This is a genomic window from Caballeronia eucalypticola (genome assembly GCF_047608185.1).
GTDB lineage: Bacteria > Pseudomonadota > Gammaproteobacteria > Burkholderiales > Burkholderiaceae > Caballeronia.
This window is the reverse complement of record NZ_JBLKRU010000028.1, coordinates 1-57,671: the sequence shown is the minus strand read 5'-3', so window position 1 is coordinate 57,671 and position 57,671 is coordinate 1. Positions and strand designations below refer to the sequence as shown.

Below are 57,671 nucleotides of genomic sequence, written 5' to 3'. Positions count from 1 at the left end.
TGGTGTTCTGCGCGGGCTGCACTACCAGATCGAGCATGCGCAGGGCAAGCTGGTGCGCGTAATGGACGGAGAGGTGTTCGACGTTGTCGTCGATATCCGCAAAAGCTCCCCTCGGTTCGGCAAGTGGAGCGGCGTGAAATTGTCGGCGGAGAATCGTCGGCAGGTATGGGTGCCGACGGGGTTCGCGCACGGCTTTGTTGTGCTGTCGGAGTCGGCGCAATGTCTGTATAAGACGACCAATTACTGGTATCCAGAGCACGAGCGAAGCCTCCTCTGGAATGATCCGGCAATCGGCATTGAATGGCCGATCAACTTCGAGCCAATGCTTTCGGCGAAGGATGCGGCGGGCTTGCGTCTGGCAGACGCGGAGCACTTTGCGTGAGCGCCCGCAGATGAGCATCGAACCAGAACGCAAACTGATTTTGTTGACGGGCGCCAACGGTCAAATTGGTTTCGAACTGGCGCGTACGTTGCGGAGTCTGGGGCACGTGGTGGCGCTGGACCGAGAAGGTCTTGATCTTGCGGACTTCGAACAGGTTCGACGGATCGTGCGTGAATTATCGCCGGCGCTGATTGTGAACGCGGCGGCTTATACCGCTGTGGATTCCGCCGAAAGCGACGTCGTTAACGCAATGCGTCTTAACGCCGAAGCACCGGACATTCTGGCGCAGGAGGCGAAGCGTTTAGGCGCGCTGCTCGTTCACTACTCGACAGATTACGTCTTCGATGGCACGAAAGACGGTGCGTACGAAGAAGGCGACGCCGCGAATCCGTTGAACGTTTATGGCGCGAGCAAGTTGGCCGGCGAGCAAGCGATTGCTGCGTCAGGTTGTGCGCATCTGATCTTGCGGACGAGCTGGGTGTATGGCGTGCGGGGCAAGAACTTTTTACGCACGATGCTGCAGCTCGGTGCGCAGCGGGCAGAGTTGAGCGTGGTGGCCGATCAGATAGGCGCACCGACATGGTCGCGGACCATCGCGGCAATCACGTCTGAGATCTTGCCCCAGCTTGTTGTCGAGGACCGCGATGAATGGCTGCGATACTCGGGCGTTTACCACCTGACGGCTTCCGGTGCGACCTCGTGGTGCGGCTTCGCTCAGGCCATCTTCGACATGTCGACGCTGAAGCAGAAACCCGTGGTCAAAGCGATCCCTACAGCAGCTTATTCGCCGTATCCCGCGGCGGCTCGCCCACGCAACTCGCGGTTATCGAACCGGAAGTTGTTCGCCACTTTTGGACTAACGCCGCCCGACTGGCGTGAGGCGTTGGAACACTGCATGGTGGATCGGCTGGCAAATCCGTAAAATTGCCAAGCAGAGCGTTCGGTCGATTATTTAGTCGATCACCGCGCGGCAGTCCGAGCATTCCACTTGCGTCACCGTACGTTCGGCGGGGTTGCTGACTAATTCCATTGCTGTCAGCTTTTGTCCCCATACGCAGCCTGAATCGAGGCCGATGACGTTATCGCGAATAACGAGACCCAACGCAGCCCAATGGCCGAACACGACGGTCACGTCCGCGGTCCCGCGCGACGGCACATCGAACCAGGGCATGAAGCCCGGAGGGGCGGAGCCCACACTGCCGCTGGACGAGAAATCCATGTCGCCTTCGGCGGAGCAGAAGCGCAGGCGCGTCAGCGCGTTGCACACTACGCGCAGACGGTCGCTGCCCTTGAGCTTTGGTCTCCATCGCGTCGGCTCGTTGCCGTAGAGACTCGCGAGCGTTTCTTTCCAGTTAGCCGCGCGGAGAGCGCGCTGGAATTCATCGGCGAGTTCAAGGGTCAGCGCCACGTCCCACTGTGGCAGGACACCCGCGTGAACCATCAGCATGCCATGGTCGAAGTGAGCGATTGGACGATGGCGCACCCAGTCGAGGAGATCGGCGGCATCCGGCGCGGCCAAGATTTCGTCGATGGTGTCGCCCTTCTTCGACTTCCGAATACCCGCTGATACGGACAGCAGGTGCAAGTCATGATTGCCAAGGACAGCGACGGCGCGGTCGCCGAGGGCGATCAGGTCACGCAACGTAGCGAGTGATTGGGGGCCGCGATTGATGATGTCGCCAGCGAACCACAGCGGTGTGGCGTGGCTCGGCGCGGCTTTCGCCAGAAGACGCTGGAATGCTTCGCGGCAACCCTGGATATCGCCGAAAGCAAGGGGTGGAAAGTATTGGGCAGGGGAAAGCAGCATAAGTGAGGCACTGGCTACAAAATCGGTGAAGGAGTGTCGGAGGACAGGCGCGTAACGGTATTCGCAATGCCGGCGTGTCATCCGCGGTCGCAAGTCTTTGCAAGTGCGGTGGCGCCACAAGCGAGTAGTTTAACTGCCAAAATTCTTTGGGGCAGGTACGTGTTGTTTCACTAAGAATTGAATTTCGATGCGCTGGCGAATATATGGGAACCTGGCGGGCTATCAATGCATCGAGGCCGTGCCCGGCATGCGTTTTTCCGGGGGGCTTCTCCTTGAATCGATGCCCTCGCGTCCATGCATTTGGAAGGCAGAAGTGCCGATGCGACAGAGGAGGAGGCTTGGAATTGGTTGCTACTCCACACCTCGGCGTCTGGGCTCCGTCTGAGCAATCGCTGTCGACGTGGACGTTGAAAACAGCCTTCAGTGAAAGCGATTCTGGACCTTCTCGGCGCGTTGCTCGAGCATAGTGACCTTTGGGATCTCTCCCTTGGCAAACTATAGACGGACAGCTAGAATAGACTTCGAGAAAAGTCGTCCGGGTCGAGTAGCTGTTCATTTGTTTCCGTGTCTCCCGAATTGGATACTAGCGCCACGATGACAACTATGCCGCCACTATAAACAGTTTGGCCGTCTCGGCGACGCGCCGGGCGTTTTCATTACGATCCGTTTCGGAAATCCTAGGTCGGCGCATAAGCCAAGCCGGACATTATCATCGTCGAGAAGAGTGGTTTGCATACCCAGCGCGTAAAGATTGCGCTACGTCGCGTCTGCAATTGTAAACTGACCTGCGCCGTGCAACCCTTTCAGCCAAACCACAGCACCGCAGTGATAATTTCTCGCTCCCCGACTGGCACGCGCGACTGTCGTTGTCTGCTTCACGACATGAAGCGAAGGGCGGGCGAGGATAGCTTCGAGCTTTTGGCGGCGCGTCATAAAAGCCCCGCTTAAGAATTTCTAGTGTCGCCCGAAATGCTTGATTTTCCAATTTTGACAATGCGGTCAATTGTTAAAAACCATCCTTAACTTCAAACCAAATGAGTTCCTTGCCGATAAATTTGCGAGGATCTATTTTGACGCAAATTTGAACCAGCTTCCAAGAATTCTCTATTATAGAAGCAAATAATATTTAAATCCTTAGTCGACGTCACCAGACGGTCGTGAAATTCTCTTGTCGTAATCAAAATTTACATCTTTGAAAGATCGGGAATATATTAAAATCGGCGCGTGCATTTATGCCGAATCACAAATTTCATATCAGAAGGCATGCTTGGGTCCGTTCCAACCGCGAAATGTTCATCGTCATGCCTGTTGTGCTGGGAACCGGGGCGGCCTGCACCGAGCATCCACGCGAACGCAACGTGATCTATTCAATGAGGGATACGGAGCCTGAACTGATTCATGAGCGCTTGCACTCCGCACGATTTTTATCATTTTTTCTGAGTCTAGAATCTCTCCTAGCGTCTCGCGGTCAGGCGCAGCCGCGCTGTGCGTCGCATCCATATATCGAAATGCGGTCATTCGCCGTTTTGCGCTGGCGAAAAGTCGGCCCAGCCGGGCGCACTGTGGGGCCGGGTACCGCCCCCGCGTCTTGTGACTGAGGCAGGAACGTCTGGCGGCTAAGTTGGCTCGGTTACAATTGAGCCCTGAGCATTATCTCCATCAAGCACGATAGCTCTATCGAGCAGATGGGTCTACTTAAAGGAGAAGGAATTGACGAGCGCAGTGGTCACAGGCATTACCGGGCAAGACGGGGCATACCTCACGCAATTGTTGCTTGAGAAGGGCTACGAAGTTCATGGCACCTACCGGCGTACGAGTTCGGTCAATTTCTGGCGCATGGAGGAACTCGGTGTCCTGAATCATCCGAAGCTTAACCTGGTCGAGCACGATCTGACTGATCTGGGCACCACCATCCGCTTGCTCGAAATGGCCCAGCCGCGTGAGGTTTATAACCTCGCGGCGCAAAGTTTTGTCGGCGTCTCATTCGACCAGCCGATCACCACGGCAGAAATCACCGGCGTAGGCGCGTTGAACCAGCTGGAAGCAATCCGTACCGTCGATAAATCGATTCGTTTTTATCAGGCTTCTACCTCCGAAATGTTCGGGAAAGTCCAGGCAATTCCGCAGAAGGAAGACACGCCGTTTTATCCGCGTAGTCCCTACGGCGTCGCGAAGCTGTACGCCCACTGGATTACGATCAACTATCGTGAGTCGTACGATATTTTTGGTTCAAGCGGCATTCTGTTTAATCACGAGTCGCCTTTGCGCGGCCGCGAGTTCGTGACGCGCAAGATCACGGATTCGGTGGCGAAGATTTCACTTGGGAAGTTGGATGTGCTCGAACTGGGTAACATCGATGCAAAACGCGACTGGGGCTTTGCCAAGGAATACGTCGACGGTATGTATCGTATGCTCCAGGCCGACGAGCCGGATACGTTCGTGCTTGCCACCAACCGGACAGAGACGGTTCGCGATTTCGTCACCATGGCGTTCAAGGCGACCGGTGTTGAACTGAACTGGCGCGGCGCGGGAGAGAAGGAAGAGGGCATCGATTCAAACGGCAAAGTGTTGGTTCGCGTGAATCCAAAGTATTACCGTCCGGCCGAAGTTGAGCTGTTGATCGGCAACGCCGCAAAGGCGAAGGAAAAGCTCGGCTGGGAACCAAAGACTACACTGGAGCAGCTTTGCAAGATGATGGTCGAGGAAGATCTGCGCCGGAACAAGGCGGGTTTTTCGTTCTAAACGAATAATTCGTGAATTGGGACCAAGCTTGTGTTTCGTCGGATCGGCCGAGATACAGCGGAGCCACCGACCCAATTGATTTTGGGGCGGCGGCTTGATCCGGAGTCTATTAGTGTCGAGAGCAGATTTGACTCGAAGATAATATTGTCAAGCGTCTGGTCCGTTGTCCTGACCAAATCGATGCACGGATTCCTAGGCACTCGCTAATTGCTAGGAAGAATGGTGACGGAGAGCGTCTTCGGTCGGCATGCTGCGATTCGTCACAAAAGGGGAAAGCTGTGCACTTCGCCATCGTGAACCGTCGAGCTGCGGAACCTCGCGCAACTCGAATTTCTTTTTGAAATCCAAGGGGCGTTGAAACTCGCGAAGGAAGAGTCAGGAGACGAATCTGTTTCCGATAAACGAGTCATGTTCAGAGACTGTCAACTTGCGCTTCGAGTTGAGGGGTGATTTACCCTGGCCTCATAAGCCACGCGGCTTTGTGCGAGCACATTCATGCGGCGGATACCCGCGGTGGCCCATGAACGCTTTCATTCGCAATTCAGCACACATCGCCCGCGTTGCGGCGACGCGAGTCCCCACTGCCGAGTCTGGCTTGGTCAGGCTCGAATCCGGGGATATCTGACGTCAGCGTGGTGCCTCGTTAACAATCCGCTTATACAGATCGACGTACGAGTCGGCCATCTTTTCCGCGGTGAAAAGCTTGCGGAAACGTTGTTGCGCCGCAGCTCCGAATCTCACCGCGAGCGCTTCGTCGTGCCAGATCTGATCGATTGCATTGCGGAACGCGGTGGGGTCGCCTGGCGGCACAACAAGCCCGGTTTCATTAGCCACGTTCACGTAAGACGTTCCGGTGCCGATCTCGCACGAGACCATCGGCTTGCCGAACATGGCGGCTTCCAGCAGTGAAATGCCGAATGCTTCAGATCTCAGATGCGACGGAAAGAGGAGCCCATGGCACAGCGTAAGCAGGGCGATCTTGTCTTCATCGGGCAGCGCGCCGACGAAATGCACGTTGCGCAATCCCAGCGTCGCAGCCTGCGACCGCAATTCATTCTCGAGGGGGCCACCACCAAGTATGACGACGGTATATTCGGAGCCGTTCAGGGCGTCCAGCAGGACATGTAAGCCCTTGTAGTAGCGCAGCATACCAACGAAAAGAAAGAACTTGGGTCCGACGCGGGTCCGCCATTCGGCCAGTCTGGCTTCGGTTGCGGGAGGATAAGCTCGCGTGTTCAACCCGAAAGGGATCACCTCGACCTTATCGGCGAACCGCTGCAATACCACGCTGCTCTTTGCGTACTGCGGCGAGGTCGCAACAATGCGCGTGACGCTGCCGAGAAAGCGCATCATCAAGGGCCGATAAAAGTGCAGGAGTGTTTTCTGCCGGACTATATCCGAGTGGTAGGTGACGACCGTCGGCTTGTTCAGGCGTGTGAGAAAATGCGCCATATCCATGAACGGCCAGGGGAAGTGGTAGTGGATCAAATCCGCGTGCTTGGAGAGTTCCTTCAACCGTGAGAGCGCCGACAGCGAAAACGCCGACGACGCGACCTTGAAGTCGAGCCGCGCCCGATAGTGCATGTGGTCGCCGAGATCCACCGTTGAGGTGTTGCGGCTGACGGTGAGAACGTCGCTAGCCACACCACGGCTTGCGGAGCCGCTGCAGATCTCGCCGATCACCTGCTCGATGCCACCCATCGTATCCGGCTTGTAGGTCTTATAGAAATGGAGAACTCGCATGCTAGCGGATGAGGGTCTTCCACCAAACGGCGTATGGCTGGGCGAGCCACCATTTCAAGGGTACGTGGCCATGATGACGGCGCACGGTTTCCATCGCTTCCTTGTAATGCAGGCGGCGATGAATGCGCGTTTTGGTTTCATCGTGGTTGCGATTGACAGCGACTTCTTCATCGACAAAGCCAAGCGGACCACCGGTGCGATAAAGACGCCACCAGAGGTCGTAGTCGAGCGCCATCTTCAGGGATACGTCGAGGCCTCCGACTGCGGACCACGCGCTGCGCCGGATCAGTGACGCCGGCTGGGTGATCACACACCGTGTTGCCATGCGGCGCTCGGTGAACGGCTCGACCCACGCGGGAGTGCGCCGGCCGGTGACCTCGTCGAGATGCAGGGCCTTGCCGTACGCGGCTGGCCACAAAGAGTGGCGCTCCAGCGCTGCGACGAGTTTGTCCAGTCCGCCGGTCAACAGAAAGTCATCGCTGTTGAGCCAGCAAACGTAAGGTGCTGTACCCAGGGCGATGCCTTCGTTGATCGCGGCAGCTTGTCCGTCGTCCTTGTGACTACGCCAGCCTGCGAGCTTCGATTCCCAATTTCGGATGATCGAGACCGAATTGTCGGTCGAGCCGCCGTCCATCACGAAGATCTCGGTGGGGACGTTTTGCGCGGCTATCGATTGAAGGGCGTCTTTGAGAAAGCGCCCTTGGTTGAACGACGGAACGACGACGGTGACGGCGGGCTTGCGGTTGGGCATACGCTGGTCAGCTACCGCTTGTCCCCGTTCAGGAAACTTTGATAGGCGAGGCGCAAGCCTTCTGGCAACTCAGTCTTCGCTTTCCAGCCGAGAGCCTTCAATTTGTCAACGGACAAGAGTTTACGGGGTGTGCCGTCGGGTTTCGTGGTGTCAAATGTCAATTTTCCGTCGAAGCCGACTGCCTCGACCACCGCTTGCGCCACTTCGCGAATCGTGACGTCCGTTCCCAGGCCGATGTTGAATAGGCCGGACGGTACGCCGGATTCCATCATGAACACGCAGGCGTCGGCCATGTCGTCGACATACATGAATTCGCGGCGCGGCGTACCTGTGCCCCAGACGACCAGTTCGTGATCGCCGCGCAATTTCGCTTCATGGGCCTTGCGAATCAGCGCCGGCAGCACGTGGCTCGTCGCGAGGTCATAGTTGTCGTTGGGACCGTAGAGATTGGTCGGCATGGCGCTCGCGTACTGCGTACCATATTGACGGTTGTAGGCGTCGCAGAGTTCGACCCCGGCAATCTTGGCGATGGCATAAGGCTGATTGGTCGGTTCGAGCGGACCAGTCAACAGGTAGTCTTCGCGGATAGGCTGAGGGCACTCCCGCGGATAGATGCAAGATGAGCCTAGAAACAACAACCGCTGGACACCTGCTTCGTAGGCCGAATGGATAACGTTGTTCTGGATGGCAAGGTTCTGAAAGATGAACTCGCCAGGATACGTGTTGTTGGCGTAGATGCCGCCAACTTTTGCTGCGGCGAGGAAGACATAATCCGGTTTTTCACGCTGCATGAACGACCGTACGGCGTGGTTATCTTCAAGGTCAAGTTCCGCACGCGTCGCGCTCAGGATGTTTTCATATCCGCTGGCTTTCAGGCGGCGGACAATTGCCGAGCCAACCATGCCACGATGACCAGCCACGTAGATTTTGGAAGCTTTGGTGATGGTTGCTGCGCGTGTCGACATTGTCGATTTCCCTCGCTCATCAATAGGACAGACCAGCTGGACTCCCGAGTCGCGCCAGAACGGTCGCGCGGTAAGCCACCTCTGAGGTGGTAATACCGGCTGCGCCAGTTTCGACAAGAGGCGATCTAGTAACGGGCCCTAGCAGGTAACGATTAACAATTATAACATTAGTGCCATCGGCAAAGCTTCCGCGCGGCGGGCGTCGAACGTGTGGGTTCGTGGTAAATTCCGTTGCGAGGGAGCGTCCCAAAGCATTTTATTGCTCGCGCTTTGTCCTATTCATTCTTTGAGAAGATTGAATGACGCTCGTGGATGACCTTTCGCCCATAATCGCCTTGCGTCGTCAATAAAGCGGCATTTATCAACGGATAGCGCCGGTTGTTGACGTCTCTCGGTCAAAAATATTACGCGTGATGGCATAATTGCGCCGCATTGCCGGGACCGTGTGTCGGCGGGGCAATGTTATCCGTTAGTTAAATACCTCTGAGATGACCGGACTATGCAACTTATTCCGGTTGCATGGGGGTTCCGTAATGTTGACTGTGACGGCTCTTAAGCGCCGCAATCTGCAGAGTCGGCGGCTTGGTCGGAGCCTAGATGTGTGTTTCGACGAGCGGCTTGGATGCCGGCTCTAGGCGGCTAAAAATTTTTGAATTGGTGGTGAGGGAGTATTCTTGAGAGAGATAGATCAGCTTGGATTTGAATCAGTGCTGTCCGGAAAGCGGATCCTGGTAACGGGTCACACAGGCTTTACCGGAAGTTGGGCTTGCCTCTGGCTCAAGCAGCTGGGTGCCGAGGTCGGGGGGTTCTCGCTCGCGCCCGACACCTTGCCCTCGCTGTATGTCGAAGCCGATGTCGCGACGGATGTTGCGGGAATCGAAGGCGACGTCTGTGATCCCAAGGCTGTGCTCGACTGTTTCACACGCTTTCAACCAGAATTAGTGCTTCATCTCGCGGCGCAGCCCCTTGTTCGGCGCTCGTATCGCGAGCCGGTCTTGACCTTCGCCACCAACGCGACAGGTACGGCCCATGTGCTGGAAGCAGCACGCGCTACAGCCAGTTGCCGTTCGATCGTCTGTGTGACGACAGATAAGGTCTACAAAAATAACGAGTGGGCCTGGCCCTATCGGGAAAACGATGCCTTGGGCGGGAAAGACCCGTACAGCGCTTCGAAGGCTGCGGCGGAAATGGTCATCGACAGTTATCGCTACTCATTCGGATCGGATCCCCTGCATCCGATGGGAATTGCCACGGCTCGCGGTGGCAATATCATCGGTGGCGGAGACTGGTCGGAGGACCGGCTGATCCCTGACTTCGCGCGAGCAGTAAACACCGGTGGTTCGTTGACGCTTCGCTATCCTGACGCAACGCGCCCATGGCAGCATGTGCTGGCACTTGTACAAGGGTACTTGATGCTACTCGCCGGATTAGAGCGAGACCGTGCAACATTTGCGCGTGCGTGGAATCTTGGTCCGCATGATTCTCGCCAATTCAGCGTACGTAACGTGCTTGAGATTCTCTCGGACGACTGGGAGCGCCCAAACTTGGATTTCCAGCAGAACCCGCTACCGGAAGCTGTCGCGCTGGCGCTAGACAGCTCCCTTGCACGCAATGTCCTTGGCTGGACTCCACCTTGGGATACCAAGCGTGTGGTCAAGGAAACCGCAGCCTGGTACCGTGCGTTTCATGCGGGCAACACGGGTGCACGTGAGCTTTGCCTGCGCCAATTGGCAGATTGGCGCGAAGGGATGCGTTCGTGAATCTATTGCTGACGGGAGCGTCGGGCTTTATCGGCATAAATCTCGCGCGGACTTTACTGGTGCGAGGGCATCAGGTGGTCGCGGTTGGGCGGCGCCCGTGTCCGGTTGAGGGCGTACTCAATTTTGAAAGCGCACAGCTCGACGCAACCGTGCTGCAGCAGGTCATGGCGGCGCATAAATTCGATGTCGTATTCCATCTTGCGGCCGCAGGCGTGCATCCTCAGGATCGAAACTGGGCTGAATTGGTCCGCGTAAATGCGACGCTGCCTTCTGAGGTCGTCGCCGCAGCCCGCGCGTCGAAGATCGGTGCAGTGGTGCTGATGGGCAGCAGCGCGGAGTATTCAGCTCAGCCCACGGACTTGCTCACCGAGGACATGCCACTCGAGTCGCATAAGCTCTACGGGGCGTCGAAGGCGGCAGGTGGCCTGTTGGCATTGGCGACGGCTGCAGAGCAAGGGCTGCCGGTTGCGGTGCTTCGCGCATTCAACGTGTATGGCCCCGGTGAGGGTGCGCATCGCCTGTTGCCCTCGCTGATCCATAGCCTGCAATGCTCTAAGGCCGTTGCTCTTTCGGCGGGAACTCAGATTCGGGACTTTTTGTACGTCGACGATGCCTGCGACGGCTTAGTCGTTACAGCGCTCGCGCTGACCGAAGGCCGAATGAAAAATGGCGCTTACAACTTGTCGACCGGTACTAAAACATCGGTCCGAGATTTTGCGAGCGCATTAGCGGGCCGCATGGGCGCAGATGAATCCCTGCTGCGCTTTGGCGCGCTTGCGCTGCGTCCGGACGATCTACCTGTTGTCGTTGGCGATCCAGCTCGCCTGCGACAGGCAACCGGTTGGCGCGCCAGTCATTCACTCGATGACGGACTGGGCGCAACGTTGCGTCAAATCGCATCGAATTAATTGCCATGGAAACAATATCGATGGACACTTCGGCAGATCTTCCGCTCATCTCAATTTCAGTGCCTGTACTGAATGAAGCGGACAATCTCGATCAGCTATACGCCCGTCTGCGAAAGTTAAGTGAGACCATGGCTGACCGATGCCGGCTCGAATTCCTGTTCACGGACAATCACTCGTCCGACGCGACGTGGGAGAAGCTTACCGCCTTGGCCAGCGTTGACCAAAGAGTTCGCGCGATTCGCTTCTCGAAGAACGTCGGCTTTCAGCGTTCGATCCTCGCCAACTATATGCATGCCCGCGGTGATGCGGTCTTGCAGATCGACGCCGATTTGCAAGACCCACCCGAATTGCTGGAGAGCTTCTTCCAGTTGTGGCGCGACGGGTACCACGTTGTATACGGTGTGCGCGAAAAGCGGCCAGAGGGATGGCTGATCAATACCTTTCGCAAGTTCGGCTATTGGACCATCGATAAACTGAGTGAACACGCGATTCCGCGCGATGCTGGCGATTTTCGTCTGGTGGACCGCAAGGTCATTGACGCATTGCAGCGGTATCGCTCGTCGAATCCCTATTTACGCGGGCTGATCGCCGGTATGGGCTTCAGGCAGATCGGGGTGCCATACTCGCGTATGGCCCGTGTTGCGGGTTCGAGCAAGTTCGGCGTGGCGCAGTTGGTCAAGCTTGGATTGGCGGGCGTATTCAATCACTCCGTCTTGCCACTGCGGCTGGCAACTTATGGTGGCCTGTTTCTCCTCGGGCTGTCGGCCCTTGGGACGGTCTATTACCTTATCCTGCGCGCATTTCATCCCGACCTGCCACGCGGGCTCGCCAGCATTCACATACTTGTGCTGTTCGGCATAGGGTTCCAGTCGCTGCTGCTAGGCATTCTTGGCGAGTATTTACTGCGCATCTATTTAATATTGCGGGCTGAACCCGTCGCTATTGCAGAAGAGACGCTGAACCTCGCCCCGGCCGACATCAGACTTTAGAAAGTTGAGGAGAATTTTATGAAAGCTGTGATTCTTGCTGGCGGATTAGGCACGCGCATTGCCGAGGAGTCGGACTACAAGCCGAAGCCGATGGTCGAGGTAGGTGGTCGTCCTTTGCTATGGCACATCATGAAGTCGTATGCGCATCACGGTATCAAGGAGTTCGTGATCTGCCTTGGATACAAGGGTTATGTGATCAAGGAATTCTTCTTCAATTACTACCGTCACACGGCAGATCTTTCGATCGATCTGCGAACGGGTGCACACGAGGTTCTCAACTCGCAATCCGAGGACTGGAAGGTCACGCTCATTGATACCGGCGCGGACACGATGACAGGCGGCCGTTTGAAGCGCGCGGCACCCTATCTGGGCGATGAAACTTTTTGCCTCACCTATGGCGACGGGCTTTCAGATGTCGATATCACCGCCGAAATCGCTTTTCACCGGAAGCACGGTCGACTTGCGACGGTTGCTGCGGTGCAGCCTCCAGGTCGCTTCGGTGTACTCAACTTGGCGCCAGACTGCGGCGTAACGAGTTTCGAAGAGAAGCCTAGCGACGAAATCGGCTGGATTAATGGTGGTTTTTTTGTCGTTGAACCGAGCGCGATCGACTACGTGTCGGGCGACGAGATGCCATGGGAACAAGATCCGCTGAAGAACTTGGCCCGCGATGGAAAGCTCGCCGCATTCACTCACCACGGGTTCTGGCAACCTTGTGACACTTTGCGCGACAAGCGGCATCTTGAAGCTCTGTGGGAATCCGGCAGAGCGCCCTGGGCGACATGGAACCGATGATGAAAGACGAACAAGCGGGCGTCGACCGACCGCCGTCGAGCGCTCCGCATCAGCCGGCCGGCTGGAAGTCATGGATCAGACAGGTGCTCGGCGTGGGGGTCTCCCTCATCTGTCTTGTCCTCGTGTTCCGGCGTGTAGATTTCGATGCACTGAAACTTGCGCTATCGGATTTTCGCTGGCACTTCCTTGTCATTGGACTTGTTTCGCTTGCGGTTGACTATTCCGCTCGCATCGAGAGATGGAAGGTGATGCTGCGCGCGGCCGGTGCGAACGTACGCACTCGCCAGTGCATTGCACCGTTTCTCGGCTCCATCGCGTTGAACAACGTGCTGCCATTGCGCGCCGGTGACCTAGTGCGCGCACTTGTGTTTCCGTCGGCTATTGGAGTAAGCCGTGTGACCGCGACCGCGAGCCTCGTTTTTGAGCGGTTGATCGATCTGCTGACGTTGCTCTTGTCGTTGGGAATCGGCTTGCTCATTTCACCGATGCCGCTGCCCGAGTGGATTGGCAAGACGGTGATAATCGTTGCGATCGTTGGCGTGGCGGGTTTGGCGGTTATCGTTGTGTTCGGACGTTCGTTGATCTCAATGCTGGAATGGATCGCGCGCCGCTTCGAGCGCACGCCAGCGCTAGCCAGACTGATTCGACTGGCTGCGTCGCTGATAGAGCAACTGAGCACAATGGGCAGCTTGCGAACGATGGTCCACGTTTTGCTCTTGTCGGTAATTGTCTGGGCGGGCGAGGCAGGGTTGTTCTGGGCGATGTTCAGGGGCCTCGAGATGCATGCGGATTATGCTTCTTCCCTTATGGTCATGGCCATTGCGACGCTTTCGACGTTGGTTCCATCGTCGCCTGGCTATGTTGGCCCGTTTCACCTTGCAGCCTTCGCAGCTGTTCGTGCGCTCGGCGGTACTGAGGCCCAGGCTGCCAGCTTTGCTGTTCTCGCCCATTTGTCTCTTTGGTTACCGACCACGGTCGCCGGTGGCATTGCAATCCTGTTGAATCCGAAGCTGTTTGCCGCGCGTGCGCGCAGTTCGGTTTCGTAGCTGAAAATCAAGACTGGACGTATTCGATGAATCAACAATATGACGTCGCCATTGTGGGCGCAGGATTTACCGGTTTGACCACGGGCTTGGCCTTGAGCCGTGCAGGCCGGAAAGTGCTGATCGTGGAGGGCGACGCCCATCCGGGCGGCCTAGCCGGAACCTTCCAGTTTCAGGATGGCGTAACCATAGAGAAGTTTTACCATCACTGGTTCAACAACGATGTATACGTGCCGCAACTTGTGAAGGAGCTGGGTCTCGAGGGCGAGATTGTGACGTTGCCTTCGCGGACTGGCATGTATTTCAACGGAAAGATGTGGCGGCTTTCTACCCCGCTTGATTTGTTGCGCTTCTCGCCGCTGTCGATCATTGACCGGATCCGATTAGGCTTACTGGTTTTCCAGGTGCGCAAGATCAAGGACTGGCGGCAGATCGAGCATCTAACAATCCGCGAGTGGCTCGAGCCGCTGTGCGGCAAGACGGTGTATCGCGTAGTTTGGCAGCCGCTGATCGATGCAAAGTTTTCTGTGTTTGCCGATGCCGTCAACGCTGTGTGGTTCTGGAAGAAACTCGTTTTGCGTGGCAGCACACGAGACAAGCAGGGTGGTGAGCAACTAGCCTATTTCCGTGGCGGGTTTGGTCGTCTTGCACGTGCGATTTCCGACGAAATCGTAAAGCTCGGCGGCGAGGTGCGGTACAACGTGAGAGCAACCGGAGTGCGTGCGGCGAACGGGAATATTGAAGCGCTGCAGTTGGGCGAGGAGGAAGTTAGCGCTCGGCAATATCTGCTTACGCCAGCCTTTCCATTAATCGCGGATTTGCTCGAGAATGTGACTGCTCCGAAATGGATCGAGTCGCTACGCCGCGTGAATTACCTGGGCAATATGTGCCTTGTGCTCGAAATGGATCGGAGCCTTTCCGATACTTACTGGCTCAATGTCAACGATCCTGGCTTTCCGTTTGTCGGGGTTATTGAACACACGAACTTCGATCCGCCGGCTAACTATGCTGGCAATCACATCGTGTTCCTGTCTCGTTACATTGCGACGGCCGACCCTGTCTGGAAGTATGGTGACGAACAGTACCTTCAGTATGCGTTGGATCATTTGAAGCGTATGTTCCCCGAGATGCAGCGGTCCTGGATCAAGGATTTCCGGCTCTGGCGTGCTGACTATGCGCAGCCCGTCACTGAGCGCGACTATTCGAAGTATGTGCCGGGGCGCGAGACTCCTTTTGGCAACGCGCTTATTTCAACGATGGCTCAGATCTACCCTGAAGACCGGGGCACGAATTACGCGATTCGGGACGGGAAGGAAGTGGCCGGTATTATTGAAAGTACGCTTGCGGCCGGGGACTCGATGCGAGAAGCACGGGATGCCAGTCCAACAGTGACTAGATGACAGCAACGATCTACTCGATAGCACTGCTGACCGCATTGCTGCATGTATGGTTGCCCGGTTGGGCGCTGCGTGAAATGGTTGGGGCGCTGGGGCTCAAGTTTCGCAGAACTGGTGCAAGTCGCTTCCTGACACCATTTGCACTGGGCATCCATCTGAATGCGGTGTGGTTTTTGTTTGCGTGGGTATTGTTTCCAGGCGCGTCGAAGCCGTATCTGGCAGTCGGTACCGCCGTTCTCGACCTGATCATCATTGGCGGCGGCATTGTGTTATCGCGCAGGAGTTTCGTTCGAAAGGGAGGCCGCATTCCGGCTCACCTTGTGACCGTCGCAATTCTCGGGTTGCTCGTCGGCACGTTTGCGTGCTTTCAGGTTCCGAGCGTGCTCGATTCGATCCAGATCCTGCAAATCCAGCACTTCGTTTTGGGTTGGGGATGGAATGCCGCGGACAACGCGGCGACCGGGGCTCTTACCCGGGCGGTAGGTTTGTTGACTGGGTCCATTCCCTCTCCGCCAATGCCGGGTTTTTCCGGCATCATGCTACTGCCCGCTCTGTTGCAAGGAACGCTGCCCGTCGCTACAACCAGCGCCGGCATGAAAGTGCTACTCGTGTTGATGGCAGCTTTCGTGTCCGCGCATGTCGGCGAGCGCCTCGGACTCCGCCCACGTCTGATAGTCACGCTTGTGTTGTTCGCAGGCCTGGTATTAAGCCGGTTCGGCATGTATGGCATGATCAATTTGGGCAAAGACTCGATCTTTGCCGTGCCAATGTTCATCGCTGCGGCGGTATCGCTAGTTGGTGACAAAACCGGGCGGCATCGGCACGAGTCGAACCTCTACTTTTCTGCCGCTATCTTTCTCGGTAGCGTGGTCGTGCCGTATGGGCTAGTGTTTTGGTCGATCTACTTGACGCTGTCGCTGGGCCGCGCTCGCTTATTGCCGGATCTTGTTTCATTGCTGGCGTGGACACTACTTGCCCTGCCTGTTTCCATTGCCGGGATTCAATCGTCGTTGCAGGCTGGAGAGGGTAGTCATCAGCCTTTGCTGATTTTAATCGTTTGCCAGGCGGTCCTCATTCTCGGGCTTTGTTTGTTGCGACGGTATGTGGGCGGCGCTGGTCAGGACCGCGCCTGGCTTCAGCCCCTTACGCCTTTCGTGCCGCTGGTCGCTTTCGTATTCTGTTTATGCCTGATGCCGGCCGTTGCTCACATCGCGGTTTGGACCGACGCATTTGGGCATGCCGTGATGGAAGACCGGGCACCGCTCGATGGGCACACGCGATTTGTCACCTACTTGCTTCGCTCTTTCAGAGAAAACCTGTCACCGGTAATCCTGGTGGCCGTTCTGGGTTGCATGCTTCTTCCTTTTGCGAAACCGAGGTATCGGCAACCGGGCTTTGTCGCACTATTTTCGTTTTTGCCGGTGACGCTGGTGCTGGTTCTATTGCACCTGAAATTGGGTTTGCACGGCCTGACTGACTTCAATATCTGGGACATTACCAAGAACGTCCCTCAGTGGTTTGTCGGCCCTTTATTTACTGCGTTCACCGTTCTGACGATTTCAACGCTGAGAGGTTTCCTCGTTGCAAGAGGAATTGGCCGCGCATGGATGAAACAGGGATCGATGGCAGTACTCGGTGTGATGCTTGTTCTCGCGGTGCTCGTTGTCGCGGCGCGCAACCGAGACTTTCGTAATGCGATACATGTCCACATGCTGACGCGTCCGACGGTGACGGCAGCGGGGGGATATGCGGACCCCGATGTTGCGCAGGCGATGGCATTCGTATGGGCTAACGGACGCGGCAGGCCCGTCTTTGTCTCGCATGCGTCCATTTTCATGGGTGGTTTTTATCTGTACCAGATGTTTGGGGCGGGCAGCACATTCGAATTCGATCAGCGCTTATTGAATGCCGAGTTTCCCAAGGCTTATCCAAGCGTTTCTTTTCTGCTCGATGCAAACGATCTTGCGAAAGTCGAAGATTTCGCTCGTTCGTCCAAAGCGTTCATGTCGGTTTCAACCACACGCAACCGCAGTTATTTGGTGCGTGTCAGTTTCAATGGTGAAGGGCGCGTTTCAGGCAATGGCCTGTAGGCCGGCGTGAAGTTCAGGACATCAATGCGAATCTGACCTTCGTTTGTCAGCCGATATGGCAATACGGCTTGGCACAATGGCCCCGATCGCGAGCAGGCGTATGGAAGTCAAGCATGGCGACCTAGGAGCGGTTCTCTGTTAGGCAATTCGCGTGAGGCGTTTATGATGGCGCTCTTGCCTAAAGCTGATATTTTCACAATGCAAAAAAGAACGCATCGCGTCCCTAATTATCTGCTGGCGTCGCTAGTCGGCATCGCCCTCCTAATGAACTTTGGACGTTTCATCGAATTAAGCATGGATTTTGTCCAGCACTTCATGCTCGTCGATGAAATCATGAAGCATGGCGGCCGGCGCCCGGAAGTACAGATCGGGATCATGAGCATATATCCCCCCGGTGCGCATTGGCTTGCCGCCGTAGTGGGCTGGATCGGCGGCTCTGGACTGGTGGCGATTGTTTTAATTTCTGTCGCATCTGTGTACGTGTCGTACCTGCTCGTGCTCGAGTTGGTCGGAAAGGATTCTCCCGTAAACTTTGCCCTGGTCGCGGTCGCCTTCATTCTGCTCGCGCACACTCACTCACTGATCGGGTGGGAAGTAGCGCTCAACTACTTTTACTCGCAACAGGTAGCTGACGTCGCGCTTCTAATGACCCTGGTTGGCCTGGCCCGCACTACAAATGTATGGGCTCGAGCGCTTATAGTCATTGTGGTGGGTGCTATCGCCATGTGGGTGCATGCGCTGATCGCGATCCAGATCCTCGGTTGCGGCTTGTTGCTGATGTTCTATCAGAGCGTCCTGGCGTGGCGCGCAGGCCGGTCGCCGGTAGGGATTGCGTGCGCGCTGGGCTTGACCGCAGTGGGGTCCGTACTGATCTTGCTCGTTCACCCTTCATTCAAGGCTATGCGTGCCGCGTCAGAAACGAACGGATATGTGCAATTCAGCTATTCATTCACTCTTGTGGCTGCGGCAGTTTGCGGGGCGATCGCGCTGATGGCGTTGTGGAGAAACTTCAGCGGTCGTTCGCCGAGCGAAGTTGACGCGGTACTGGGGTGCGCTGGACTTGCCACGGCCATACTCGCGGTCGCGCAATATATTGTCTTGCATGTCGGGCACGCCGGCTCGGATTACGCCGTCAAGAAACACATGTTCGTGGTCGTGACGCTGGCGATGGTCAACGGTGTGAGGTTAGTGGGTGATCGCTGGCCGCGCACGTGGCAGTATGGCTGGCTCGCTGCGCCAATCCTCGCTGGATTCGCGGCTTTCCATATCTTGGAACCCTTTGCTGTTCCTGTCGTTCCGGTACTCCGCGCTATCGATTATGCAAATCACGTTGCGCAGTTCGACCTGCCTGGATTCATGCCGGGGAATACGGTGTCATACGATAAAAAATTGCCACCGGAAATCAACCTCATGATCTCCAACACGTCATTTCAACATCCGTTCGGGGACAAGCAGACTGCTTGGCTCAACGGGGAGGATCCAACCGTTGACTCGCAATACGCCATGGTTCGGCGTACCCCGGAAATCGATGCGCAATGCAAGGATCGGTTCGCCGAGAGCGCGACCTATGTAGTGGTCACGCCCGACTGCCTGAAGCGTTAGCGGATAATGCCTTCCATCCACCTTTACATGTCGCGCCGCGGAGCCGATGTCGAAGTTGACGCAATGCATGATGATGGCATCGGTGGAGTTTTGAGGGGGCGGCTTATCAGGATTGGGATTTAGGCGAGAGCTCGCTCATGCGACAGTGATCGAGAGTTGTGTTCATTGCTCATCCTATAGGTGAGCACCTGGAAACCGGCTTCGCTTCCAGCGAACTCCCGCGAATTCCAAAGAGAGGGGTGCTTTTCCTCGCGCTACTTGACGCCGTAGACCCAAGGGTGAGTCTCGAACAACGCCATTGCTGCATCCAGCACGAGAAGCCCACCCCAGCAATACCACCAGAGTCGCTTGGAAAGGCGGTGCTTGCTCCAGCGAGCTTTCCAAATTGCAGCAATGCCAACAATGGCTGCTATGCCAAGTGCAGTGGGACCGATCAGCACGCACAGCCCAAATGCCGCACTTAGGCTCACGGAGGCCCACCCGAGCACATACAGGTCGCATTTGATTGCGGCTTTGGCTCCATGTATGTCATTGTTCATTATTCAGCATGCCTTATTTTCCTCCAAGAATCCGACCACTCCAGTAGGCGACTGACACACAGGGCCAGGCACGACCCGTTATCTAGGAGGGTGCAGACATTGTATTTCGCGGGCACTAATTTATCCATACGCCGCAAGAATCTCCCTGTCACCGCATCGAAAACGTCGGAACTCCGAATTCGGAATCTGGCCTTCGACGCCGTCTCAACGGGTTCAACGAATTCCGGCACCGTGATGAACAGGCGAATTTGTGGCCCCGATATCAATCAACCACGGTACCCGCTATGGGCATTATTTGATCGATTTCCTCAGCAACTCGGCCGCGGCCAGGCGTGAGGAAAGTACCGGAGGAGGACTGGTTGCCCGTCCATTCACATAAGCTCAATTCCCCTTTGCAGGTCACACACACCCTTGTTCTGCGGCTGTTGTCTCTGCTACGCACCATAAGCTTCGTTCAGATCGTCTTAAGTTCGTCGATATACCTCGATCGAAGCGGTGGTTTGCGCTCTCTCTGCAACGATTGGATTTCGCCGTACGCGATGTCTGCGAGGCGCGTCCGTAGCGAGACTACCCTTCCACCGTTGCGGTCTGGCCCACCGATCGCCTTTCGCCAGTAGTGGGGGTTTTTTCGTAAATACCCAAATACTTACACACAATTGATATCGTAATGTCTCGGACATTAAAAGAAATACGTAACAACAATAGGTAACATTTATTTCTTCGGGGTTTTTATGTTAGCGGGGACACAAGAACTAGATGCACGCTTTGCCGTACCCACAGTGAAGGAAAAGCTGGCGATCATGTTGTCGGAGTCGGACTACCCAGTTGCCGATCCATACTGTTTTCCTCGTTTCACTGTGAGTTTATTTGCCGGAGGTAATGCACTCGTAAGCAAAGACTATATGAGGCTTACGCGAACGTAGATAGTGTTCACCCCCCATGTTCAGCAATGCCCTTTTCCAGGTTGCAACAACCGTCTCGCGCTCAAGGCGAGAAGCTGCCGGACTTTAGCGAGCTAGTGATCGCGAAACACTTTGGCCGCTTAGCTGATATGGGGCACGGTGCGATGGCGTCGACCAGAAAATCTCTTAACCAGACTCGAATAACGCTCGCAGCCCTGGCTACGACAGAGTTGAGCGCATGCAGATACTTTCGAATCGAGCCAGCGCGCGCGGCGTCGGACGTCCGCATAGCTGAGCGACGAGGGCGCAAATCTACGATCTCAGAGTCAATGTCACAGATCGACGTTTTCAGGGCTCAGTAGATCGCGCGATCTTGTCCGCACGCATGACGACGACCCCGTTCCCTGCGAGTTGGCGCGCCCGTGCAGCAAAAATTCGGGACCTGGAAATCGCAGAGCGGGCCGTGTTGTCGCTGCGAAAGACAATGCTTGGCGAACCGGATGACTCCAGCGCGATGCGTACTTAAACGCAGAGTCAGCGGCCGTATCATTTCAATTTAGACCAGCACTCAATGACCGTCCTTTGCTCACGCTATAGCGTTCGAGTCAAACTACGCTTATCTTACGCTCAGGCGGATAACGCGCCGAACCTTCGCGAGGTCAAAAGTGGATTGGAGCCTATCGAGATGGAAGCTGCGCAGGCTGAGTCGAGAAATGCGCTACAGGCCTTTAGGGGGGAGCGGCCTTCAAATAAGCGCTGTCGGATTTGGGACGTGCCAGTTGCGCATGATTCCACAGCAACAAGCAATTGACACCTTAAAGCGCGGCTTTGAACTAGGCGTAAACTTTGTCCATACCGCACCCGACTACGAAGGGGCGGAAGATCTTGTAGCGCAGGCGGTCAGGGAATCCGGCCGGAAAGTCCTGGTCTTCACTCAGGGGTACGGCGCGATTTCTCATTTCGAATGGCTTTTTGAGATGGCCTGCAGGCGCGCTGGATCAAACATTCTGGATGTGTTTGGAATCGCCTGCGTTGAAGACAGGGAAAGCCTGAACGAGAACGTCTGGGGCGCGGGCGGAATGATCGAGTTCCTGCTCGAGAAAAAGCGAGAAGGCCGATTGCGTTCTATATTTGCCGAGTCGCATGGCACGCCGGAATACATCAAGAGACTGATTCAATCGAAGGTGTTTGATTCGATTCTGCTCGCATACAACACGCTCGGTTTTCACGCCCTGTCTTACTATCCTGAACCTCCCGCTACCTTCGAGACTCTACCTCGAAACAAACGCGAAGTTTTTCCCCTGGCTCGCGAGCATTCCGTCTCGATCCTCTTGATGAAGTCGCTAGGGGGTGGACTGCTGTGCAAAGGGAAAGCCTTTGCGCCTCACGCCCGCTTCAGCACGGAAGAGCAGACGCCAACCGCCAGCGATGTGCTGCGCCACCTGCTGCTTGACCCTGATATCACAGCAGTCGTGCCGGGTACCGCGTCCGTGGAAGAGGCCCAAGAAAATGCCAGCGCAGGATTCACCAAATCGCCATTTGGCCCAGAACAGGCAAGACAGGTAGAGGCGTCCAGTGCGCAGATGCTACAGACTTTGTGTACGCGATGCGGTCACTGTGATTCTCTGTGCAGCCACAACCTCCCTGTTTCCTGGTTGTTTCGTGATGCTTACGTTTCAACCATTGCTGCGGAGACATTTGAAACCCTGGATCGACTCCAGTACTTTCATCTGCATCCAGGTGAAATATCGACATGTAGCACGTGCGTTGATGTGACCTGTGAATGTCCGTCCGGGTTAGACATTAAACACAGCTTGACGCAGGTTCATTCGGTCATGCTTAACCTGAAGCAAAATGGGCTGCTCCCGTTGACGCCCGCGCAAAGCGCCCTGGAGCAACCACGCGGCCCTTGGCGGGTCGGGTTGTTTCAGACTGAAATCCCGGGCGTACTAGCACGCGGGCAATCCGGGACGTGCCGGTTATGGTGTGAAAATGCGGGTGAAAAAAAATGGATTCCTGCGAGTGGCTGGGCCAATGGCCGCGGCTTGGTCTTATCTGCTCGGATTGGCGGCGCGCATCAAACAGTCCCTTTGCGTCATGAGGTAGAGCCCAATACGCGGACCCATTTCACCTTCGAGATAACAGCCCCGGCGCAGCCGGGCAAGCATCGCCTTGAAATTTTCTTGCAGTCCGTTGGCGATGACATTTCACCAATGCCCGAAGAGGATATTGCAATATGTTCCTTTCCAGTCGACGTCAAGTAATCGGTCAAGAACGCGAGCAAGCCACACGAATTTATGATGCGGCGTATGACGAGGTTAATCTTCCGGCCGAGCTGGCGGCAGGTGCAATGTGGAGCTTGCGTGTGAGGGTCCAGAACCAGTCCAACTGGATCTGGCGACGTCACGACCCCGAATCGAAAAACGTTGATTTGACGGTGTGGATCGACGGCCAGATTGCAGTGACGCAAAGCTTGCCTGTTGAGGAGGTGCACCCTGGTGAACGCATCGACTTTCGCGTGCCTTTTCGAATTCCAGGCGCGGTTGGTTCGCATGAAATTGTTATCGATATGATTGAGCAGAATGTTGCACTGTTTAAAGACAAAGGCTCGGCACCCCTCAAGGTCGGGATTAATGTCTTCGCTGCACCTGTGACGCAAGGTGCCGTACTGCAGGAAAAGGCCAATCGGCTTTGTCCTTGGAATTATCAGCCGTCTGCCGGGATTCAAGCGGGGGCGGACGGGGCGCATTACCCTTTGTTTGTCGCGCGGTCGAAAGGCGCGCACTTCTGGGACACGGAGGACAGGCAGTACATCGACTACGTGATGGGATGGGGCTGCGCGTTGCTTGGATACGCCGAGCCTCGGGTGCAGGAAGCAGTCCGGCGCGCGCTTGAGAGCGGTGCGGTCGTGCCCCTTCCACATGCGCTGGAGGTCGAGGTGGCTGAAATGCTCACCGAAGACATTCCGTGCGCCGAACGCGTGGTGTTCGGGAAGAATGGCTCGGATGCCTGCACTGTGGCCGCACGGCTTGCAAGAGCGTACACCGGCCGAAACGTTATTCTTTATTCGGGCTACCACGGCTGGCAGGACTGGTGGGTTGAGCAAGTCGGTTTCGAAAATTGCGGTGTGCCCGATCGCGCAACTCCATTGATTCATCGGTTCAAGTTCAACAACCAGGCTGATTTTCAACAACTGTTCGATCTGTATAAGCATGACCTCGCCGCTATTATGCTTGAGCCATCCGGACCAGCCGAGGGACCGCAAGGTTCTCCTCAGGACGCGAATCCTGCCTTCCTTCTGTTCCTGGCCGATTCAGCGAAGAGGGCGGGAGCGCTGCTCATCTACGATGAAATCATGACGGGCTTCAGATATCCCGGCGGAAGTGTTCAAAAGGCGACTGGTGTTATTCCAGATTTGACTTGTTTGGGTAAGGCGCTTGGCGGTGGAATGCCTTTGTCTGCTCTTACGGGACGCGCAGCGATTATGGAAAGTGCCATGCACCGCACGCATTACGGACCCACATTCAAAGGCGAAATTTACTCGCTCGCCGCCGCCAAGGTCGCATTGGGCATATATCGCTCTGAGCCAGTTGCCGAGCAAGTTTGGGCGCATGGAAACAAGCTACGGGAAGGGGTCAACCGGTTGTCTTCAGAACTGGGTGTCAACGCGCGATGCGTCGGCCCAGCCTTTCGTGCGACCGTAGTGTTCTCGGACAACGACGTCAGTCTCATTCGACTCAAGAGAACGCTCTATTTTCAAGAGTTGCTCAAACGAGGAGTCATGACTTACAACGGCTTTATGTTACCCAGCTATGCGCATGATGATCAGATGCTGAATCGGCTTCTCGAGTGTGCCGGCTTGGCTCTTGAGCGTGTCGCGCGGGCGGAGCGGAACGGCACTCTGGATCGTGCTATCGAGATTCCACTACTTTGAGCGAAAAGGTTGTTGCGCCTTTTTGATTGATGGACATTAGCGCGTCCATTTCTGTCGTGAATTCTGCGACAAGACGTTCAAAATCCGGGAATGTTTCAGCGTCGCGTGAGTCACTGCAACGACACTTGTCGCAAACGGCACAGACGCCGCTTTGTTTTTGTGCTCTGCGTAGATGTTTGAAAACAGGATTCTTCCACAAACTGGAAAATTCTTTTTCTCCCGGAAAATTGAATGTTGTTGCCTGCGAGAGTTCCGCGCTCGATAGCGGGCCGATGCAGGGGTACATATAGTTAGACGCGTTGTGCGCCCTGCTGCCCTTGTGCGTGCTACCAATGCATCCCATTCGCCAAAGGAACCCGCAGAGATTGCCCTGCGTTTCAGATTGCAGGAAAGCATCCGCTAGCTTGCCTAATTGCCACTCATTTTTCTCGATCTTTGCGAAATCGTAGAATGCACGGACTTCGAGACCATATCGCACCGTTTTCTCAGTCGAGGGTGGTGGAATTTCCAGTGAAACCCGGTGAATAGCGGCTACCCGAACAGTTTCCTCATAGATGGCGTCATATTCAGATCGGAAATTTTCTAAGGTTTCTTCCGGGCCAAAAGTATGTGCAACGGTGTGATACCCCAATGCGGAATAAGGAAAGGCGGTTAATCGGTCAATTCCGAGTTTTCGGCACAACGCGGGCATTCTGGGTAGATCTGAAAGATTCTTGCCATTCAAGACCATCGATCCGAAAACGAGCGGAAACAATGTGCCGCTCTCGCGTTTCGCGGTCTTCAATTTTTCCAGGTTGGCGCAAACTCGATCGAAATGATCCTCCTGATGCTGGACCTGCCAGGATTCCGCACTTGCTGCGTTGAGAGAGACGTTGATCCACCTCACCTGGTTCAGCAAGGAATCGATGAGACCGGGGCGATGCAACGCAACCGCGTTGGTAAAGAAATTGAGGCCAAGGTGCGGGAAAAATCTGGCGAGGTAATTGATGATTTCTGGTAAATGCTTGTTCAGAGCGGGTTCGCCCAAGCCGCTCGATAGACGAAGAATCTGAACGTGCCGTAAGAAATCCAGTTGCTCGATCTTTGTTCGATCCGAGAATTTATAGATGGCGTTACTGTCTGTATAAGCGCAGAAACGGCATTCCAGATTGCATGCACCGGTGAGTGAAAGATGAATTTCAGGCGGAAGCCCATCAGGTTCCGTAATCCCTTGCCGGTATTCCATTTCGTTGATCAGGGCGTTGAACACCCAGGGTACTTGTGACTTGTTACGGTGCTTTAGTAGCGCGTCGATTGTACCGTCAACGCTATTGACCTGTTGATCATCTTCAATACACTGGGGCTCGAGTAATTCGTAGAATGCAGCATTGATGTAAACAGGCGCGTCGCTATAAGATCGACCGACCCTGATCTCAATATCGTCTAGCGCTGGTGACTGGTACGCTGACGTGCCGGATGGCGGAATCTGGTGGGTGATCAAGTTGTTGCGCAAATAACAGTCCCGAGAGACTGCCGTAATGGCGGTCAGAGCGTGCAGGGCAGCCCATACGTTATCAGTGGAGACTGTGTTGTTTCGCCATGCAAATCCGTAATAATCTTGAGTGCCTGGGTTCGCGCAAACCGCTGGTATTCCGTCACTCACTTGCTCTAGAAGTACAGCGATTGGGGGAACATCTTGCAAAAGAAAACTCGGGTTAACAATGACGTGAATACCGGAGGCCTTCAGATGTTGAGGCTTGATGTATTTGCCGTTGCTTAGACGCAAGATACGTTTTGTGTCATTGTTGATCAATAATATCTCTGTATGTGTGGGCACGAAAATCTGCGCTCTTGCCTGGAGATATTGGATGAGACGCGCGGCGCACGGGGAAAGCCCGAGAGGTGAAAGTACGCGCGCCGGTAGCACTACATAGCAGTAGGTTTCGTTGGGATCCGGCCGACGGAGCAGTCTCATTTTCGTTTCCTCAAACGGACGCTATGTCCGTTCAGTTATTTCGTAAGGCAGTGGGCCGTCTAAACTCCATCCTGGATTTGCGTGTTCGGATAATTTGGAGCTAACCGGCGCGCTATCGAATGACCCTCTGTTGCTTGCCTGACCGCCTCGGATCTAACGCCCCGACAGAAGCACGATACTCGATTCGAGGTGAAATCGTGAAATATCTGTAGTGAATTCCAGTTCTTTTTCGCGCGCAAGATCATCGATTACCTCGCTGCAACAATGTTCGAAGACCTCCGCTGATTTGCGACTCCCCGCACCCTCTCAAGGCAGACGCATGCCATGGTCGTGCTTCGCGAGGTAGCTTCGCCGCTATCTGCGACCATGCCGAAGCGGTCACCTCTATCCTACGCGGCGGTTTCGTGCCACCTATCCTTGGTAGGAGCGGCATGCAGTAATGCTGCACGTACGGATCCGTCCCGAGTGCGACGGCTAAAAATCGTCTCAACCATGACCTAATAATCTATATTTCGCCGAATCGATGAGCGAAAATCGACACGAAAAGCCCGGTCCAAATTTTAGTGGTCGTCGCGATCGCCTTCGTTAGCATGACTGAGGTTACCATGGCTAAGCGCTGATCCGTCCCTTGTAGACAGCCCACGTGACGGAATTCCCTGCGTCTGCTAGATTCCGCTCATGCAACTGCCTAGCGACACAGCAATAGTCACCCTTTGCTAACCTGTCCAATCAACTGCGCTTGCGGCTTCTGGCCAAAGTTTAGCTCGATCAGCGTGTCCATCTTTGTGACGAGGTCGCCGAGAGCTTCTTGGCTGTTCTTGTGACGATTGTCGACTTTCTCATCGAGGCGTGTGATCTGGTTTTGCAATTCGGTGCTCGTGACGGCTGTCAAGTTGTTGCCCATGCATTCCAGACATTAAAAAAGCAACCCGGAGGTGGTTGATAATCCGCAATTACAAAGTATTGATACAATGCCGTCCGACTGTTGGAATCGGGTCCATTCCGGAATCAGCGGTTAAAAGCCCCGAGCACTAATCGCGCTCGGGGCTTTTCTGTTTTCGTGGGTGCCAATGCCGCTCGCAAGCGGGTTGGGCGAAACCGTAGCAGGTGATACAGGAAATAATGTATCTTTGCGACTTTTCTTGAAAGAAGACCCGGCATGAATGCAATGATCCCGTTGATGAGCGCCCTGTCCGGGGTTCTGCTCGTACTTTTCCCTGGGTGGGGAGCCAAACAGATCCTCGTGAAGTTCGGCCTACGATGGCAATCCGATTCGGCGTCGGCGATCTTGACCTCGTTTTCCCTCGGGATCCACGTCAACGCGCTAATGTTTCTTTTCTGTTGGGTTTTTGTAAGTGGGTCTCCGAGCACGATTGGGATATCGCTCCTTGTCCTGGATATCGCAATTGGCTGCAGCGGGTTGATCTTTAAAGGTTCAGTTGGCCCGGTACGAAGCTCGCTGTGGGCGATGATTATGCTGGGGCTCGTCGTGGGCGAGTACGCTTCATTCCAATTCCCTAATGTACTGGACTCTGTGCAGATCCTTGAGGTGCAGCAATATCTGCAGGGATGGGTCGGAGGGGTGGCCGCTTTCCCGACAGTTCTCGCCCGCGCGTATCACATCTTGCTAGGCGGGATGACGGTACCGACGCAGCCTGGTTTTGCTGGCCTGATCTTCATTCCATCGCTACTTCAACCGAATTTACCGGTAGCGACGTCGGCGGCAGGCATGAGGGTTATCCTTTTCGCTTTGGCAGCGGTAGTGTCCGACTACGCTGCTAAGCAATTTGGTTTTCGCCCCCGAGTTGCCGCCGCACTGTTGATTCTCGCAAACCTTGTATTTAGCCACTATGGTCTCTACGGCATGTTCTTTGTCGGTAAAGATTCCATCTTCGCTGTGCTGTTGGCGATCGCTTCCGTAGCTGCTATCTACAACACTGATCCGGATTCGAACGAGCCGGGACTGTTCATGTCCGCAGCCGTACTACTCGGTGCAGTCGTCGTTCCCTACCTGTTGTTGTTCTGGGCTATTTACTTTTTCGTCTCTCCATGGACAACGGCGCGCAGGGTATTCCGACAAGCCATATGGTGCGTCTACCCCCTGACAATCGCTGTTGTCGGCGTGCGCGCGGCATTCGCTGCGGCCGGAAGCCATGTCATAGGCTTGCTGCCAGCATTCATCGCGGAAATTACAGTGCTCGCTATCGCCGCGTACACGTTCCGGAAGCTAAGATACGAAGAAGTTGAGGCGCCCCAGTGGTGGCGCTTCGTGCTCGCGTGCATACCTGCTGTGTCAATCATCGGCATTGTGCTGCTGTTGCCTGCGAAAGCACACATCATCCAAGGCTACAGGGGTACGGCGCCAGTTGTGATGTCTTACCCACCACTGGATGGGGTAATGACTGCGTTCGGGTACTTCTACAAGATGACACCGATGAACAACCCATGGCTTTCGACCGTGGCGGTCATCATGTGTGGTCTCGCTCCGCTGGTTATCAAGCGATTCCGGTCACCGTTTTTTATTGCACTGTTTGCGTTCCTGCCGACTTCGGCATTTCTTGTACTGATTCACCTTCGGCTCGGATTGCATATTTTGCCGGACTTCAACATATGGGACGTGACGCGCGACACAGTCCAATGGTACGTCGGCGCATTCGCCGCGATCATCGCTTTGATTGGATTGGCCGCCATCGGTGAAAGGCTTTCCCCAGCGGCTAGCGTTCTCGTAGTGCCCGTTGCCGCGGCTCTTTTCCTCGTAGGCGTGCAAGCCAACTTCAAATATTTTGCGTGGCTTTTAAATCAGCCTGTGACGATGACAAGCTCTGGAGGATATCTGGATGCCCCCACGGCGCGCGCATCAGACTTTCTTTGGCGTGAAGCGCGCGGAGAGTTGGTATTCGTCAGCCAGGAATCCGCGCTTGGCACTACCTTTCCGATCTATCAGATGTACGGGGCGCGCCGGGTTGCTTATTTCAGCGATGAATCGCTCTCAACTTCCTCCAAAAAATCAATTGTCTATCTGGTGAACGGGAAGGACGCCAAGAAGGCGGTTGAGTTCGGCAGCCAAAACCATGCCGACGTGGACGTGTTGGGCCTATCGAGCGATTCATATATCGTCCATTTGAAATTCGACGGAGGCGCAAAGCTTACCGCGACGGATGTGCCAAAGCTTTCCGTTGGCATCGACGAAAGCGCCTATCCAATAGAACATGCCCAAGGAAGAACATTCCGGTGGATCGGGCCTGACAGCAAACTGACCTTGAACAGCATTCTAGGAGGAGGCGAGCAAACCTGCGTTGATCTCCAACTAATCAATCCATGGGGCGATAAATCGCTGTCGGCTACGATCACGACTTCGCGAGAACAGCAGACAGTCGATGTTCCGTTTGATGCGACTTTTGCCAACCCGCTGACCAAACAGGTTTGCTTGTCGCTGGCAGACCATGATGAAACGATTGAAGTGAAATCAAACAAGCCTGCTCAGCACTTTCCAGACGACTACAGGAATATCTCTTTTGGGCTGGTCTGGCCGCCGGCGCCCCATTAAAGCAGAACAGAGGCAGTCTTTCGCTTCGCGATAGACTGCACGAAAAATCCAAGCGAGAAATATGAAAAACTGAAAAACAAGGGGGTGGGCATGGAAGCCCAAGACCGACCTGCTCGCGTCCTTGCAGTCCTTGGAAGCGCGATCAAACGTTATGTGGAATTCGAACCTCTTCATGTCGCGTCTGAAGCTGTTTTGAAATTGCGTTTAACAGCTTCCCCATTGGCGGCCTGCTTCTCTCCGGATAAAACTACGCGCGGGATAACGCGCCATGCATACCGCTCTCTTCACTTGGCCACTAGCGTAGATCGCGTCGTAGCTGCGGACGTGTCGGCTTGCAGCATCCCAATGAGGTTTTCTAAGTGAGACTGCAGATCCTCCCTGTCGTGGTTCGCGCTGTACGCAAATCAGACCGCCAATTCGTAGGTCGAGCCAGCCGTACGGGCATCGCGCACAGAGGCTGACGCACCCGTCTTTGTTTTACCGTTATCGGGCGCCAGGCCTGGGTAAGCGGCTCGGCCCGACCGTTTCCCCATGCTGACTTTTCCAAAGCATGATGAGCGCGTTTAGATTAACGGAGCCAGTCAGCCATGTCGAACGCAGGGGGCGGAGCCCATCCCCGTCGCACGTACGCGCGAGAATTCAAGCAGCAGGTGATCGGAGAGACGTTGGAGCCCGGCATGTCGGTGTCGATTGTTGCGCGCCGGCACGACATCAACGCCAATGTGGTGTTCGGATGGCGCAAGCAATATCGTGAAGGCAAGCTAGTCGTCCCTGCACTCGAAGTTGCGCCGAGCATGCCATGCACGGAACTGCTGAGCGTCGACGTGATCGACTCGGCATTGGTACTTCGGGCGCCGGAGCCGACAGTGATGTCGGAGCGATGAGCAGCGTACCGATGCCGATGCCCGTGTGCGAGATCGAGATGGAGATCGGCAAGCGACGCGTGAAGATTCGCGGCCTGTCTGCCGAGCGCACCGAAGCGTTCCTGCAGGAATGCCTGAAGTGATCGCGCCGCCGGCAGGCATGCGCATCTGGCTTGCGGCTGGCGTGACCGACATGCGTTGCGGGTTCCAGGGGCTTGCCGCGAAGGTGCAGACAGCGCTCGAAGAGAATCCACTGGGCGGTCATGTGTTTATCTTCCGTGGCCGCCGTGGCGATCTCGTGAAGCTGCTGTGGGCGACCGACGACGGGCTCTGGTTGCTCGCAAAACGATTGGAGCGAGGCCGTTTTATCTGGCCCCAGGCCGATGGCGGAAAGATCCATCTGACGAGCGCCCAGCTGTCGATGCTGCTCGAGGGCATCGACTGGCGGCAGCCGCGCGCGCGCGTGAGGACACGGCCCAGCCGAGCCGCTTACAGGCCTGGTACCCCGCGTTCGGGGAGAAAGAAACGTTGCCATAGCCCAGTCAGTTCCCAGCGTGGTGGTTTGGACTGAGCCACCTGCACCTGGACCAGAATTACCGCGTCGAGTGCGTCAGAATTCAGTACGAGTCAACGGCTAGCAGTTCGCACGACTCATATTCAGCTATCTCCACCAGGCGGAGTTGCTACGTCACTGTGCTGTCACTGACAAATTCCGAACGTTCCACGCGGCCAATCGGTTGTCGCTGGGTCCAAGCGGTTTTGCTTCCCCATTCGTCTCAATGCTGATTTCCGATATGTCTTTCGGATTTGTGTTTATCGCTGTTGAGAATTGCATAGGGGCACCGCCGTTTGATTCCAAGGTGAATTCCTGAGCTGCACCGTCTCGTTTAACAAGCCGTACTGTAAGAGTCTGCTTCCCAACTGTCCTGTAGCCGAACGACAGGTTGGTGCGTGAAGTGGTTGACTGCACGGACTTTGCATCGAATGTGAATTCGATCTTGTGAGGTACCCATTGCCACCAGTTGTCGCCGTCGCTCTCGCGCGCGTATGCGCCTTTAATTGTTGCGATCGCGATTGCACCGTGCCCATCGTAGATTCCTACTTTGAACGGACCCACCTCTTTGCCTTGACCGACATATCGCGGCTTGTTCCGCGCTTCCACGACGCAGTCACCCGCGGCGATGTCTTGATTGCCATGGGCTCGGGTCATGTCATTGAGGTAATCGTCACCTGTCCAATTCGATCGAAGATCACGGTCCTTCAGGAAAAGCGCGGCGATTTCGCGCGCTTTCATATCTTCGGCATTGAGGGCCAAATACACTGCTTTGTTACCGCAGGTATCTAGGACCGTACTTCGGAGATTAAGATAGAGTTGGCCCAGGTCCGACGGCGAACCGTAATACAAGATGAAGGGATTGAATGCGCCAGCGAGCACTCGGGGTGGCGCGAGGGCGGTAAGTATTAGGCCGAGGGCAAATACGGTTGCCACTGCATGATTGAACCGCTTCCCCAAGGGACGTTTCAGGCGAATCATTCCAACCAAGATAAATACCGACATGAATGGACCGGCCCAATCGGATAGCTTGAATTCGCTCCAACTCGCACCGATGCCTATCGGAAACGGTGACGGCACGGAGTATCGGAAATAAAAGAGGCCGGCCACCAACAGTGTTAGCATCACGCTTGCTGGCAATAGTTCGCCGCTACTTGCGCTTCGCCATATGGGCCGCCAGCTCGTGATAACCAAAACGGAAGGGATCGCCAGCACAACGACCCCTAACCAGAACGACGAAGAGCCCACGTTCGGTTGAAGGGCCCAGTTAAGTCCATCCCATGGACCACCGTGAACACCGAACGCATGAGCAACAAAGCCGACTAACGCCCAATTGACTGGCATACCGACGACCGCGTGCGACTGAAGCTTCAATGCCTCGACTGCACGCACCATTTCCGTATTAAGCAGCAGGATTGAAGCTCCTGCAACCAAGAAGCCATACGTGACGATAGTCTTAGACGCCTGATGGCGCAATGCAATTAGTCCGGCGCTGGCAACCATCGCGACGACTACGAACGGCATGACCTCCGAATAGGTGTAAGTCATGGCGGAAAACAGGGCCGCGAGGGGGATGGCTGCCATTGCACGTTCGCCCGCAGTGACCTGTCGAGTTGCGATTTGCTTCATGACCGGCCCGGCCAGAAACAACAACCCAACGCCAAGCGCCAGCCCGAGTGTTTGTGGCATGAAACCTGACGTCGAACCGAACATCAGGCCTCCAATGGTGAACGTAGGGATCGCGAGTAGCGCTAGCCGGCGAATGCGAGAGACCCGGCGAAAATATCGCGAGATCGGAAATCCCGCAGACAAGCAACATGCCGACACCCCGAGAATGATTACCGATGGGTATACGTCGAACGCCCAACGCTGACCAGAGATTGCCTGGGCAAACGCGAGCAGATAACTGGCGCCCATGCGTAGACCAGTGTGTTGATACATGTAGATCTGACTTGAAGACGGAGTCACGGCGTCCAACGGAATAGCTTTCGCAAATGCGTGACCCTGGAGCCAGTCACTATGCGCAAGGTACGTGAATGTATCGTTGTGGAGCATGTAAGCGCCATGCATCAGAAGGCGCTGCAGAAACGCAGCGCCGCAGATCAACCCGAAGCAACTCACCAGAAAGGCCTGTTCTATCGCCTGTTTTTTTTCCTTTTCAAATATCAAAATAACCGCCACGAAAGCCATGGTGATGCTCAGCGTAACGACTGGGTTGCCAAGGGGTAATTGTCGTCCGATGATGCTCGCACATATTACGATCATGCTAAGGCCCAAGATCGGGGCTAGATAGAAACGCGCAGCGCCTTGCAGTCTGAGCGGCAATAAGCGGGTCAGAACTCGGCCCAGAAATGTCGAAAGGCATAGCACTGCGGAGGATATGAGGATGGTCTTCCAGTAGACACTCGGCATAAAAGGCTAGTTAAATTGAATGGTTCGAAACGATCTCAGAATGGTATGAGCCCTAGCGAGACTTCAGGTGACGTCCTCGCCGATCCAGTCTTCGGTTAGGAAAGCGAGATCGCGAATTGATGGAAGCTTCTTGGGGAGTGCTCATTCGCAACGTGGCATTCCGTGTAGTGGTCAAGTTATTTCGGACAGGCAGATACGCTCTCTTGCTGTCGGTCTCGCCTTGTAGGCCGCGAGCGACAGATAACCCGAAGCCGAGTTACAGACGCACGGGATTGCAGAAATCGACGATGTACTGGTTGATGCCGCACCTCGTTGTGGCCGGCATATTGGCACTGCCAGACGCGCTAATTCTTAGGCCCAGGAAGAAGATCTCCATCACCGTGTTGTTCCAGCAATTTCCCTTCCGGTTCATACTGCAAATCAGGCAGTGCTGCATAGCAAGGCTTGGTATTCACTACTGTGTACGAGCTGCCCCGGTCGGAATGCAGCCGCAGTCCTGGTGCCGGGCGACGCAGCCGCAGCGCAATGGTCGAAGCCGATATGACTAGCCCGGCCGGCATAGTGGACGGCATGGACAATCACCTACCTTGCATGAGCCTGAGTACAGGTCCGGCACGCTCTCGGCAACCGATAGCGCATGCCGACGGGCAGTCGTTGAGACGAACCTGCGTTTCCTGCTTGTGCGCAAATCCGCTTTGCGCATCAACGTACGCACCCGATAGCGGTCAATACTTACTGCTTGCTCCTTAATCGAATGCACCGCGCATGGGTTGCTGTATCTCGCACCGTTGGCGGCGGCTACTACCTTGGCGTGGGCCTGATCTTACAGACGCTTTACGCCCGGTCTGGCAGGTCCATGAGAATAGTAGCAAGAGTCACTCACCTGCAAAACCCGATAGGCGTCACTGACCGATACGGCCTCCTGTTGCAAGTGGGCTACCACGCGGTAAATCGCTTCAGTCCGTGCAACGAAAGCCGATGAATTTTGCCGCTGTGTATTGTCCTCGCACAGTTGCCGTATTCCTATTTTAAGCTGGTTCAAGCTGGTGGATGCGCTGCTGCTCGGTCGTCAGTGGTTTGTCTGCGCCAGCACCCCCGCTCGACTCGGCATCATGCTGCACCATCCAGCGAAATATAGCTGTCTCGCCGAGATTTATCGACCGGTACAGCTTGTTTAGCGACGACCCCTCGACTTGTATCGTATTCACTAGGCGGTTTCAAGGCTAAAGTGCAACACGGGATTTAATGTTTAGAGCCTTGAGGCTTGCTTGCTGAGGCGAGGGTTGCAGCGAAGACCTCGAATGGCGAATGGAACGCGTGAATGGCGCGCGGGCGGCTGTTCAGGCTGTCGGCGATAGCGTCGAGTTCGTCCTGACTATAGACCGATAGGTCCGTGCCTTTAGGCAGATACTGGCGCAGCAACCCGTTGGTGTTTTCGCAAGTACCGCGTTGCCAGGGACTGTGCGGGTCGCAGAAGTACACGTTCACGCCGGTCGCGGCGGCGAGCTGTTGGTGGCGCGACATTTCTTTGCCTTGGTCATAAGTAAAGCTTTGCCGTAACGGCGCGACAATCGAATTGAGTTTGGCGGAGAAGCCCGCTAGCGCTGAAGCGGCGGTGGCGTCTTCCATCTTGGCGAGCAGCACCAGGCGGCTGGTCCGTTCGACCAGAACGCCGACCGAGGATTGGTTATTGGCAACTTTGATGAAGTCGCCCTCCCAGTGACCCGGCAGCAGTCGGTTTTCGATTTCGGGCGGTCGCACGTGGATACTGACCATGTCGGGAATCTGTGCGCGCCGGTCTGTGCCCCGTGTGCGTGGCATGCGCGTGCTGTGGCCGTGGCGCAGGCAGGCAATGAGCTGACGGCGCAGGCTGGGCATAGATGGCCGTGTAGATGGTTTCGTGCGAAACGTGCTGGGTCCGAGTCGGTTGGATACATACGCTTAAGTGTGCCCGATATCTGTTGGGGCGACCATTTCCATTCGAGCAAAGTGAGAACGACGCGCCAGCAAACGCTTTGCAGACAAAGCTTGTTGGGGCGGCGACCCGCGCTGCGGAGTGCGACGCTGAGCGTTTTAGCCGGCACGGATGCGTAGCCAACCGCAGAGCTGTTTCGCCTCAGTTCACGGCTAACAGTGGCCGGCGAGCGCCCGAGTATCCGGGCCATGGCCCGGATACTCGAACCCTGCAGATGCAGGCTTGCAATGGTCTGGCGTTCTTCAGGCTGCAGTTGCAGGTACTGAGTTCTTTCGTTCATTGCGACACCTTATACGAGACAGGTGTTGCACTTCACTTTTGACGCCGCCCTACTTCATCATGATGCTGGCATCAGATTGTCGGCCCTTCTCGTCATCACGTCTCACTTTCTTTTCGATTGGGGAATTGTCCTCCGATCGACCGGTCCGAGGAAATTAGACCACCAAAGTGATGCGCAAGGAGAAAAAACGCAATTAGCGCGGGCGGCCCCGATTTCTATCTACTCTAATGTTTTTTGGTTTGTGCGATGGCGACTGTTAAGCCGGGTAGATGCTGCAGCTTTCTAAAGGCGAGTTGAGATTGTAGTTTCTTCAAACGGGCTGCCGCGCCGGTCCATGATCTGCATTGTTTTGTTATGATCTTGGCTTACAGTGGCAATGCGCGAAGCAGATTTAGATCCGCCCGCCCCCGAGTAACCGTAAGCCGACACCGCATTGAAGACACATGGCAAAAGCTGACGAAATTGATTACATCAAGAAAGTGGCGCAGGTAGAAGCGTTTTCTACTGATGACTTCATGGACTACCTTGCACGCAAACCATTCTCAGACGCCAGGTGCGGCGAGTATCTGATGGACATTGCCCAGGTGATGAGGCTTCTTCCTCCGCCGCCAGCCAAACTGTTGGATGTGGGTGTTGGAAGCGGATGGACGAGTGAGCTGTTCGCCAGTCGCGGCTACGAGGTGCTTGGGCTCGATATCAGCCCCGACATGATCGAGCTTGCCAACCGCCGGGCCCGTGAAGGTCTTTCGTTCCAGGTTTGCGACTACGAAGCTGGTACCGTCCCCACCGGTTTCGATATAGCCGTAATCTACGATTCACTTCATCACGCAGAGGATGAGTTTAAGGTCGTAAAGAATATCTTTGCCGCGCTCACCGACGGCGGGGTTCTCGTCACCGTTGAACCGGGCGCCGGTCACTCGACTACCGAGGACAGCATCGCGGTCATGAAGAAATACGGCACGACTGAAAAGGATATGCCGTGGTCGTTGCAGCAAATATTGATGCAGAAGGCGGGTTTTGGAAGCGTAGGACAGTATCTTCGCCTAACACAGATGCCGCTTACTGAGATCAGCAGTACGGACGGTTCCCTGGAGCAGGTGCGACATGCCATTTCGCTTGCCTACGAGACATCTACCGGGCTGACGAGCATCGCGGTCGCAAAAAAAATTGCTGAACCCGTTAAGCCGTCAGACACGCAGTCCGAAAGAAGTAAGGCGCTGCTTGACCTGTCCGAGGCACACGAAAGACATTTGAACGCGCCCGCGGCAATCGATCCACCGGCATTCGACGTCGCAATGACGGCGCAACTGTCAGTGATTGAACAGAGCGCTGCTGGACTTCATGACAGGTTCGAACAACTGGAGCAGCGGGTAGCGAGAATCGACAAACAGCAGGGTTCATCTGCTGAAGCCGTCATTGTCGAACAACGCGAACAGCTTCACCACGTGCGGAGCACAATAGATCAGGTAAGAGACGAGGTTGGTGAATTGAAAGCGGCGATGCAGGTCTTGTCCGGTACCGATCTCGCCGAGCTGAAGGCTGCCCTCTGGCAACTGAGAGCCGTCGATTCCATCGAGATCAAGGACAGCATCAAGGCATTTCGGATCGAAATCGCGATCAATCTCACGCGAAAATTCCGACTGCTTGCGGGTGGCATCGCAGTAGCCGCGCTGGGTGTCGCCGGGATGCTTGCGGTCGGCTTCCACTGGATTTAGCTAAGGGATTTGTCCGTGGCATCATCTGGCAAGGATGGCATTTCCAGGTGACATCTTCGTCCGGCTGGCCCCGATCTCCTTGCTATCGGGGCCGGCCAGACGACGAAAGGTTCGCTGCGGTTTCTTCTCCCGCGAAGGTTTGGATTGCACCGTAGCGAGTTACGCCGATGTGCCCGGTTCTGTGGCGATAGAGATCACAGAATTCCCTTCGCGAAATGGCCCGCCGAGTTAAACAAAAAGCCTCGTGGGTGGAGGCGCGTTCGACGTTGTCGACCGCATGCCTTTTAACGAGCGATAAAGCTTTGGCTCATCGCGCCGCTCTGTTCACGTGATTTCGGACCCATCCGCCATCCGGTCCTCGTCGAAATTGCATGCTTCAGGTGTTGATCGAACGACGCCTGCCATTCTCGCAATGCAGTTTTACGCCTAAATGCCCGCCGTAAACGGCGTTGGCGATTGTCAGGGCCGACTGGCTAGTGACCATGTCGGGATCTGCTCGTGCTACGGCAGGCACGCTTGGCGTTTCAGCGGGCTGGGATGAATACCCCGCCGCAATGCTGTTTCGCTTCGGTTCACGACTAACGGTGGAGGTCGAGCATCCGAGTATTTGGGCCATCGCCGTTAGTTAAGATAACACGACCGTTTCTGCATGGTCCTAAGCGATGCATCTATGCCAGATCGACATCGAATCTGGTCGTGCCGCTTTGATCCGTCGTTATTCACCGCCCGCCGCTGACAACTGCGCCGATCGCGCTTGGCCGCAGACGGCAGGGCGTACCTCTTGTTAAACTGTTCATCAAAGTACTGCATTCCGCACGAGTGCGAATCGATGCGAAAGACCAATAAAACAATAGCGCGGCGCTAGGCCAGCAATGCAAATACTTAAGTTACAATGTTAAAAAATGTAACACCTAATGTTAAGTCGGTCACATGTATCCAAACGGCTGGTCGTCGTTTTTCAAATCGTATTCGGAGGCAGCTTCTGCTATGACCGATTCAGTTGCATCACCTCGTACCAAAGACGCACCGATTCGTTCAGATTATCCGGTTTGCGATCCCAGCGCATTCCCGCGATACGTAGTTAGCTTTTTTGGCGGCGGTAATATGGCTGTCAGCAAAGAGGAGTATGACGCTTGGGAGGGCGTTGCTTCCACGCATCGCTACATTCAGCACATCGCGTTCCCTGGTTGCAACATGCGGCTGCAATATGAAGGAGAGTTATTGCCCGAATACGAGGAATCGACGTCTCCTTCGGCATCGAGGGGAAACGCTTCAATCGTCTGAGCGTTCGGCGGAGTTATGCTCAACGAATCCGGCCTGAACAGCACGTTACTCGAGCCTCGCTGGCTGCAGCGGTGGCGTCTGTCTCGGAACGACTTTGCTCCACGCCAACGCGTGTTTCGCTCATACTCAAGTACATTGGACAGCTTGATAGCACTCGTATAACACTGAGGTGCTGACACCCCACGAGTCAAGTCCCTCCGTCCACCGCTAATTAGGCGTACGGAGCTGCGATACCATCTCGATGCGGGGTTTTATTCGAATTAATGCCTGACCTCAAGTTACAAGCTTGTGGCAGCAGTCACACATCGCTGAATTTGCGTACGTGACGCCATCTCAAGAGTTGCTCCTTTGGCAAGGTCGGCTCCCTGCATCTACGAGACGGGTGGCATTTCGATAGGATGCCGAAACGACGATTACAAAATTGTGGAATTGATCACTGCTGGTAAAAAAGTATCACGTCTGACCAGTTTCCTAAACGCGAACTCCCTCGATCGGAGCTGGCGTGTAAATAAGCGAGTGATGGTCTATTGCAACAGAACGTTGGAGCGTTGAGTGCTCTATACCGAACTCAATCGCTCCAATGATAATCCCGAGTTCGATGTTCTTTTGATCAAGCTGCTTGGAAGTGAGAGACCCCCGGCTGAGGGGGGCTTTAAGGTCAGATAAGAAAGCGAGATCAGTGGCGGTATCTCGTTTCTCATTTGTTTGGATTACTTCAGGACCCACGAATAAATCGACTTTATCATTCCGCGCGAGACCGTGTGGTTCCATTTAAGCGCGGCGGCGACCGCCGCGGCGCCAACTCGCAACGCGAACTTATTCCCGGCACTTTCACGCGTATGCCGTTTCTCTACCATCGCATGCGCATAATTGAACAACCACCGATCCGGGACCGTGCCGAACAACTTGACGAACATGTCGTTGATCTCGGCGTGAACCTTGATTCGTGCGCCAAGCGTTTTGTTATCGGCGTAAAGGCGCGAGCCGGCGAGCTTTTCATGGAGCAGCGCGAAGCGGACACCGGCTTTTCCAAGCCGTAACCAGTACCCGTAGTCCATGCAGTAGTTGAGCGACTCATCAAGGGGGCCGTGCTGGTCGACCACACGCCGGCGGAAAAACAGCGCCGGCTGGCAGATAAAGCACGTGTCCTTCAATCGATCGAGATTCCAGTCCTCTGTCGGATATGCTTCAAAAGCATGATCTTCTAGATCGATGTGATCAGCCAGTCCGTAGACCACATCGACTTCTGGATGCTGTTCAAAGAAAGCCACTACTTTGGCAATCGCACCTGGGTAATAGACATCGTCGGAATTCAGCCAGCCAATGATCTCACCGTCAGTCGCGGCGATCCCTTGGTTGACGGCGTCGGTTTGTCCCTTATCCTTCTTAGATACCCAGCGCACCGGTGGCTTGAACGCCTCCAGAACGGACACAGTGGAGTCAGTGCTACCGCCGTCGAACACGACGTGCTCGATCTCCGCGCCCGTTTGCGACGCGACGCTTTGCAGCGTGCGTTCAATAAATTGTCCCTGATTGTAAGAGGGAGTGACGACGCTGACTTTCATGCGGAAACCTTCTCAGGGAACAATTCGATTGGTATGTTATCGTCGGCAACGATACTGCAGCGTTGCAACATGGCGGACAGCTCGCGCTGATCGTCGCCGAGCTTGTGGCGAGCGGGAACGAAGGTAGGCTTGATCTGTAGCTCGTAAAATCCGCCGGCGCCGTCCATGGGTAATGACACTACCACTTCCGATCCACGCTTGATCCTGACGGCATCGCCATCCGGCTTGCCTTCACGAAAACGCTGAACCGTAATCGAGCGCTGCGGCGCCCATTCGGGCGCGAGAAGCGTCACCTCTACGCTGCGGGCTCCAAGGAGAGGGGCAGTCTGGATTCTTAAGTTCCCTCCGACCCACCCGTCCACGTGCACGCCGGTAATCAGATTCTCGTGTCTCGAATTCGCCAGCGCAGAGACAAACAAATCCCAGTATTCGTTCGCCATCCGCTTCGAATCCGAGAATTCATCAACTCGTCGCCGTCCCGCTTCAACCAACTTTGCGCGTAAGGATTCGTCTGTCACAAGCGCAACCATGGCTGCGGCGATTTGCTCCGGAATGCGCGGATCGAACATGATGGCGGCGTCTGCTGCGACCTCAGGAAGCGAGGTGGTATTGCTGCAAGCCACGGGCACGCCCGCTGCCATGGCCTCGATTACCGGTAAGCCGAACCCTTCGTAAAGCGATGGAAAAACGACGCCGCTGGAGTGAGAGATCAACGCTGCCAGCTCCGCGTTTGGCAGATACCCGGGGAAGATGACCCGATCGCTCAAATTTAAGGCGTGGGCAGCCCGCAACAGCCAGTCGCGTCGCGCACCCGGCGCACCCGTACAGACGAGCTTGGTGTAACGACTAAGTCCGCCGCCTTCCCTACATGCCATGCCGAACGCTGTCAGTAACATCTCATGGTTTTTGTGCTTCCAGAAATTTGCTGGAAAGACGAGATAATTCTGGCGCGTCAATTGGAGACGATCCAGTACCTGCGTACTTTGCGATGCGTCGGGTGCGATCCGACGAGCCATACGCAAGTGGATCGTTCGAATGCGGCCCGGCTCCAGGTCGCCATGATCGATCGCAGACTGGCGCGAGTAGCCCGAGATGGCGGCGAGGGCATTGGCTCGACGCGCTGCGTCTGAAAACGTCTGGGCTCGTTGCGCCACGTCCTCCGGCGTAAAAAATTCTGGATAGGTCTTGTATTGCAGATCGTAGATAGTGCAGACAGTGGGAATGCGGGGTTCGAAATACGTTGGTGCGGTAAACGGACAAAAGAGCAGGTCGACGCCGAGCTGGCGCAATAGTCCTTCAGTTCCGCGGCGCTTGAGCCTCGCGTTAAGCCGATAAATCCCCAGGCTGAGAACCCGTTGGAACCTTGCCGGTACTTTCGGTACAACGCGTCCTGCGAGGTTCTTCAGGCGCGAGCGGCCGGAATTCGCCGTCAGCGCACCCAGCACCATGCGGCGTTGCACGTTGGGTCGATCGAGTTGCGCGAGTTCATCGTGAGAAGCGGCCTGCGTTAGCAGAATGAACTGCGTGTCGGGCCTCATCTCCGCCAATTGACTCAGCAAATCAAGCACGAATATTTTTGCGCCACCATTTTCACCGCCCGGCAGTACCGGGGTAAGGTCTACCGCTATCTTTTGGGGAAGTTGGCTCATTACTTCTTATTTCCGCTCGTCAATTCGATTTTCGGCGCCATTTTCAAGTAGCTTTTCCAATGCCCGGAACTGTTCGCCGCCTGCGACTTTCACTACCGCGTGAAACGCCCGATGATGAAAGAAACTTCTCACTTCATCCAGCAGTCGCTTTTGGGCAGCGCAGTCGTCCACTGATTGCCTCAGTGCTATCTCCAAGGCTGAAATATGTGCGGTCTTCACAGACCTATCTTCCTCACACGCCCGTAACATTTCGGTTAAGCGCTCAAGCTGTTTGCCTCTTCCAGCGCGATCGGCTTCCGATTCATTCAACATCCTTGCCAAGGTCTCGACTTGCTCACTCCGCGCAGCGCGATCGTCCGAAGCCTCCTTCAGCAACGTGTTCAGCGTCTCAATCTGTCCTCCGCGCGCATTACGATCCTCTTCAGCTTCCTTCAGCAAGTTGTGCAACGTCGCAATTTGTTCAGCGGACCGGGCAGGATCTTCCTGAGCTGTTCTTAATAAACCTGTCAAGGTCTTCAACTGCTCACCTCGCGCGCTGCGATCTTCCTCGGATTCATTGAGCAGTGTCGTCAGTATCTCGACCTGCTGGCCTCGTGCAGCCCGGTCGGTTTCAGCCTCTTTCAGTAGCACACCCAAATGCTCAATTTGTTCACCCCGAGCAATGCGATCGGACTCCGAAGCAAGCTTCTGATTGCGCAGATCGAGCAACGCGAGCGTCATCCGCCCAGCTGGACGCGACTCCAGTGTGGCTATAACCTCATCTGTCGGCAAAGGTGTCAAGTGCGTTTTGCTTACAACGAAAAACATATCATAGTGTGCAAATATTGCAGGCTCGAAGTGGATGTACCGGGCGCCTAACCCATGGAACATTCTCGCGACCGATTCCCGGGTGAAGAGATATATGTGCTCCTCCGGAATCAACATCTCAAGGAAGCGATTCTGGCCCGCAACAAACTCTTCGTAGCTAGCACCGCCAATGAACTGCGGCGTTTGCAGCAATAGCAACCCGTCCGGCTTTAAGAGCTCGAGACAACGTCCCATGGTGGTTGCCGGATCGGGCAAATGCTCAAGAACGTCCATCGCGATAAGCACATCGAGGCTGCCGGGCGTGATGTCGAGATTCTCGATCGGTCCAAGCGAAACGGGTATGCCAAACGTTTTTTGCGCGAAGTCAACCACCCACGGGCTTAGTTCGACACCCGACGCGTCGAACCCGGCCATTCGCATCAAAGCGACGAAACTGCCGTGCGAGCAGCCCAGCTCCAACGCTTTTCCGTCAGATGGCGAGCGATACTTGAGCAGCGTTTTTAGCCAATGGAGATTTCGCTCGGTCAGGTCAGAACGTGCTCTTGAAAAGATATCGGCCGTACCAAATGCGTCTTTCTGGCGCTCGAGCCAATAATTCTTGCCATAGAAATCGGACTCGTCGTCACGGACCAGCAATTTTTCAGGCGGCATTTCTGGCAAATACACTAGCGTTCCGCAGACCGTACATTCGCCATATTCTGGGCCGAACGGTCGAAAGTCTGAGTTTCCGCACCAGCACGCACGCATAGTCATCCCCCGGGTTTGCGGACTACAAAAACCGCTCCACACGTGTCCTGCCAGTCGGTCTCCATATCCAGGAGGCCTTCGAATACCTTCCGAAATGCCGCAGGGAAGTTTGCGTTCGCCGAGAGGAACGGGTAGATCACGTCCCCTAGTTCGCCGCCTGACCGTCGCTTGACGTGCCAAAGGCTGTCCATCAGGAGAAATATTCCGCTATTGATCTTCGGCAGGATAGGGACGTGCTCCTCTAGCACCAGTCCGGCACGCTCGAAGCTATTCGCCCATCCGTCTATCGTTAGGGGATTCGCGAGGTGGTGGTACTCGAGGAAGTCTCTCTGGAGTGACTGAGCCGTCTCGTCGTGTCCCGCCATCGCAACAAGATTCGACAAAAGGGACCACTCGACAAACCTGTTGGTCACAACACTGCCCACCAGCGTGCCGTTGGGTTTGAGACACCGATGGATTTCCGCCAGGACCGTGTCGAGATGATCCATGTGTTCGAGCGAGCAGTTCGCGAATACGTGATCGAAGCTTGCGTCAGGTTCGGGGACATTGTGCGCGGCTGTGACATGGACATCGCGATAAACGCCGCTATTGCGGCCGAGCTCGGCGACTAACGGTTCCATGTCGACACCGACGACATCCTTCGCGTCCGGCCAGATTAGGTTGAAGTATCGGCCGTCGCCGCAGCCGAGGTCGAGAACCCGGCCCGCTATCGAAAAATTCTGGTATGCAGCATATTCCCAGGCGCGCCAGTGGCTGAGCGAGGGCACATGCGGATAAAGGACGCTGACCGCATCATAGCCTTCTAGCAAGGAGTCGATTGAAAGAGTGAGAGTTTTCATTTCGAGGATTGCCTGGTAATAGTGTTTACTTTTCGAGCAGGATGATGCACCGCGGATGAGGGTCGGACTGCACGATCGAGTAGGTCCGGAAGTGCAGCATCAGCGCCTTGATAAAGTTGTCAAGCGTGTACCAGGGCAACTGTTCAGGCGACCAAAGCGCCACGTGTTCGTCGTCAGTCGGAATAAACTCCACGATCGCGCGCCGCTTCGCTAGTCGCGAAATGGCCCCCGCCATTCCGTCAAACGATACTCGCTGCTTGAACGCCAGATGATGTGTAACTGCCATGACCATCGCCGTGTCGCATGAAAGGCGATCTTCCGCAGCCGGGATACTGTTGAAAATTCCGGACGTACCTATCGGCCACAGCAAATCATGAAATAGCGGAAGAATGTCTGCTCCACTCTGACGAGTCCGCGAGTACAGAGCATTCAGGCACGCTTCCTCGATATCGCAGGCAAGCACGCGTTTGCCGAGCGACGCCGCAAGTTCGCTATGCAAACCATTGTTCGTGCCGATATCGATCAGGGTTTTGCCCTTGTCCTCCTCAAGTATCCGATGAACGATGCGGTCTTTTTCGCGCAACGATGACATGTCCACGAGACTCGACAAACGAGGCTGGGCGTATGCCGACCATTCACCCTCAACATGTGGCAGCACGAGATTCGCGACATAGTCTGCAAGCGCCTCGAACGTCTGGGCTGTCGGCGCCTCGCGCGCCGCGCGTGCGATCGCGCCCGGTACGGCGGGCTGGTCAGCTAGAAAAGGCTGTTCGATGATCTGATTACCGACGCCTACCTTGTGCTCCCGCAGCATCGCGCGTGCGATCGGAGCGTGCCCGGTGCAAAACGCATGCAACGGTGCGAGCAGGAACTGCCTGAACTGCTTGTACCAGAACGACCAATTCAGCTCCTTGACTGGCGCAATGGATCCCCAATCCACGAAGTGAGGTCGCGCTCCATCGAACAAAACGTTCCACGGATGCGCATCCTTCAGACAAAGGTTCGATTTAAGCAGCGTAGCGCTTACTTTCAGTATGCAGAGTGCGGCTTCGCGGAGTGCTTCGCCACTCCACTCTCCGCGCAAAGTGACGAACGGAACCCTTTGATGTTCAATCACAAGCGGCGAGCCTTCAATAGTGAATTCGGTCAGCCAAGTAGGGACCAGACCTGCATCGAACAGGTTTTCACTTCGGGCTAGCTCGATGGTGTCTTTCACAAAGCCCGCATAGGTCGGGGATATAGCCCTGAAAATCCGGTTGTCGAAATGGAAGAGTTTGCCTACCGGATCGACCACGGAACTGGATTCGAATCGAATTTGATCAGTCTGGAGTTCTATCATTTTTGCCTTCTTTCTCTACGCTTGTAACAACTAGGTCGCACGCGCCAGGCAGGTTCGCGAGACCGTGATGGGTCAATGCTATCCCGTCGCGGCGTAAGCCGACGGTGAAAGTTCCCGCATTGCCTACGGAGAGTACGCGGTGTATCGAGTTAGACAGGTCGCCGTGAGACATATGTTCGCTGTGTCGGTAAGTATCGGCATCGGTTGTCGCCAGCCCGACCACAAAGCTGTATTCTCCCGGAGCAAGGTCCAGCACAATTCGCTGCCGATAACGCAGCGTCTGCCCGGCGTGGGCGGTGTCCGGCGCATTCAGCTTATGCTGGATCGAGTTCTTGCCATGCACAAGCAAGCCTTTTTCGTTCGCAATCGTAACCCCAAGAATCGGAACACCGATATCCTCGAGCAGACGATATTCGACAAAAAAATCGGCCGTGTCGCCCATTTGGAAAACGCGCGCCGCTTCGCCGGTTTCATCACAGAGCGCTACGCCGGCGAATTCGGCCTGCTCGGTTCCAACGATATCCACTTTGTCGGTCTCGAAAAACGCGTCGTCGGACGGCCAGTCGAAATGCAGGGAAGCCGGTTTTTGGTCGCCGTGCAGTTTCAGCTTCTCTGCAATACGCGAGCGCGCCGTGATGCCCGGCGCGGCATCGCGTTGCAGCGCCATGTAGCGACGAATGGCGGGTACGGGCTCCCCACTGAACATCTCCCCGCCATTGTTGAGCACGAGTACGCGCGTGCAGAACTGCGTGACGGTCGCCATGTCGTGCGTCACGAGAATCACCGCGGCGCCACCGTCTACCAGTTCGCGAAGACGCGCGAAGCACTTCTGGGTGAAGAACACATCACCCACGGCGAGTGCCTCGTCAATGATTACGATCGATGCGTCGATGTGCGCCTGCACTGCAAACGCAAGTCGTACGAACATACCGCTCGAATACGTCTTGACCGGCTGATCGATGAACGGGCCTATATCCGCAAAGGCGGCTATCTGATCGTACCGCTCCGCGATCTCCTTTTGCGTTAGTCCCAGAATCTGCCCGTTTAGAAACACATTTTCGCGGCCGGTGAACTCGGGATTAAAGCCGCTGCCTAGTTCGAGCAAGGCGGCGATGCGCCCCTTGATCGTGACGCTGCCGTTCGTGGGCGTCAGCGTTCCCGCGAGGAGTTGCAGCAGCGTGCTTTTGCCGCTGCCATTCCGACCAATGATCCCCAGCGTTTCGCCCGCGCGCACTTGCAGCGAAACGTCGGTCAGCGCCCAGAATTCACGGAAATAATGCGGGGGCGCCTCGGGCTTTGTGAGCCTCAAGGCACTCATCGCTCGATTGACCATTCGGAAGATGCGGGGAAGGACAAGTTGCTTGAGCCGGTCACGTGGCGTCTTGTAGATTTCGTACCGTTTGCTGAGATTCTGGATATCAACGACAATTTCTTTAGACGACATCAGCAAAACCCCGACGCGATTTCTGGAACCACCAATATCCTGTCTGGAAAACAACGAGTCCCGCTAGGAGGCTGATGCTCCATGCTTGCCACTCGAACGACTTTCCCCACAGTAGTAGATTGCGTACCTGGATTACAGGCAGGGTGATCGGATTCCATATCAGGAACCCCTGATATGCTTTAGGCAACGATTCGATGGGATAGAACACCGGCGCTAGGAACATCGAGATCGTGACGAGCATGCCAATCACCTGAGACAGGTCCCGCAAGTACACTCCGAGCGACGCGAGAATCCATGACAAGCCAAGGATCATTAGGACCAGTGGAAACAGCGCAAGCGGAATCAGCAAGCCTTCGATATGTAGTGTGGCGCCGGAGATCAGGCAGAATCCGATCAATGCGGCGAAGCTCACAAGAAAGTGTAAGAAAGCTGAGAGCAATGCCATCCAAGGCAGCATTTCAAGCGGGAAGACTACCTTCGTAACATAGTTTGCGTGGCCGGTGATAAGCCCCGGCGAACGATTCAGGCATTCCGCAAAAAACGTATGAACGATGATTCCGGAAAACAAGACAATGGCGAAAGCTACTTTGCTTTCATCGCTGTGACCACCCCAGCGTGCCTTGAATGCCACGCTGAAAACGAATGTATAAATGGCCAGCATGAAAAGCGGATTAAAGAGCGACCAGACGACACCGAGCATTGACCCTTTGTAGCGGCCAATGAAGTCCCGCTTCACTAGATCACGCAGCAAGTGCCGGTGCTGTGTGAGACTTTTCAGCATCGCGGCTGGTGACGCAGCGTATTTATCAATCATTAAACTAATCGGCCTTAACAATGGAATCCGCAAGCCCCGGCGAGTTGCCGTTTCTTGACTGTACTGCGGTTATCAAGCGCGCCCGTAAACATCCTGGAACCGGACGATATCGTCTTCACCCAGGTACGGCCCGCTTTGGACCTCGATCATGACGAGGTTCAGGATGCCCGGATTTTCCAGCCGATGTCTGTGGCCTGCAGGAATATAGGTCGATTCATTGGTGTTGATGAGCAGTTCGGCGTCGCCATTCACCACTTTCGCCATGCCGCGCACGACGATCCAGTGCTCGCTGCGGTGATGGTGCATTTGCAGGCTCAGACTCGCCCCCGGCTTCACTTCAATGCGTTTGATCTTGAAGCCGTTGCCTTCCTCTAGAACGGTATAAGTGCCCCATGGCCTGTGCACTGTGCGATGCAGTCGGTAAGCCTCATGACCATTGCTCTTCAACTGCGAGTAGATCTGCTTGACGTCCTGGGCACTCGACTTGTGTGCGACAAGAACGGCGTCTGGGGTATCGATGAGGATCAGATCGTCCACGCCGACTGCGCCCATCAGTCGTTCATTACTGCGGATGATGCAGTTGTGGGTGTTATGCAGGAGCACGTCGCCCTGGATCCGATTGCCGTTTGCGTCCGGCTCGTCCAGATTGCCCAGCGCAGTCCAGGAGCCGATGTCACTCCAGCCCACATTGCACGGGACGACAGCGATTTGATCCGATTTCTCCATGACGGCGTAGTCGATCGACAAGTCCGGCACCAGCTTGAACGTGTCCGCGTCCAGCTCCAACTGGTTGAATCCCTTGCCTTCGGCCGAACGCGACTGTCGGGCGCAAGCTGCGGTGGCGTCCAAAATGTCAGGGCAGTGCAGTTTCATCTGCGCGAGCATCGCGCCTGCTGCAAAGCAGAACATGCCCGAATTCCAGAGGAAGCGCCCAGACTCCACGTATTCCCGAGCCACCTTGATCGACGGTTTTTCGACAAAACGAATCACCGTGTTGCCTTCCGCCTCAATGTAACCATAACCCGTCTCAGGGCTGTCAGGATGAATGCCGAAGGTCACCAGCTTGCCCGATGCGGCCAGTTGGCTTGCCTTCCGCACAGCTTCTTCAAACGCGGGTTGGTCCGCTATCACATGATCCGCCGCGAGCACCAGCATAAGCGCGTCCGGGCCGTGCTTCTCTGCGACTTGTAGTGCGGCAATTGCGATGGCAGCAGCAGTATTGCGCCCGCAAGGTTCCAGCACGAACGACACCGGAATTCCGGTCGAATTGACTTCACGGAATTCATCTTGCGTGGCAAACAGGAGTTCGCGGTTGGTGACGGTCAAAATTTCCGTCAGTCCTGAAAGCTGTGCGCCTCGCAGGAAAGCCTTTTGCAAGAGACTCTGCCCGTCCGCCAGACGGATAAACGGTTTTGGGTGGAGTTCACGCGAAACGGGCCACAATCTAGAGCCAGCACCGCCGCAAAGAATGGTCGTAATTAACTGCATGGGCGTCCCTTAGTAGGTCTCTTGGCTTTTCGCCGGAAATATGCTTATTGGTCGAACGACGCAGTCAGATGCACTTTAACTGTTGAGCACCGCAGGTCACCACTTAAAACACCGCGTACGCGCGATATAACCGAGGAGCGGATTATGATGGGAAGTTCCTTCTCGACCAACGCAACCCGCGTCTTTTACTAAAACATGGAATTGTGTGCTGAATAGTTATTCAGCGGTGCGGTCAGTGGGCGTTGGCGAAGGGTACGAAGCATATTTTGATCCAGTGGGGCAATGCGGCGCACCGGGTTGACGGGTCGATAACTTGCCAGCCTCGCGCGGCCAAACGTCCGGAGCGTGTCGCGATAAACGGGCCGGACGATACGTGCCGGAGAGCTTCCCGCATCGGTTTTTCGCGTCAACACCCTTTGCTGACCAAGCTGCAAGTATAACAAAGCCAACAGGGCCGGGCAATTTCGGGCGTCCCGTTGACGTTGCATTTCAATCAGAAACGTCTCAGTTTGTAACGAAAAAATTTGGGTTGCTTCACGGCGGATCAACTCGGGCTGAAAACTTGCTCCTGAGGCAATCCGCGCAACGCTCGCTCGCACCATTGCTCAAATGTTTCTAAAATAGTTACCTGCGGTAAACTGCGTCCGCCGTATTGGTCGGCAGCCAATGCGTTCGCGCTTCGGCTTTGCGTCGCTTGCGTGTTTTCGCATCGCGTTTCCGTGGTCCGTGAGCGTCCCTGGTACGGACCTAGTGTTTTGCGCGGTTTTACATATAAAAACGAAAGCGCACGAATGAAGCTTTTAAAGCTTTCGCGAGAGGATCGTCGGGCCGACCGTGCCTGGGATCAGCCGTGCAATAGGACTTGAGAATGCACATTGGATTTGATATTTCGCAGACCGGTTCCGGGAAGGCAGGGTGCGGTTATTTTGCGCATGCGCTGGCCCACGCCATGATCAACATCGCGCCTGAGCATAATTTTTCGCTGTATCCGAGTTTCGGCGATTTCTACTTCGATGCCCTGATGCCGGTCATGAATCCGTATTCGGGCAAGAGTGTTGAGTATGGTCCCCGCCACCTCACGCGAGAGACCGCACGCGCATTTTGGACCAGCACGGAGGCGGAGCGGTTAATCGGCTCGCCCGATGTCGTCCATTCGAACAACTTCTGGTCGCCGCTGCACATGACCTCCAGCCGGTTGATTTACACATTCTACGATATGGGTTTCCTCATTGACCCGACGTGGACCACAGAGGCCAACCGGCTAGGATGCTTCGAGGGCGTCTTTCGTTCATCGGTTACGGCCGATTGGGTAGTGGCGATCTCCGAAGCATCCCGTGCGCACTACTTGAAGGTCTTTCCGCATTTCCCGGAAGATCGAATCCGCGTGATCTATCCGTGTTCGCGCTTCGCAGATTCATCGGTGGTGGGAAAGCGTCCGAAGCCGCTGGACGATATCGCGGCCGATGGTTTCTGGTTGAACGTGGGCACGGTCGAGCCCAGGAAGAACCAGCGGCGTCTTGCGCAAAGCTACGCTGACTATCTCGAGGCTGGTGGCGCCCCCATGCCTCTCGTGCTTGCCGGTGGCAAGGGCTGGCTCATGGAGGATTTCCAGAAGCATCTGGCCGAGCTTGGCATTGAGGCGCAGGTCGTGATGACCGGCTATGTGACGGACGACGAGCTGATCTGGCTGTACAGGAACTGCTACGCAAATCTTTATCCGTCACTTTTCGAGGGCTTCGGATTGCCGGTCCTCGAAGGGATGCAGTTCGGCGCGCCGACCATCACTACCACATCGAGCTCGGTGCCCGAGGTAGCGGGCGATGCGGCAATCCTTCTGGACCCCGAGGACACAAACGGCTGGACCCAAGCCATGCTCCGACTTGCGGCCAACCGCAACGAGCGAGACGCGTTGAGCACTGCATCCGTGAAGCAGGCTGCTCAGTTCGACTGGCAGCGCAGTGCCGGAGATTTGCTGCGGCTCTACAAAGATGCCGTAGCATCGCCGAAACGGCAGGTAACGAAATGAGAGCACTCGTTACCTTTTAACCGATGCAGCTTGATAGACTCTTGCAGAAATCCGCGCAGCGAGGAGGGTTGTTTACGGCCATTCGCGAAAGCGGCCTTCCAGGATACTGCAGAACTGAGGTCTTTCAATGCAATGTATCGGTACCAATGCGGCCGAGTCCTATCGGCCTCCGTTCGTGTCCTGTAGCACTGGCGGCGGCCGTGAAGGGCGTCCATGAGCGCTGCAGTCCTGGTATCGGGCGCCAACGGATTCGTTGGGCGTGAAGTAGTGAAGGCATTAATCGAACGAGGCGATGACGTCATCGGTTTGGTTCGGCGTGCGCAATTAGACATGCCGGGCGTGCGTGAATGGTTGCTTGACGGAGACGCCTTTGCCGGTATCGAAGATAGCTGGCCCGCCAGCTATAAATGCAATTCGGTCATCCATCTCGCCGCCCGCGTGCACATGATGCAGGACACCGCTACCGACCCGCTGGCCGCCTACCGGGAGACCAATGTCACAGGGACTTTGCGACTTGCCGAGGCATCCCGTGCGGCTGGCGCCCGGCGTTTCGTTTTTGTCAGCAGTGTCAAGGCGATGGGCGATAGCGATCATGGCCGACCGCTGCGCGAGTCCGACCAACCCGCTCCGAGCGACCCTTACGGCGTGTCCAAATTGGAAGCCGAGCAGGCGCTGCTTGCGTATGGTCGTGAAAGCGGTTTGGAGATCGTGATCGTGCGGCCGCCATTGGTCTACGGCCCCGGGGTGCGGGCCAATTTCCTTCGGTTGATGCGCGGGCTCGCCGCAGGTGTTCCACTGCCCCTCGGCGCAATCCCTGCGCGGCGTAGCATGATATTTGTCGGGAATCTCGCCCACGTTCTGATCCAGTGCGCAACAGATCCGCGCGCTGCCGGCGGCACTTTCAACGTCACGGACACCCACGACCTCACGGTAACCGAACTGGCTCGCATGCTAGCGGCCAAGCTCAACGTGCCCGCGCGGCTCTTACCCGTTCCGGCATCGTGGCTTCGAGTCGCGGGCGCTCTTACCGGCAAGAGAGAGCAAGTGGAGCGGCTGATCAGCAGCCTGCAACTCGATACGAGCCTGGTTTGCGAAGCACTGAACTGGCACCCACCTTATTCGACTGAAGAAGGTCTGTCGCTGACGGCAGACTGGTATCGCTCGACACATTGAGACAACCGTATGCAGCCAGATTTGTCACACGCCGGTGCGGCGAGCGACGCGTTCATTTGCGTACTCATAGGTGTGTGCGTGAGCGCGGCAATTTTGTGGACGTTACTTAAGACCGGGCTGGCGTGGCGTTTGGCCACTGATATCCCGAACGACCGCTCGCTGCACACCCGTCCCACTCCACGGGTAGGTGGATGGGGTGTTTTGCCGGCGCTGGCGCTGGCCATTTTTCTCTACGCACCCGATTTTCGCCTGATTGCTCTTGGCGCTTTGTTGCTTGGCGTGATTTCTCAGATCGATGACCGGCGCGGCCTGCCTGCACGCATTCGATTCGGAGCCCATGTAGTCGTGGTTGCAGCGGGCATTGCGTTGAGCGTTGTCGGGATTGCGTGGTGGATGGCAGTTCTTGCCGCTTTCGCTTTAGTCTGGGTGGTCAATCTTTACAATTTCATGGACGGTTCGGACGGCCTTGCAGGAGGCATGACCGTGTTTGGTTTCGGTTTTTACGCTGTTGCGGCGGCAGTGTTGCAGCCAACGCTTAGCGTGCCAGCTGCCGCGGTAACCGGCGCGGGATTTGGTTTCTTGATTTTTAACCGTCATCCGGCCAAGATATTCCTTGGCGATGCTGGTTCTATCCCGCTGGGTTTCCTGGCTGGCGTGCTGGGTTTCTGGGGTTGGCAGCACGGCGTCTGGCCGATCTGGTTCCCCGCGCTGGTGTTTGCGCCTTTTGTCGCCGATGCCACCGCGACCCTGGCGCGCCGTCTTGCGCGGGGCGAGAAAGTATGGCTCGCGCATCGCGAGCATTATTATCAGCGTCTGGTGAGACTGACTGAAAGCCACGTCCGCGTGGCTATGGCGTATTACTTGCTCATGTTGGGGAGCGGTTGCGTTGCGCTTTTAGCACTTCGCGTGCTGCCCACAGTCCAATGGACCTTGTTCGGGGCTTGGTACGTTGTTCTGGCCGTGGTTGGCTGGGAGATCGACCGCCGTTGGCGGCAATTCATCCTCACTCAAGGTAACGATAACGATGCGAATTAAGCCTTCGGTGCTTTCGATTGCAGCATTCGGTTTCGACCTCGTGGCGGTCGCCGTGGCGTGGCTGGCTGCGTATGCGCTGCGCTTCAATGGCTCGGTCCCCGACGATTTCTGGCACGGCGGCATCAACGCGCTGGTTTGGGTCGTCGTGATCTATGGGTTGATGTTTCGGATTTTCGGGTTGTATCGAGGCATGTGGGTGTTTGCAAGCCTGCCTGACCTCATGCGCATTTCCAAGGCGGTCGCCAGTGGCGGGCTCATCGTAATGATAGGCGCAGCCATGCTGCAACCTTCGCCCATCATTCCTCGCTCTGTGCTGATTGTGTCGCCGCTGCTGCTGTTCATGGGAACAGGCGGATCGCGAGCGCTTTACCGTGCGATCAAGGAGTTTTATCGATACGGCGGTTTGATCGGTCAAGGCAAGCCGGTGATCGTGCTCGGCGCGGGTACCGCGGGTGCGAATCTCGTGCGCGAACTTTCGCGTTCGAGTGAATGGCGCTTGGTCGGCCTGCTAGACGATGACCCCGCAAAACGCGGTCGTGAAATCCTGGGCCATAAGGTACTGGGTTCGATCAGCGAACTGCCGCTCTGGGCAGGACAACTCAAGGCCGATACCGCGATCATCGCGATCCCGTCGGCATCGGTGGATGCACAACGACGTGTGGCAACCATGTGCGTTCGCGCCGGCGTCAAGGCAATGGTTCTCCCCGCGCTTACCGTGCTCACGCAGGGTCAGGCGTTCCTCTCGCGGGTGCGCCAGATCGACCTTGAAGACTTACTCGGCCGCGAGCCGGTGAAGATCGACATGCCGCACGTCGAGGCATTGCTGCATGGACGCGTGGTGATGGTCACGGGCGCAGGCGGCTCGATTGGTTCGGAGTTGTGCCGGCAGATCTTGCGCTTCTCGCCAGCGCAGCTCGTCGCCTACGACCTGAGCGAATACGCGATGTACTTGCTCATAGAAGAACTGCATGAGCGGTTTCCGGATTTGTCTGTGATCCCGGTAATAGGCGATGCGAAAGATTCGCTGCTGCTCGACCAGACCATGTCGCGCTTCGCGCCACATATCGTGTTTCATGCGGCCGCGTACAAGCATGTGCCGTTGATGGAAGAGCAGAACGCATGGGCAGCGGTGCGCAACAACGTGCTGGGCACGTTGCGCGTGGCGCGCGCGGCGATCCGTTATCAGGTCAGCCACTTTGTGCTGATTTCCACCGATAAAGCTGTCAACCCGACCAACGTGATGGGCGCAAGCAAGCGGCTGGCCGAGATGGCCTGCCAGGCGTTGCAACAGACTGCTCCAGGTACTCAATTCGAGACGGTGAGATTTGGCAATGTGCTGGGCAGTGCGGGCAGCGTGATCCCGAAGTTCCAGCAGCAAATCGCGAAGGGCGGCCCGGTCACGGTCACGCATCCGGAGATCACACGCTTCTTCATGACGATCCCCGAAGCGGCACAACTGGTGTTGCAGGCGTCGAGCATGGGTCGTGGCGGAGAGATTTTCATTTTGGATATGGGCCAGCCGGTACGAATCGTGGAGCTGGCGCGCGATCTAATTCGCTTGTACGGATTCTCGGAGGAGCAAATCCGGATCGTGTTCACGGGCTTGCGGCCGGGCGAGAAGCTATATGAAGAGTTGCTCGCCGACGATGAAACGACTACACGCACACCGCATCCGAAACTGCGGATCGCGCAGGCGCGCGAGGTGCCGAATCATTTTCTCGATGAATTGCTGCCGTGGCTGATGCAGCATCGCGTGCTGGCTGACGACGAGGTCAGGCGGGACCTACGCCGGTGGGTGCCGGAATATCAGACGTCAATGCCAACTGTGTTGACGAGCGTCCAGTCGGTTCGAAACGGCTGAGTTTGCCCCGTTGGCCTGCCGCAACCGTGATGCTCACGTCTCGCTCTTCCTTCAAGCCCAGAGTTTTGGAGCGCCTGTCGCGGTGTCCCCGTGCCCCGCTCAACTGGGCCGCCTCGCTCAAACTCAAACTCAAGCTTCCGCCAACACCTAGTTTCGCGCCATGCGCTGCAGTCTCCTTAAGTGCAAATGGTGGGAAATGCCCTTGAACACATTGCCCTCATGCGGATCGCCGAAATGAAGCAGTGCAGTGCAGCGTACGCTGGACGGCAGGCAAGCCTGATTCGCGTGGAATGAGCGCATGCCCCAGAAGAAGTAGAGATTGCCCGGCGTCAGCGGCACGATCTTGGCCGAAAGCAATCGTTGCACGCGCGGCAAACGCCACATCCGCTTCAGTAGTCTCTCGACCAGTAGCTTTTCAACGATGTTGACGATCGCGAAGCGCCTCGCTTCACGCAGATTCGGAAACATGACCAGATGACCTGGGGGTTCATCCGGGCGGTTTGGGATCAGGATCGGCAGCAGTACGGTGACGACATACGAGTCGTAGTGGAAGTTGAGCGCGTGCCGCAGTCCGTGGGTGCCGGTCAGTCCGCGCAGGACGGGGAAGATCCGGTCGCTGGGCGGCGCTTTGCGCATCTTCCGTTCGTAGAGACTTCGCAATAACGCGTGAAAGCCCGGGTCCTCAAATAGCGGATTGAGGCAGGTTTCGGCGATCCATGCCTCGCCTTCAAGGCCGAAGTATTGGCCGTCATGCTCCTCGATCTGTTGGGCGACGAAACTGCGCATCTGCGTGAGAATCGCATCCGGCACAATATCGCGCAGTATCCCTACGCCGGTATCGTCCATCGATTCGGCCAGTGCCTTCGCGCTCTCTGCACCCACTGGTAAGAATCCGCTAAGCGGCAATCCGTCGTTCAATGCGTTCATCGCAGTCCTCTTGACCGGGCTTTCGATGCGAAATGAGAATTCATACTCGCTGTAAGGACATTGACGGAAAATTGTGTAGTTTTCCGTACGAATTCGCACACATGACCTGATTCCCCAGCACGAACATTCGCTTCTTTCGCCCTCCGAAATAGCTGGTCGCGCATCTCGAACGGTTCGCGGTTGGTCGCTCGGGACATCACTTCAACAGCGAAGCTGGCGTTATGGTGTAGAGGCAAACGATTGCGAAGCTGCGTCGACTACTGATGATCGCAAAGAGGTACAGGCGCGTGCTGTTGAGAAAGTCGATGCCGAGTTGTTCATTGGGAATTTCGCTGATCGTTTATATCCCTAACCGACACTCACTAGCGGCTTGGAGATCGATCTGGAAGATCGATGTTCTGCTTATGATGTGACAAGAGCTACGCGGCGACTTTTTCCAACGGCATCGCTACGAAAGTGGTTAGCCGGGATCAGGTGCAGATGCTTGCCGCCATGTCGTGCAGTTACGCGAGTACATGGCGTTGCTCTTCTCTGTCCTCATTGCTTTCCACGTGCACGAGGCCAAGCCAAACGTTTGCATCTTGAATGGACTTTGAATAGTCCTTACTTAGAACGAATGGCACTTACTTAAGCCAGCATGGTGGAGAAGACGCGGGTAAGTACTTGAAGAGAAACGGAGTAGGCTGATCCAGGGATTGATAGGATGGTTGTTACCAAGCAAACACCCGTCTCATTCCAAGGACCAGCCCCCATGGATCGTAATGCACGAAGTCATCACAGGCAAACACTAGGCGGCGTTCAAAGCCGCGCACGCAGGGCCCAGGCGGTTGACTACTTCAACATACTGACGAGCCCGGAGCTGTTGGAGATAACGGAAGCGCATTTGCCAGAACATCGAGAACGGCTGTATCCGCCGACGGTGACACTGTCGATGTTCATGCGCCAGGCGCTGGAAGAGGACGCCTCCTGTCAGAAGGCGGTCAACGGGTGGGCTGCGCAGCGAGCTGCCGACGGGCTGCGACCCA

41 protein-coding genes and 3 pseudogenes (1 of these 44 running past the window's edge) are annotated in these 57,671 nt (G+C 55.8%); 24 read left to right on the top strand and 20 right to left on the bottom strand.

The window, feature by feature from the left end; genetic code table 11:
- Both rfbC and rfbD read left to right on the top strand, forming a co-directional pair.
- Positions 1-382, top strand: the 3' portion of a protein-coding gene (gene rfbC / locus ACMX25_RS26965) for a dTDP-4-dehydrorhamnose 3,5-epimerase (RefSeq protein WP_414953065.1). 170 nt of this gene lie to the left of the window's left edge; 382 of the gene's 552 nt are visible here — the last part of the coding sequence; the start codon falls outside the window, past its left edge; the stop codon is at positions 380-382.
- 10 nt (positions 383-392) lie between these two features.
- Positions 393-1,304 carry a dTDP-4-dehydrorhamnose reductase gene (gene rfbD / locus ACMX25_RS26960; protein WP_414953064.1) on the top strand — a complete coding sequence of 304 codons (912 nt, stop codon included), beginning with the start codon at positions 393-395 and terminating at the stop codon, positions 1,302-1,304.
- Between the two features lie 30 nt (positions 1,305-1,334).
- Here rfbD and ACMX25_RS26955 read toward each other — a convergent pair whose 3' ends face one another.
- From ACMX25_RS26955 to ACMX25_RS26945, 3 genes and pseudogenes are all read right to left on the bottom strand, one after another.
- Complete coding sequence (locus ACMX25_RS26955; RefSeq protein ID WP_414953063.1) at positions 1,335-2,189, bottom strand: symmetrical bis(5'-nucleosyl)-tetraphosphatase; 855 nt, start codon at positions 2,187-2,189, stop codon at positions 1,335-1,337.
- A gap of 460 nt (positions 2,190-2,649) precedes the next feature.
- A pseudogene (locus ACMX25_RS26950) lies at positions 2,650-2,766 on the bottom strand (adenylyl-sulfate kinase); the annotation flags it as partial.
- Positions 2,767-2,801: 35 nt separating this feature from the next.
- Complete coding sequence (locus ACMX25_RS26945; RefSeq protein ID WP_414953090.1) at positions 2,802-2,930, bottom strand: hypothetical protein; 129 nt, start codon at positions 2,928-2,930, stop codon at positions 2,802-2,804.
- 969 nt (positions 2,931-3,899) lie between these two features.
- Between ACMX25_RS26945 and gmd the strand changes: the two genes are divergently transcribed.
- Positions 3,900-4,931, top strand: a complete 1,032-nt coding sequence (gene gmd / locus ACMX25_RS26940; RefSeq protein ID WP_414953062.1) for a GDP-mannose 4,6-dehydratase — start codon at positions 3,900-3,902, stop codon at positions 4,929-4,931.
- A gap of 627 nt (positions 4,932-5,558) precedes the next feature.
- Here the strand turns inward: gmd and ACMX25_RS26935 are convergent.
- Genes ACMX25_RS26935 through ACMX25_RS26925 form a run of 3 tightly spaced genes read right to left on the bottom strand, consistent with a single transcriptional unit; the run spans position 5,559 to position 8,390 of the window.
- A complete protein-coding gene (locus ACMX25_RS26935) occupies positions 5,559-6,674 on the bottom strand; it encodes a glycosyltransferase family 4 protein (protein WP_414953061.1) in 1,116 nt (371 codons plus the stop codon).
- A gap of 1 nt (position 6,675) precedes the next feature.
- Positions 6,676-7,425, bottom strand: coding sequence for a glycosyltransferase family 2 protein (locus ACMX25_RS26930; protein ID WP_414953060.1), 750 nt, complete (start codon positions 7,423-7,425; stop codon positions 6,676-6,678).
- Between the two features lie 11 nt (positions 7,426-7,436).
- A complete protein-coding gene (locus tag ACMX25_RS26925; protein ID WP_414953059.1) occupies positions 7,437-8,390 on the bottom strand; it encodes a GDP-L-fucose synthase family protein in 954 nt (317 codons plus the stop codon).
- A gap of 674 nt (positions 8,391-9,064) precedes the next feature.
- Here ACMX25_RS26925 and rfbG point away from each other — a divergent pair.
- The 8 genes from rfbG to ACMX25_RS26885 all read left to right on the top strand — a co-directional run bounded on the left by rfbG (position 9,065) and on the right by ACMX25_RS26885 (position 18,974).
- Positions 9,065-10,150, top strand: coding sequence for a CDP-glucose 4,6-dehydratase (rfbG, locus tag ACMX25_RS26920; RefSeq protein ID WP_414953058.1), 1,086 nt, complete (start codon positions 9,065-9,067; stop codon positions 10,148-10,150).
- Positions 10,147-11,058 carry an NAD-dependent epimerase/dehydratase family protein gene (locus tag ACMX25_RS26915; protein WP_414953057.1) on the top strand — a complete coding sequence of 304 codons (912 nt, stop codon included), beginning with the start codon at positions 10,147-10,149 and terminating at the stop codon, positions 11,056-11,058. The genes rfbG and ACMX25_RS26915 overlap by 4 nt, the downstream gene beginning before the upstream one ends.
- Positions 11,059-11,063: 5 nt before the next feature.
- Entirely contained in the window at positions 11,064-12,047 is a 984-nt protein-coding gene (locus ACMX25_RS26910) for a glycosyltransferase family 2 protein (RefSeq protein ID WP_414953056.1), read from the top strand.
- An 18-nt stretch (positions 12,048-12,065) separates the two neighbouring features.
- The gene (gene rfbF, locus ACMX25_RS26905) at positions 12,066-12,842 is read left to right on the top strand and encodes a glucose-1-phosphate cytidylyltransferase (protein WP_414953055.1); all 777 of its coding nucleotides are present in this window, start codon (positions 12,066-12,068) and stop codon (positions 12,840-12,842) included.
- Positions 12,839-13,888, top strand: coding sequence for a lysylphosphatidylglycerol synthase transmembrane domain-containing protein (locus tag ACMX25_RS26900; protein ID WP_414953054.1), 1,050 nt, complete (start codon positions 12,839-12,841; stop codon positions 13,886-13,888). Before rfbF ends, ACMX25_RS26900 begins: the two co-directional genes overlap by 4 nt.
- Positions 13,889-13,914: 26 nt before the next feature.
- On the top strand, positions 13,915-15,285 hold the full coding sequence (locus ACMX25_RS26895; RefSeq protein WP_414953053.1) for an NAD(P)/FAD-dependent oxidoreductase: 1,371 nt from the start codon (positions 13,915-13,917) through the stop codon (positions 15,283-15,285).
- Entirely contained in the window at positions 15,282-17,372 is a 2,091-nt protein-coding gene (locus ACMX25_RS26890; RefSeq protein ID WP_414953052.1) for a hypothetical protein, read from the top strand. Before ACMX25_RS26895 ends, ACMX25_RS26890 begins: the two co-directional genes overlap by 4 nt.
- Positions 17,373-17,534: 162 nt before the next feature.
- A complete protein-coding gene (locus ACMX25_RS26885; RefSeq protein ID WP_414953051.1) occupies positions 17,535-18,974 on the top strand; it encodes a hypothetical protein in 1,440 nt (479 codons plus the stop codon).
- Positions 18,975-19,228: 254 nt separating this feature from the next.
- Here the strand turns inward: ACMX25_RS26885 and ACMX25_RS26880 are convergent, their stop codons facing one another.
- A complete protein-coding gene (locus tag ACMX25_RS26880; protein ID WP_414953050.1) occupies positions 19,229-19,513 on the bottom strand; it encodes a hypothetical protein in 285 nt (94 codons plus the stop codon).
- A 1,615-nt stretch (positions 19,514-21,128) separates the two neighbouring features.
- Between ACMX25_RS26880 and ACMX25_RS26875 the strand changes: the two genes are divergently transcribed.
- Together ACMX25_RS26875 and ACMX25_RS26870 are read left to right on the top strand one after the other, a co-directional pair.
- Entirely contained in the window at positions 21,129-22,679 is a 1,551-nt protein-coding gene (locus ACMX25_RS26875) for an aldo/keto reductase (RefSeq protein ID WP_414953049.1), read from the top strand.
- Entirely contained in the window at positions 22,652-24,349 is a 1,698-nt protein-coding gene (locus ACMX25_RS26870; protein ID WP_414953048.1) for an aminotransferase class III-fold pyridoxal phosphate-dependent enzyme, read from the top strand. Before ACMX25_RS26875 ends, ACMX25_RS26870 begins: the two co-directional genes overlap by 28 nt.
- On the opposite strand, the gene ACMX25_RS26865 is transcribed toward ACMX25_RS26870, so the two are convergent.
- Positions 24,327-26,303, bottom strand: a complete 1,977-nt coding sequence (locus ACMX25_RS26865) for a radical SAM protein (RefSeq protein WP_414953047.1) — start codon at positions 26,301-26,303, stop codon at positions 24,327-24,329. The two genes, ACMX25_RS26870 and ACMX25_RS26865, sit on opposite strands and share 23 nt — an antisense overlap.
- 706 nt (positions 26,304-27,009) lie before the next feature.
- Positions 27,010-27,207: a hypothetical protein gene (locus tag ACMX25_RS26860; RefSeq protein WP_414953046.1), complete on the bottom strand. Its 198-nt coding sequence runs from the start codon at positions 27,205-27,207 to the stop codon at positions 27,010-27,012.
- 255 nt (positions 27,208-27,462) lie between these two features.
- Here ACMX25_RS26860 and ACMX25_RS26855 point away from each other — a divergent pair, with 255 nt between their 5' ends.
- The 4 genes from ACMX25_RS26855 (at position 27,463) to tnpB (ending at position 31,284) form a co-directional block, all read left to right on the top strand.
- Complete coding sequence (locus tag ACMX25_RS26855; protein WP_414953045.1) at positions 27,463-29,850, top strand: hypothetical protein; 2,388 nt, start codon at positions 27,463-27,465, stop codon at positions 29,848-29,850.
- Between the two features lie 587 nt (positions 29,851-30,437).
- Positions 30,438-30,734 (top strand): transposase, encoded by a 297-nt coding sequence (locus ACMX25_RS26850; protein ID WP_414953044.1) that lies wholly within the window; start codon positions 30,438-30,440, stop codon positions 30,732-30,734.
- Positions 30,731-30,856 carry a hypothetical protein gene (locus ACMX25_RS26845; RefSeq protein ID WP_414953043.1) on the top strand — a complete coding sequence of 42 codons (126 nt, stop codon included), beginning with the start codon at positions 30,731-30,733 and terminating at the stop codon, positions 30,854-30,856. The genes ACMX25_RS26850 and ACMX25_RS26845 overlap by 4 nt, the downstream gene beginning before the upstream one ends.
- Complete coding sequence (gene tnpB / locus ACMX25_RS26840; RefSeq protein WP_414953042.1) at positions 30,844-31,284, top strand: IS66 family insertion sequence element accessory protein TnpB; 441 nt, start codon at positions 30,844-30,846, stop codon at positions 31,282-31,284. The genes ACMX25_RS26845 and tnpB overlap by 13 nt, the downstream gene beginning before the upstream one ends.
- 117 nt (positions 31,285-31,401) lie before the next feature.
- Here tnpB and ACMX25_RS26835 read toward each other — a convergent pair whose 3' ends face one another.
- Positions 31,402-33,456: a hypothetical protein gene (locus ACMX25_RS26835; protein WP_414953041.1), complete on the bottom strand. Its 2,055-nt coding sequence runs from the start codon at positions 33,454-33,456 to the stop codon at positions 31,402-31,404.
- 1,464 nt (positions 33,457-34,920) lie between these two features.
- Positions 34,921-35,933 (bottom strand): annotated as a pseudogene (locus ACMX25_RS26830) (IS30 family transposase).
- Between the two features lie 443 nt (positions 35,934-36,376).
- On the opposite strand from ACMX25_RS26830, the gene ACMX25_RS26825 reads away from it, so the two are divergent.
- Positions 36,377-37,648: a methyltransferase domain-containing protein gene (locus ACMX25_RS26825; RefSeq protein ID WP_414953040.1), complete on the top strand. Its 1,272-nt coding sequence runs from the start codon at positions 36,377-36,379 to the stop codon at positions 37,646-37,648.
- A 987-nt stretch (positions 37,649-38,635) separates the two neighbouring features.
- The gene (locus ACMX25_RS26820; protein ID WP_414953039.1) at positions 38,636-38,932 is read left to right on the top strand and encodes a hypothetical protein; all 297 of its coding nucleotides are present in this window, start codon (positions 38,636-38,638) and stop codon (positions 38,930-38,932) included.
- Positions 38,933-39,642: 710 nt separating this feature from the next.
- On the opposite strand, the gene ACMX25_RS26815 is transcribed toward ACMX25_RS26820, so the two are convergent.
- The 8 genes from ACMX25_RS26815 to ACMX25_RS26780 form a co-directional block, all read right to left on the bottom strand.
- Positions 39,643-40,497 carry a glycosyltransferase family 2 protein gene (locus ACMX25_RS26815; RefSeq protein WP_414953038.1) on the bottom strand — a complete coding sequence of 285 codons (855 nt, stop codon included), beginning with the start codon at positions 40,495-40,497 and terminating at the stop codon, positions 39,643-39,645.
- Positions 40,494-41,786 carry a glycosyltransferase family 4 protein gene (locus tag ACMX25_RS26810; protein ID WP_414953037.1) on the bottom strand — a complete coding sequence of 431 codons (1,293 nt, stop codon included), beginning with the start codon at positions 41,784-41,786 and terminating at the stop codon, positions 40,494-40,496. Before ACMX25_RS26810 ends, ACMX25_RS26815 begins: the two co-directional genes overlap by 4 nt.
- A gap of 366 nt (positions 41,787-42,152) precedes the next feature.
- Complete coding sequence (locus ACMX25_RS26805) at positions 42,153-43,619, bottom strand: class I SAM-dependent methyltransferase (protein ID WP_414953036.1); 1,467 nt, start codon at positions 43,617-43,619, stop codon at positions 42,153-42,155.
- Positions 43,620-43,702: 83 nt separating this feature from the next.
- Positions 43,703-44,539, bottom strand: a complete 837-nt coding sequence (locus ACMX25_RS26800; RefSeq protein ID WP_414953035.1) for a class I SAM-dependent methyltransferase — start codon at positions 44,537-44,539, stop codon at positions 43,703-43,705.
- Positions 44,540-44,564: 25 nt separating this feature from the next.
- On the bottom strand, positions 44,565-45,878 hold the full coding sequence (locus ACMX25_RS26795) for a hypothetical protein (protein ID WP_414953034.1): 1,314 nt from the start codon (positions 45,876-45,878) through the stop codon (positions 44,565-44,567).
- On the bottom strand, positions 45,859-47,322 hold the full coding sequence (locus ACMX25_RS26790) for an ABC transporter ATP-binding protein (RefSeq protein WP_414953033.1): 1,464 nt from the start codon (positions 47,320-47,322) through the stop codon (positions 45,859-45,861). The genes ACMX25_RS26795 and ACMX25_RS26790 overlap by 20 nt, the downstream gene beginning before the upstream one ends.
- Positions 47,312-48,136, bottom strand: a complete 825-nt coding sequence (locus ACMX25_RS26785) for an ABC transporter permease (RefSeq protein WP_414953032.1) — start codon at positions 48,134-48,136, stop codon at positions 47,312-47,314. Before ACMX25_RS26785 ends, ACMX25_RS26790 begins: the two co-directional genes overlap by 11 nt.
- 72 nt (positions 48,137-48,208) lie before the next feature.
- Positions 48,209-49,624: a mannose-1-phosphate guanylyltransferase/mannose-6-phosphate isomerase gene (locus ACMX25_RS26780; protein ID WP_414953031.1), complete on the bottom strand. Its 1,416-nt coding sequence runs from the start codon at positions 49,622-49,624 to the stop codon at positions 48,209-48,211.
- Between the two features lie 868 nt (positions 49,625-50,492).
- On the opposite strand from ACMX25_RS26780, the gene ACMX25_RS26775 reads away from it, so the two are divergent.
- The 4 genes from ACMX25_RS26775 to ACMX25_RS26760 all read left to right on the top strand — a co-directional run bounded on the left by ACMX25_RS26775 (position 50,493) and on the right by ACMX25_RS26760 (position 55,719).
- Positions 50,493-51,650, top strand: coding sequence for a glycosyltransferase family 4 protein (locus ACMX25_RS26775; protein WP_414953030.1), 1,158 nt, complete (start codon positions 50,493-50,495; stop codon positions 51,648-51,650).
- Positions 51,651-51,863: 213 nt separating this feature from the next.
- Entirely contained in the window at positions 51,864-52,823 is a 960-nt protein-coding gene (locus ACMX25_RS26770) for a UDP-glucose 4-epimerase family protein (protein ID WP_414953029.1), read from the top strand.
- Between the two features lie 9 nt (positions 52,824-52,832).
- Positions 52,833-53,858, top strand: coding sequence for an MraY family glycosyltransferase (locus ACMX25_RS26765; protein ID WP_414953028.1), 1,026 nt, complete (start codon positions 52,833-52,835; stop codon positions 53,856-53,858).
- Positions 53,848-55,719 carry a polysaccharide biosynthesis protein gene (locus ACMX25_RS26760; RefSeq protein ID WP_414953027.1) on the top strand — a complete coding sequence of 624 codons (1,872 nt, stop codon included), beginning with the start codon at positions 53,848-53,850 and terminating at the stop codon, positions 55,717-55,719. The genes ACMX25_RS26765 and ACMX25_RS26760 overlap by 11 nt, the downstream gene beginning before the upstream one ends.
- Positions 55,720-55,866: 147 nt before the next feature.
- Here the strand turns inward: ACMX25_RS26760 and ACMX25_RS26755 are convergent, their stop codons facing one another.
- A complete protein-coding gene (locus tag ACMX25_RS26755; protein WP_414953026.1) occupies positions 55,867-56,646 on the bottom strand; it encodes a hypothetical protein in 780 nt (259 codons plus the stop codon).
- A gap of 751 nt (positions 56,647-57,397) precedes the next feature.
- Here ACMX25_RS26755 and ACMX25_RS26750 point away from each other — a divergent pair.
- Positions 57,398-57,671, top strand: a pseudogene (locus ACMX25_RS26750) (IS4 family transposase); the annotation flags it as partial.

Coding starts and splice junctions, on each gene's coding strand:
- rfbD (WP_414953064.1), top strand. CDS start 393: ATGAGCATCGAACCAGAACGCAAACTGATTTTGTTGACGGGCGCCAAC.
- ACMX25_RS26955 (WP_414953063.1), bottom strand. CDS start 2,189: ATGCTGCTTTCCCCTGCCCAATACTTTCCACCCCTTGCTTTCGGCGAT.
- ACMX25_RS26935 (WP_414953061.1), bottom strand. CDS start 6,674: ATGCGAGTTCTCCATTTCTATAAGACCTACAAGCCGGATACGATGGGT.
- ACMX25_RS26930 (WP_414953060.1), bottom strand. CDS start 7,425: ATGCCCAACCGCAAGCCCGCCGTCACCGTCGTCGTTCCGTCGTTCAAC.
- ACMX25_RS26925 (WP_414953059.1), bottom strand. CDS start 8,390: ATGTCGACACGCGCAGCAACCATCACCAAAGCTTCCAAAATCTACGTG.
- ACMX25_RS26910 (WP_414953056.1), top strand. CDS start 11,064: ATGGAAACAATATCGATGGACACTTCGGCAGATCTTCCGCTCATCTCA.
- rfbF (WP_414953055.1), top strand. CDS start 12,066: ATGAAAGCTGTGATTCTTGCTGGCGGATTAGGCACGCGCATTGCCGAG.
- ACMX25_RS26900 (WP_414953054.1), top strand. CDS start 12,839: ATGATGAAAGACGAACAAGCGGGCGTCGACCGACCGCCGTCGAGCGCT.
- ACMX25_RS26895 (WP_414953053.1), top strand. CDS start 13,915: ATGAATCAACAATATGACGTCGCCATTGTGGGCGCAGGATTTACCGGT.
- ACMX25_RS26890 (WP_414953052.1), top strand. CDS start 15,282: ATGACAGCAACGATCTACTCGATAGCACTGCTGACCGCATTGCTGCAT.
- ACMX25_RS26885 (WP_414953051.1), top strand. CDS start 17,535: ATGATGGCGCTCTTGCCTAAAGCTGATATTTTCACAATGCAAAAAAGA.
- ACMX25_RS26880 (WP_414953050.1), bottom strand. CDS start 19,513: ATGAACAATGACATACATGGAGCCAAAGCCGCAATCAAATGCGACCTG.
- ACMX25_RS26875 (WP_414953049.1), top strand. CDS start 21,129: ATGCGCTACAGGCCTTTAGGGGGGAGCGGCCTTCAAATAAGCGCTGTC.
- ACMX25_RS26870 (WP_414953048.1), top strand. CDS start 22,652: ATGTTCCTTTCCAGTCGACGTCAAGTAATCGGTCAAGAACGCGAGCAA.
- ACMX25_RS26865 (WP_414953047.1), bottom strand. CDS start 26,303: ATGAGACTGCTCCGTCGGCCGGATCCCAACGAAACCTACTGCTATGTA.
- ACMX25_RS26860 (WP_414953046.1), bottom strand. CDS start 27,207: ATGGGCAACAACTTGACAGCCGTCACGAGCACCGAATTGCAAAACCAG.
- ACMX25_RS26855 (WP_414953045.1), top strand. CDS start 27,463: ATGAATGCAATGATCCCGTTGATGAGCGCCCTGTCCGGGGTTCTGCTC.
- ACMX25_RS26850 (WP_414953044.1), top strand. CDS start 30,438: ATGTCGAACGCAGGGGGCGGAGCCCATCCCCGTCGCACGTACGCGCGA.
- ACMX25_RS26845 (WP_414953043.1), top strand. CDS start 30,731: ATGAGCAGCGTACCGATGCCGATGCCCGTGTGCGAGATCGAGATGGAG.
- tnpB (WP_414953042.1), top strand. CDS start 30,844: ATGCCTGAAGTGATCGCGCCGCCGGCAGGCATGCGCATCTGGCTTGCG.
- ACMX25_RS26835 (WP_414953041.1), bottom strand. CDS start 33,456: ATGGCTTTCGTGGCGGTTATTTTGATATTTGAAAAGGAAAAAAAACAG.
- ACMX25_RS26825 (WP_414953040.1), top strand. CDS start 36,377: ATGGCAAAAGCTGACGAAATTGATTACATCAAGAAAGTGGCGCAGGTA.
- ACMX25_RS26820 (WP_414953039.1), top strand. CDS start 38,636: ATGACCGATTCAGTTGCATCACCTCGTACCAAAGACGCACCGATTCGT.
- ACMX25_RS26815 (WP_414953038.1), bottom strand. CDS start 40,497: ATGAAAGTCAGCGTCGTCACTCCCTCTTACAATCAGGGACAATTTATT.
- ACMX25_RS26800 (WP_414953035.1), bottom strand. CDS start 44,539: ATGAAAACTCTCACTCTTTCAATCGACTCCTTGCTAGAAGGCTATGAT.
- ACMX25_RS26795 (WP_414953034.1), bottom strand. CDS start 45,878: ATGATAGAACTCCAGACTGATCAAATTCGATTCGAATCCAGTTCCGTG.
- ACMX25_RS26790 (WP_414953033.1), bottom strand. CDS start 47,322: ATGTCGTCTAAAGAAATTGTCGTTGATATCCAGAATCTCAGCAAACGG.
- ACMX25_RS26785 (WP_414953032.1), bottom strand. CDS start 48,136: ATGATTGATAAATACGCTGCGTCACCAGCCGCGATGCTGAAAAGTCTC.
- ACMX25_RS26780 (WP_414953031.1), bottom strand. CDS start 49,624: ATGCAGTTAATTACGACCATTCTTTGCGGCGGTGCTGGCTCTAGATTG.
- ACMX25_RS26775 (WP_414953030.1), top strand. CDS start 50,493: ATGCACATTGGATTTGATATTTCGCAGACCGGTTCCGGGAAGGCAGGG.
- ACMX25_RS26770 (WP_414953029.1), top strand. CDS start 51,864: ATGAGCGCTGCAGTCCTGGTATCGGGCGCCAACGGATTCGTTGGGCGT.
- ACMX25_RS26765 (WP_414953028.1), top strand. CDS start 52,833: ATGCAGCCAGATTTGTCACACGCCGGTGCGGCGAGCGACGCGTTCATT.
- ACMX25_RS26760 (WP_414953027.1), top strand. CDS start 53,848: ATGCGAATTAAGCCTTCGGTGCTTTCGATTGCAGCATTCGGTTTCGAC.
- ACMX25_RS26755 (WP_414953026.1), bottom strand. CDS start 56,646: ATGAACGCATTGAACGACGGATTGCCGCTTAGCGGATTCTTACCAGTG.